The organism is Waltera sp. (assembly GCF_046969025.1).
GTDB lineage: Bacteria > Bacillota > Clostridia > Lachnospirales > Lachnospiraceae > Acetatifactor > Acetatifactor acetigignens.
Genome location: NZ_JBKVQF010000007.1, coordinates 1 through 57,671 on the forward strand (window position 1 = coordinate 1; position 57,671 = coordinate 57,671).

Here is a 57,671-nt window from a genome sequence, read left to right on the forward strand (position 1 = left end):
AGCTCGTCGGGCTCATAACCCGAAGGTCATAGGTTCAAATCCTGTCCCCGCTACTAAGATCTGAGTGAAAATTCAGATCTAAAATGCCCAGATAGCTCAGTTGGTAGAGCAGAGGACTGAAAATCCTCGTGTCACTGGTTCGATTCCGGTTCTGGGCATTTGTAATATCTAAAAATAATATATGGGATACTAGCTCAGTCGGTAGAGCACTTGACTTTTAATCAAGTTGTCGGGGGTTCGAATCCCCCGTGTCTCATTGCAGAGAGATCAATATACGGTTTGTATATTGATCTCTTTTAATTTACGCGAGCAACGAGCCAAAGTCCGTGCTCGCACGAGATCTTGGCGACTGCCGCGATAACTTGAGAAACTCGCGAAGCGTGTTTCTCATAGTTTTCCAGGCACAAGAGAACCTATATCAGACCATTGCCTGCACAAGAATGATATGCTAAAATAATTCGTCGGAAATAAAGAAATCAACGAAAGAGATTTAAAATCGAAATGGAAAGTAAAGTAAAAGAATTGCGTTACGCAATCGTACAGTCCATACCAGTCATGCTGGGATATCTTTTCCTGGGATTTGCCTTTGGACTGATGCTGAATGATGCAGGATACGGCTTCTGGTGGGCCTTTTTTATCAGCTTGTTTGTGTATGCGGGAAGCATGCAGTTTGTGTTGGTCACCTTGCTGACGGCGGGAGCAAGTCTGTGGTATACACTGATCATGACGTTGTTTGTCAATGGCAGACACATATTTTACGGACTTTCTTTTGTAGAAAATTTCAAAAAAATGGGTATAACATATCCTTATATGATCTTTTCCCTTACGGATGAGACGTTTTCTCTGTTATGTGATCTGAAAGTTCCTGAGGGAATGCGTGAGGAACGGGTCAGCTTCTACATTTCTCTGTTGGATCATTGCTATTGGATTCTGGGAAGCTGTGTAGGTGCACTGGCCGGAAGGGTCCTGCCAATCGACACTACGGGAATTGACTTTTCCATGACGGCATTATTCACAGTTATAGTAGTCAACCAGTGGATGGATACGAAAGAACATAAACCGGCAGTCATCGGAGGCGTTGTCGGAGTTCTGTGTTTACTGGTACTGGGCGCAGACACCTTTTTATTACCTGCATTGACCATTGCCGCAATCATATTATTAGGAGTTAAGAAAAAATGTTACATTCCGTCGCAATCATAGCAGTTGCAGCTATTGTTACTTTGATCATACGGGCAGTTCCTTTCGTGGCATTTGGTGGAAAGAGAGAGGTTCCGGAAACAGTCACATATCTGGGAAAAGTACTCCCGCCGGCCATTATGGTGATTCTTGTTATTTACTGTGTAAAAGGAATTAATCTGTTTACCGGCAGTCATGGATTTCCGGAATTGCTGTCTATTGCCGTGGTGGCATTGCTTCATATCTGGAAGAAAAATACGTTGCTGAGTATAGCTGTAGGGACCATACTTTATATGATATTAGTGCAAGTAGTATTCTAAAACAGTGTGAAAAGGCTTTTTTTCAGCCTTTTCACACTGTTTTTTTACGAAATTAAATGCTATAATGAGCGCAACAGAAATAAGATGAGGGAGAAACAGAAGATAAAATGGAAACCGATAACAAAGAATTAAAAGAAGAAACAACAAAGAAAGAGGCTGATAAGAAAGAAACGGAGAGCAAAGAGGAAACAAAACAGCCTGTGGAAGAGACAGCGGTACAGAAGAAAAAGAGCAAAAAATGGATTGGTATTGTAGCAGCTGTAGTTGCAGTAATTCTATTGGCATATGGTGGTGTGGCAATTTACTACCAGTCTCATTTCCTGAATCATACTTATATCAATAACAGTGATTGCAGTAATATGACGGCGACAGAGGTAGCGGCGATCATGGATCAGCAGTCACAGCAGTATAGTTTACAGATTCTGGGCAGAGATGAGAACGGTGTGCAGGAAGAGATCGGTACGATCACAGCATCTGAGATCGGAATGTACTGGGTGGATACTTTGAATGCGGCACAGGAGCTTTTGGACAGACAGAATGAATTCCTGTGGATTGAGATGCTGTGGAGTACGCAGAATCATGATGTAGTTCAGGGTGTGTCCTATGATGCAGACAAATTGCAGGAACAACTGGCACAGATGCCTGCACTGCAGAACAAAAATATGATTGCACCGGAAGATGCTTATATCAGTGAATATTCCGAGAAGAACAAGAATTATGAAATCATTCCGGAGACCATGGGAATAGAGTTGAACAACAACCTGGTAGAAGAAGTAGTATCCACAGCAATCATGCAGGGAGATACCACGGTAGATCTGGAGGAGCAGGGCTGTTATGAAACTGCCAAAATAACGGCAGAGGATGCAGCGCTGGTAAAAGCCTGTGATACCATGAATAAATGGGTCAGCGCACAGATCACCTATGACTGGAACGGCAATAAGGTTGTCGTAGACGGAGATACGATCCATGAGTGGATCCAGACGGATAACAAGGATCCCCAACTGGACGAGGAAGCAATCGAGGAATTCGTAGCAGAGCAGGCCAAAGAATACGATACCTATGGCAAAAAGAGAAAGTTTACCACAGTTCAGGGAATCGAGCTTACCTTGCCCAGCGGAGCTTACGGCTGGAAGACCGACCGCGAGGAAGAGGTCAAAGAACTGACAGCTTCTATTGAAAAGGGAGAAAACATCGACAAGGAACCGGTATACAGCAGCAAGGGAGCACAAAAGGGAAGTGACGATATCGGTAATTCCTACGTGGAAATTGATCTGACGAATCAGCATCTTTATCTGTTCCAGAATGGAAGCATTGTATTGGAGACAGATTTTGTATCCGGTAATATGAGCAAAGCGGGCTGCATGACCCCTCCCGGAGTGTTCGGACTGACCTATAAGACAAAAAATGCTGTATTACGCGGTGCGGATTATGAGACGCCGGTAAACTACTGGATGCCTTTTAACGGAAATGTCGGAATGCATGATGCTACCTGGAGAGGAAGCTTCGGAGGAACCATCTATCTGACATCAGGCTCTCACGGTTGTGTCAATCTGCCACTGAATATGGCGGCAGCTATTTATGAATATGTATCTACCGGTTTCCCGGTAGTATGCTATTACTATTAATGCGAATCAGTGTGACTATAGATGATGGGATATTGAGAAGGAAGGCAGTTCTATGAAACAGCGTTCAGCAAAAAAAGTGCAGAAGTGGAAAGAGAGATTTGAAAGAGAACGACAGTTAAGGCAGGAGATCCGGGCGGTAGCACCGGATATTCTGCGTTCTAAGAACTTTCGCTCCACACGTTCACATGTACAGCACGGTAACATGACAGTCAATGATCACAGTATGAATGTGGCAAAATATAGTCTTGCCATCAGCGAGAAGCTGCATATTCCCTGTGAAAAAAAGGATTTGATCCGTGGGGCATTATTGCATGATTACTTTCTGTACGACTGGCACACGCCGGATCATATCAGCCCCCATAAGCTTCATGGCTTTTATCATCCGGGAAGAGCGCTTCACAATGCACAGAAGGAATACCATCTCACTCCCAGAGAAAAAGATATTATAAAAAAACATATGTGGCCGCTAACAATTTCCGCAGTTCCCATGTGTCGTGAAGCCTGGATCGTCACCATGGCAGACAAATGGTGTTCGCTTATGGAGACATTTCATGTACATAAGGGACATGGAGCCCTGATCGAGAAGCTTCGGAAGATTGAAGAGGAGCAGGGAAAATAAAAGGGTGGAAACCCAAAACAGGAGAATGACGGAATTGGGTGAATTATACCGGAGATTAAAAGACTACAGTAAGACAGATTATTATCCTTATCATATGCCGGGACATAAGAGACTGCTTTGTGGAGAATTCCCCCGGGAGATCATGGATATTGACATCACGGAGATTGATGGATTTGATAATCTACATGCTCCAGAGGAAATCCTAAGACGATTACAGGACGAGGCAGCCGGACTGTACGGCGCAGACGAGAGCTTTTACCTTATCAACGGAAGTACCTGCGGGGTTCTGGCGGCAATCAGTGCGGCGGTTCCGAGGGGCGGGCGGATCCTTATGACCAGAGGAGCCCATAAATCTGCGTATCATGCGGTATATCTGAGAAATTTAACAGTTTCTTATCTGTATCCGGAAATGATGGAGGAGTATGATATTTATGATGCGGTAACTCCGGAACAGATCGCAGAGGCATTCAGCCGGGAGCCTGTTCCGGATGCGGTATTTCTGGTGTCACCCACTTATGAAGGCAGGATCGCAGATATAGAGACGATCGCAAAGCTGGTACATAGTAAAGGAATTCCTCTGATCGTGGATGAAGCCCATGGTGCTCATCTGGGACTGGCGGAAGGATTTGCGAAGAACAGCTGCCAGTGTGGCGCGGATCTGGTGATCCACAGTGTTCATAAGACTTTGCCGGCACTGACACAGAGCGCGTTGCTTCATGTCAACGGAAGACTGGTCGACAGAGAACGTTTGCGCAGGTTTTTGCATATTTATCAGTCCAGTAGTCCATCCTATGTACTAATGGCAGGAATTGACAATGCACTACAGCTGGTAAAGGAGCAGGGAGATTATCTGTTTGCCCGGTTGCAGGTGAATTATCTGAGAATTCTGACAGAACTGTCAGAATGCAGGAACCTTCATTTCTTGCCGCTGGATGCCAGACAGGATATCGGAAAACTGGTGATATTATCTTCAAAGGCAGGTTTGTCAGGACAGCAGATTTATGATATTCTATTAGAGGAGTACCACTTGCAGTTGGAAATGGCAGCTGCAGATCATTGTCTTGCGATGTTCACCATAGGAGACAGTGACGAGGCATACACAAGAATGACGGATGCATTACTTGCCATCGATCGTGACATATCTGCGGGAAAGTGGCAGACGCAGCCACAGACGGAAGGCGGAGATTCCAGAGAGACATCTCTCTATCACATGCAGCCGGAAGTCAGTCTGTCTCTTGCGGATGCATGGGATGCTGAAAAAGAGGAGATTCCTCTGGCACAGGCTGCAGGCAGGATTGCAGGAGATTTTGTGAATCTGTATCCTCCCGGAATTCCGGTGCTGGTACCGGGAGAACAGATCGAAGAGATCCATTGCCGAAAGCTTGCGGAGTATTTCAGAAAGGGTCTGAAGATACAGGGAGTCACCGAAAAAGACGAATATTGTATTACCGTAGTCAAAAATCAAAAAAAATAGCAGCAGAAAGGATTTAGCTTGTATGAGAAAAACCAAAATTATTTGCACCATCGGTCCGGCCAGTGAGAGTGAGGAGAAATTAAGAGAATTGATGCTTGCGGGCATGAACGTGGCACGTTTTAACTTTTCCCATGGAAGCCATAAGGAACAGCTGGTTAAATACAACAGAGTACTGAAAGTACGAAAAGAACTGGGATTGCCGGTAGCAACTCTGTTGGATACCAAAGGACCGGAGATTCGTCTGCGTGATTTTGAGGGCGGTAAGGTAGAGCTGGTATCCGGTCAGCAGTTTGTCCTGACAACGGAAGAAATCATGGGAACAGCGGAAAGAGCCACTATTTCCTACAAAAATCTAAAAAATGACATCAATGTCGGAACAACGATCCTGATCGATGACGGTCTGATCGAGATGACGGTAGAAGAGATCAAAGGAGAAGACATTGTATGTAAGGTCATAAACGGCGGTTTTGTATCGAATCATAAGGGTGTCAATGTACCGGGAGCGATTCTGTCCATGCCTTATATCAGTGAGGTGGATCTGGCAGATATTATTTTTGGTGTGGAGCACGGATTTGATTTTATCGCAGCTTCCTTTGTCAGAACCAGGGAAGACATTCAGGAAGTGCGCAAGATCGTAGAGGACAGAGGCAGCAAGATCAAGATCATTGCCAAGATTGAGAACATGCAGGGTATTCAGAATCTGGAAGAGATCATTAACGTGGCAGACGGTATCATGGTAGCACGTGGTGACATGGGTGTCGAGATCCCTCTGGAAGAAGTACCTATTCTGCAGAAGAAGATGATCAAGATGGCGGTAGCACAGGGCAAGCACGTTATTACCGCAACTCAGATGCTGGAGTCCATGATCAAGAATCCACGTCCGACCAGAGCGGAGGCAACAGATATTGCCAATGCGATCTATGACGGAACCACAGCCATCATGCTTTCCGGCGAGAGCGCAGCCGGTCTGTATCCGGTAGAGGCTGTTAAGACCATGTCCCGCATTGCGGAGAGAGCAGAGCAGGATATCGATTATCGCGGAAGAATGCAGAGAGTCAAGGAAGACAGACAGGAGACTCCGGATATTACCACGGCAATCTCTTATGCAACCTGTAGCGTGGCATCTGACCTGAAGGCAGCAGCCATCATCACTGTTACCATGTCCGGATTTACCGCGAATATGATCGCACGTTATAAGCCCGGATGCCAGATCATCGGCTGTACGCTGGATGAGAAGGTATATCGTCAGCTGAACCTGCTGTGGGGTGTGAATCCCGTCATGATCCAGAAGGAGCAGACTACGGATGCCCTGTTTGAAGAAGCAGTGTTCAAGGCAAAGCAGGCCGGTCTGGTGAAAACCGGGGATACGGTTGTCATCACTGCAGGCGTACCTCTGGGCGTGGTAGGTAAGACCGATATGATCCACGTGGTGGAAGTAGAATAAAAACGTACTGTACGGCGGTCAAACAGCCGAAACAGGAGCGGGAAAACGAGAACGCAGATATGGGAAAAATTGTATATCTCATGGGGAAAAGTTCCTCGGGGAAAGATACTGTTTTTAAAGAACTGATGAAAGAGGGCACGATGGATCTTCGGACCATCGTGCCTTATACGACAAGACCGATCCGGGCCGGGGAAGAGAACGGTGTGGAATATTTTTTCACAGATGAGACCGGTTTTCAGACCCTGAGGGAACAGGGAAAGATCATAGAGGACAGAGCTTATAATACGGTCTATGGCATCTGGCGGTATTTTACAGTGGATGACGGACAGATAGATTTGACCACGAAGAATTATCTCATGATCGGAACACTGGAAGCCTATGAGAAAATGATTGCTTATTTCGGAACAGAAGCTATTTTGCCGGTCTATATTGAGCTGGATGACGGTGTACGCCTGCAGCGGGCACTGGACAGGGAACTGCGACAGGAGAAGCCGAAGTACGAAGAGATGTGTCGCAGATTTCTGGCGGACAGCGCAGATTTCTCCGAAGAAAAGCTGGCGGCAGCAGGGATCCGGGACAGATTCGAGAATACAGATCTGACAAAATGTCTGAAAGATATTACAAAGTACTTAAAAGAAGCCGGAATATAGCCGAAATACTGATAACAGAGAAGAAAAATGCCGGAATATAGCCGGTAAACAGAGGAAAAGAGGTGGGCGTATGGAAATGAGAGTAAATCAGATACAGCAGCCGGCTTCCGTGGAGCAGGTACAGAACACAGCGCCCACGGATGGCAGCTTCAAGTTCATGCTGGCGAGCCATGTGGAAGAAGCAGAACTGCAGGAGAGACTGACGAACCTGATGGCGGAGATCACCACAGAGGGCGAAAAGCTGGCCAAGAAACGGGATGTGAAGGATATGCGGCATTATCGTGGACTGGTCAAGGAATTTCTCAATGAAGTGGTGACCAGATCCCATTCTTTTTCCAGAGAGAACTTCCTGGATCGGAGAGGACGGCACCGTGTGTACGGCATTATCCGGCTGGTGGATGAGAATCTGGATCAGCTGGCACAGGAACTGATGAAGGATGAAAAAGACAATCTGGCGATCCTGAACAAGATCGGGGAGATCCGGGGACTGTTATTGGATATCTTTACCTGATGAAAAATACAGGAAACGCTTGCGTGATTCGCAAGAAGGCAGTACGATAAAAGCAGGACCAAAAAGACAATAAGATACAGACAGGGGGAATACCAATGGCAACATTTCATGACATCATAGGTCAGGAACAGATTAAAGAGCATTTACAGAACGCCATTTCGGCGAAGAAGATTTCCCATGCTTATATCATCAACGGTGAAAAATCCTCCGGCAAAGAATTTATTGCCAGAGTATTTGCCATGACCCTGCAGTGTGAAAAGGGCGGAACCGAGCCTTGTCAGGAATGTCATTCCTGTAAGCAGGCGTTGTCGGACAATCAGCCGGATATTATCTATGTCAGCCATGAGAAGCCGAATACCATCAGCGTAGATGATATTCGTGCGCAGATTAACAACGATATTGCCATCAAGCCTTACAGCAGCCCGTATAAGATCTATATTATGAACGAGGCGGAGAAGATGACTCCCCAGGCGCAGAATGCAATCCTGAAAACGCTGGAGGAGCCGCCTGAGTATGCAGTGATCATGCTGTTGACTTCTAACGTGAATTCTCTGCTGCCGACGATCCTCAGCCGTTGCGTGGTACTGAACATGAAGCCGGTAGCCGATGAACTGGTGCGTAATTATCTCATGCATCAGCTGCAGGTGCCGGATTATAAAGCGGAGGTCTGTGTGGCATTTGCCAGAGGTAATATCGGCAAGGCGAAATCCCTGGCGTCCAGTGAGGACTTCGATAATATTAAGAATGAAGCGTTGTCGCTATTGAAATATATTCAGGATATGGATCTGAGTGAGATCACCGCAGCGATCAAAAAGATTACGGAATATAAGCTGCAGATCAATGATTATCTGGATCTGATCGCCATCTGGTACCGGGATGTGCTCCTGTTCAAGGCAACCAGTGATGTGAACCATCTCGTTTTCCGTGAAGAGATCAGTGCCATCCGCCGTGTGGCCCAGCGCAGCAGCTATGAAGGAATCGAGGAAGTCATCGAAGCCCTGGATAAGGCAAAGAGGCGCTTGGATGCTAACGTAAATTTTGACCTGACTATGGAACTTTTGATGCTGGAGATCAAGGAGAACGGTTAACAGAAAGACAGGAATAAGTAGAAAGTGAAATTTACGCTTCACTTTCTATTTTTTTGAAAAAAATGACCGGTTGAAATCTCAGGACACTTTCCCGAAAAGCTATTTGCTATCTGTTGCGATTCGGATCTGGAAAAAACGGAACCGGAAAATAAACCGCAGAAACAGCATTGCAGCCGGAAAATACGAAATCGTCTACGGTGTCTATCCGAACTGGAATAAGTACGGAGCGGAGGAACTTTGGCAGATGGCGGCGGATGCCAGTGCGGCACACCTGGAGAGCTAATTTACCGGAATTAAATTGCGGTGTTTGCTTCTCAGCATGTGCCGTCGGTCAATGCGGCATCGGGGAAAAATCATAAATTCCCTTTATTTAACGAACGAATATTTTCTGCCTTCATAAAAACTTCAGCATATTCACAATTCATAAGAATGCCATTGGTTCTTGCTTTAAGTCGATAATATTCTACAATTGGCATAAAAGGACAATTTTGTACACTTTGCTCCTGCTCAAGTGCCTTTTGCCATAGAGAAAAACCTTCGCTTATGTCAAAAAAGGTTTGCGGCCGGAAGGAACTACAATCTTCCCAGTTTTCTGTGTAATAAAATGCTGGTACGTTGTAAGCTGGATACTCACATTTGATGGCTGGTAAGGATGCATAAAAAACAGCATTATTAACAATAGTATGGCAAGCCATATGATCTTTGTGTGTGCTTTGATAATGGGTTATTAAAATCTGCGGTTTCAGCTTGCGGATCAAGGCACAAAGGTCAAGGCATAAGGAATCTGTTGGAACAAGGAAACCATCGGGAATATCATATATTATGCTTTGACCATGTAATTCAGTAACAAAAGAAGTAGCCTCACGCCTTTTCATTTCTATAAATTTGTCTAAATCATCTGTGGCACTGGCACTTTTTTCACTTGTAGTTAAGGAAATAATAACCGGAGTCCAATTTTGCATTGCACAGGTAGATAAAAGTCCCCCGGCAGTTAATTCCATATCTCCAACATGTGCTCCAATAGCTAAAATAACAGGGGAAGTAGGTTTATTCATGATGAACCTCCTTGCTGATTATTTTTTCAAAGAAATCTGTGGGAATTGGTAATTCCATAGCTATTAGACAATTAACAATATCACGCAGTGACTGTACACCAATAACCGGCACAGAAGGATATGGTAATTGATAAATGTATGCCAGAACAATTTGGGTAAGATCCCAGCCGGTTTCTTTGGCAAGCTTTTTAATAGCGGTAAGTCGTTCCCTTGACTTATTGTTATCAAATAATTCCCGACAGGATCGATACTGCGGCGCGGTTTGAAAGTCTGTCCGGTCTGCAAGTGAAAAATAACCTCTGGCTGCTGCTGTATAAGCAAATAACGGGAATTGATTATTTGTGTGTAATTGTTCCAGTTCAGAAGAAATATATGTCATTCCATCATATAAAACAGCGGGCATGTTGGGATACGCAACATTCTTCATAGTTTGATGTGCTGTAAAGCCGGTGATTTTTTTATCATCAGCGTAACGCATAGCTTCATGAATGCGCTCTGCACTCCAGTTAGAGCATCCAAAATAGCGAATTTTCCCCTCTTTTTTGAATTGATTCATAATTTCAAGTATTTCACCCGCAGGAACAGCAGGATCATCAACATGAACCCAGTAATAGTCCAGATAGTCCGTATGAAGATTGGATAGGCTGTTTTCCAAATCATGGCGCAGACACTCGGAATTAATTCGGGGGATGGATTTATCCCAAGGATTTAATGCGCCACCTTTACTATCCAGAATAAAGTGGTGCCGGTTGTGCCTTTCGGAAAAATATCTTCCCAACCACAATTCATTTACCGGAAGTCTTTGCTCAAACCATCGACCGTATACATTTGCAGTATCTAAAAATGTGCCACCAAGTTCCAGATATGCATCTACCAGATAATAATTGTGTGTGTCGGTGTAATCACTGCCGGCTGGAGCAAAACTTGCAGCTATTCTTGGTATAGTGATATTTGTTTCAGGAATGTGTATATGTTTCATTGTTGTACCTCACTTTCATATTCAGGGTATGAATAGAGGAAATTACCGATGAAGTTAATATTTTTTACGATAGTTAACAGGTGTCATATTTGTAATTTGTTTAAATGAAGCTGTAAAATGAGATAGATTAATATAACCTAAACGTTGTGCAATTTCACTTACACTCAAATTTGTGGTGCGTAATAGCATTTTGGCGTAATCAATCTTCTTTTCCTTAATATATTGAGAGACAGATAATCCAAATTCTTTTTTGAAAAGACGATCAAGATAATCTGGGTTCATATGTATATAGTCCGCAACGGTATTTCGGCAGATTTCCTGTTCCAAATGCTCTTTAATGTAATTTTGCACTACATAAACAAGCGAACTGTTTTTGGGTAATAAGCTCTCATTAACTTCAGCAAATTCAAAAATATTTTGTGGACCATGTAGATCTAATTGGAGCATATCTTTCATCTCACCCAGCAACACGGGGATTTTGGCATTATATCCGGTGACACATAGCAGTGGAAGGCTATTTTTTACGAGGGCTGTATACATATTTTTAATCTGTTGTTTTACTTCCTCAATATATTGTACCTTGCAAGGAAACAGGATAAAAATGTTTTGGAGCTGGTAGCTAAAGACAACAGCATGTGGACTAAATGTTTGTACTTCTGTGTAAATTTGTTTTTGAACGTTATAACGTAAATCGGCAACTTGTTGAATATTATTACATTGCTGGCGGTCAATAATAAAAAGTACCGGATAATAGAGTATATCCAACATGGTCTGAGACGGTAAGATATACTCATGACCGGAAATATAGGAGAAAAGCATATCGTGCCATAAACTTTCTTTCTGCAAATATTGGTTTAAATAAAGATCCTTATCTGGATGATGGAGTTTGTCAATACATTTTTCAATAGATGCAGTTATTTGTTGTGGTGTTATGGGTTTTAGAATATAATCCAGGCAGCCAAGCCGTATTGCTTCCTGGGCATATTGAAATACACTGTAATTAGTCACAAAGACACAACCTGTTTGCGGATAATTAGCCCGAATCCAGGAAAGCAAGGCTAATCCATTTGTTTGGGGCATTTCGATATCACACATAACTAAGTCAATCATGGGCTCATTTAAAAAATATCTTTTTGCATCTTCTGCGCTATAAGCAAGGAGTATTTTTTCAATATTTAATGATTCTATGGAAATAGAACGAGCTAATGTTTGAATGATTATTGGTTCATCGTCGACCATAAGCAATATCATAAACAAAATCCTTTCTAAAGTTCAATTGGAATCTTTACTTCTGCACAGGCTCCGCCGGTCTTCGGATTACACAGGTGAATAAATGCATTACCGTCATAAAAATAGTAGAACCTGCTTAAAAGATTTTTCAAGCCAATATGTTCGTTTCCAATGGAAAAAGGCGGTGTATAATTTTCAATATCTTGCAAAAGTGAATCGGGGAAGCCAACCCCATTGTCCCTTATCGTAAGTATAAGGTAATAAGAAGCATCCTCTTGCTGAAGTATGGCAGATACATTTAGTTTTAGGAGCTTGAGCTGTTCATGTGCATATTTTATTGAATTTTCCAAAAAAGTCAATATGGTAAGCGGAGGAATCATACAGCCAGTCAATGAATCGGGAATATTGAAATGTACCTGTGGCTTTTGCGCTTTTTGAACCTGCTGTATGGAAATATAATGCGAGCATTGTTCCAGTTCTTTTCTTAAAGGAATGAGGGATGAACTGCTTTTAAATACAGCCCGGAAATATTCCATAAATTCTAAGGTAAGAGACTGTAACTGCAAGTTTTCTTCATTTATGGAGAGAAAATAAATGGTATTTAATGTATTTATAAAAAAATGAGGGCTTAACTGAAGCTGCAGACATTGTAAATCCAGTTGAGTGCGCTGCAGTTCTTTTTCATAAAGCTCAATTTTCATTGTCTGTATTCTATGAATCATGGTGTTAAAAGAAGCTGCCATATGATCCATCTCCATGCTTCCCATATTTTCAGTCAGTTCGGAAGAAAAGTCATTATCCCGTATACTATCCATATGTTCGATAAATATAAGGATTGGGTTTAATATATTTCTTTGTAAATATGTATTTGCTATTGGAATTAAAGATAGCAAACATAGTGAGAAAAAGGTCGTAATCCAACATAAGACAATAGTAATATAATTCTGTAATGGAATGTCAGCAGATAAAAATACTGAAAAATCTCCGGTGGATGAATCAGCTGTAATTTGAAAATGCCGTAAGAGAAAAAAATCAAGCATACTATTTTTGTCTGTAAAAGTACCGGTTGGTGCAATTGTTACAGCTGTGTTGGAAAAACTGTAATTTTTTAACTTTTGAATCATGGAATCTGTCGGTACACAGACCCCAAGATAAGCGTTATTACATTTAAATAAGCGCAACAAAAACTGTTGATCCTGCAGTGTAATTAATGTCCAGGAAGCATTCAGAAACTGTTCAGGATTTTTCAACATTTCGCAAAGAGTCTCTTTTGCCTGATAACTGCCATGCGACACATATTCTGAAGAAGGGACGATGACCATTTCGTTGTTTTCAGAATGAAACATAAATAAATAGGCAATTTCCGGGCAAAGATCAATTTTTGAATTAAGATTTTGGTATAAGTGAATTTTTTCCAATGCATAATCTCTGCCGACATAATCATAAGCAATGCTTTGAAAAGCTAGATCCTCTGTTCCGTTTTTTATGAGAAAGAACGAAATCGTACTCAAACGAGAATCAATATCGTCTAAAAAATAATTAACCATATTTTCAGTAGATATTTTTGTTTGCCGATAGGTGGAAAACATAAAGAAAGAATTGGTTATGATTAAAAGAATATTTAGTGGAACTACAAAAAGAAAAATAAATTTGTTTACAGTCTGCTTTAAGGTTCCTTTCATAATCGTTTCTTCCTCATTTCTAAAGCTTGGTATTTTTGCCTCAATAGTTTTTTGAAATTCCCGTGTGAGGGGGAAAGTTGATTACAAACAGAATAAATTACAGCAGTGAAAGTGACGATACAAATGCAGGAAGAGCAGAAATGTTCTTCCTGTTTTTTAACAGAACTTCAGCAGCTGGCGGGGAAAGGAGACAGTATGGCAAAGTTCTTAAATTATGAGGACCGGCTGGAGATAGAAAGCGGACTAAAGGAGCATATGACTTTCACAGAGCTTGGAGAGAAACTGGGAAGGGACAGGACTACCATCACAAAGGAGATCAGGAACTATTCCATCGAACAGGACACCGGTTATGGAAGTTACCCGCATAATACCTGCAAGTACAGAAAAGCATGTAAGAGGAAAAAAGTATGTGGGACAAATGACTGCAGGCATCCACTGGTAGCTGTCTGTAAACAGTGTGAACTCATATGCAACCGTTACTGCGAGCATTATGAAGAAGAAATATGTACCCATCGCTTTAAACCGCCATATGTATGCAACGGATGCAGTGAAGTAAAGAAGTGTACGCTGACAAAAACTGTTTACGATGCTCTGGGAGCCCAGAGGCGGGCAACGGATAAGATATCGGAATCCCGAAGCGGGATCCTTGCTACGGAAGGGGAAATCGCCAGACTCAATGAAATCCTGGTGCCGTTGGTAAAACAGGGGCAGTCTATCCATCAGATCTACCTGACACATAAGGATGAACTGATGTGCAGTGAAAAGACCCTCTACAACTACGTGGATGGATGCCTGTTTGATATCAGGAACATAGACCTGCCAAGAAAGGTAAAGTACCGTCCGAGATATAAAAAACCGGAGCTGAAAGTAGACCGTGGATGCCGTGTGGGAAGGAATTATCATGATTACGAAGTATATATGGAACAGCATCCGGACACAGCAGTGGTGCAGATGGATTCCGTGATCGGCAGCAAGGGAGGGAAAGTCCTGCTGACGATATATTTTGTAAATGTGTCACTGATGCTGGGGTTCCTGCGGGAAGCGAACACCTCAAAGTCAGTGATAGATATTTATGATGAACTGTACCACCGGCTGGGAGGGCAGGATTTTAGGAAGCTGTTTCCGGTCATCCTGACGGATAACGGAAGTGAGTTTTCCAATCCGAAGTGTATAGAGAACGGACCGGATGGAAAAGGATTTCAAAGGACGAGGATCTATTACTGCAATCCAAGTGCGCCGTACCAGAAAGCAGAGATCGAGGTGGGACATGAATTTATACGCAGGATCCTGCCGAAAGGAAGAAGCTTTGATGAACTGACGCAGGCAGACGTAGAGCTGATGATGAACCATATCAATTCCTACCGGAGAAAGAAACTGAACGGAAAAAGTCCGTATGAAGCGTTCAGCTTTTATTATGGAGAAGACCTGGCGGAGAGGCTTAGATGCCACGAGGTTGCAGCCAAAGACATCAACCTCACCGCAAGACTTCTCAAAAAGTAACCAGAAGACAGAATAAAGCACAGACCGCTGGCTGAAATAGGAACAGCAGAAGACGTGAATTATGGCTTGCAAAATTTGTAAGCCAAAACTGACGTCCGGTTTTTGTGCAAAAAAATACTCTGCCATAAGGTGATTATATCATAAAAGCAAGGAAAAAAACGGGAAAGTCATTACAAAAGTGGAAAGTCGGGTACAAAATTTGAAGGTCGCTTTCAAAATGTGAAACTCGTTTACAAAACGGGAAACTCGGGTGACTATTGAGCCTTGGTATTTTTGACATGTAGCACTATATATTATATAGCATATTTAGAATATTATTTGTACATAATGTCAAAAATTGGATAAAAAAAGTCGAAAATAGGGCAGATATGACGAAAGAAAGTATGATAGATTATGTGCACAGGGTATGAAAGAGGTTTAAAAATCTATTATAAAGAAAAGGAGAAGATTAATGAAAAAAAGAAAAAAATATGTAGCTATTATGTGTGCTGCCTTGTTGGCGTTTTCGTCGTTGCTGCAAGGCTGTGGAAAAACAGAAACGGCATCTAAAAATTCAACCAAAGAAGTGTTGTCAGAATCATCGGAGCAACAAAGCACAGAACCGGACAAGATAACATTTGCATTTTTCTGCAATTTATTCATTCCGGAAGATATGGACATGATTGAAGAGGCCTTAAATGAACAGACTCGTAAAAAGATTAATGTAGAGGTAGAACTCGTGCCATTAAGCCTTGGTACTTATAACCAGCAAATAAACCTAATGGTTTCTGGTAATGAAAAGTTAGATTTATATATTATGTTTGGTGGTGATTTCACTTCTGCGATTAATCAGAATAAGCTTCTGCCGATTGCACAGGATACACTGCAGGAATATGCACCTGGGGTAGTCAATGCTTTAGGGGATTATCTGAAAGCATCAACAGTTGGGGACAAAATATACGGTCTGCCGGTAAATAAAGATATGGCACAGGCAAGAGGAATTTCTTTGAACAAAGAGATTCTGGAGAAATATGACCTGGTAGAAATGGGAGAAAATATTTCCAATACAGATGATCTGGCGGAATTATTTGCAATTGTTTCTGAGAAGGAACCGGGTATGGTTATGACGTCTTCTCAGGATAATGGAAAAAGTATACTGGAATCCGGATTTGCTTCATTTGATAAGATGGGCGATTACTATGGGGTTCTGATGAATTGCGGCGAAAATGACTATCAGTTGGTAAATTTGTATGAAACCGAATGGTATAAAGATACGCTGAATTATATTCGTGATTGGTACAATAAGGGCTGGATTTTAAGTGATGGTTCTATCAACCCGGATACGGGTATGGGCTTATATAAGTCAGGAAGACTATTCTCCTACATGGGAGATAAAAAGCCGGGCGGCTATGTAGATGTACAGAATTCAACAGGGATTCCTACCCTGGATGCGCGTATGTCACAGGCCGTTGCTACAACGGATTCCATTAATGGAGTTGTTATGGCTATTCCTATTACATGTGAAGATGAGATCCCTGTATTAAAGTTTCTGAATTTGCTGTATTCAGATCCGGATGTGCTTAATATTATTGATTGGGGTATTGAGGGTGTACATTATGAACGTGTGAAAGGTACCAACACTTTAATTACTTACCCGGAAGGTGTTACCTCTGAAAATGATGGATATGGGCTTAACCAGGGATGGTCGTTTGGTAATCAGCTTATTTCTTATGCATGGGAAACAGTAGAAAATGATAATTATTATGATGAGATGAAGGCTTTCAATGAAAATGCAATTCAGTCGCAGGCAATTGGTTTTATATTTGATTCCTCTTCAGTTAAGTCAGAAATTGCTGCTTTGGATAGTGTATTAGCAGAATATCGACTTGGTTTGGAAAATGGTGAATTAGATCCGGAAGAATATTTGCCTAAATTTATACAGGCTCTGCGTGAGGCTGGTATTGAAAAGGTGATTGCAGAGAAACAGAGACAGTTGGACAGTTGGGTGGCTGAGAAGTAAGCAGTATGGAAGCAAGACACGGTTTATTGTGATTTCGTCAGTATCGACATCTGTTAATAAAATAAACCGTGTCTTATTGTCTCTAAATTAGGAAGGTGATTTATTGATGAAAAAGCAAAAACTGAAAAAAATGAAACGGCAGCTGCCATTATATTTAATGGCCTTACCGGGAATTTTATATTTATTGATAAATAACTATTTACCAATGACTGGGCTTGTGGTTGCATTTAAAGAATTTAATTATAGAGATGGTATTTGGGGAAGTCCGTGGAATGGTGTTAACAATTTTAAATATTTATTTAGCACTTCAACTTCATTGATTATTACCAGAAATACACTTCTTTATAATTTAGCATTTATAGTTTTGAATACACTGGTTGCACTTACAATAGCTATACTGTTGAATGAAATTCGTAAGGGCATACACATTAAGTTTTTCCAGACAGTCATATTACTTCCATATCTTTTATCAATTATTATTGTGGGATATCTGGTTTATGCTTTTCTGGGAAATGATCTTGGATTTGTCAATACACAAATTCTTACCAAACTGGGAATGAATACCATTGAGTGGTATAGTCAACCGAAGTATTGGCCTTTTATTCTTTTATTTGTAAATACATTAAAGAATTTTGGATTTCTTGCAATTATTTATTATGCAAGTGTCATTTCAATCGGCAAGGATTATTATGAGGCAGCAGAATTAGATGGTGCGGGAAAGATGAAGCAAATCTGGTATATTACCCTTCCATTTTTAAAACCTACAATTATAATGATGGTTTTGCTTGCTGTTGGTAAAGTGTTCTATTCAGATTTCGGATTGTTTTATCAGGTTCCGCAGAACTCCGGAGCACTGTTTAGCGTGACAAACACAATTGATACCTATGTGTATCGATCTCTCATTCAGCTGGGTGATGTGGGAATGGCATCAGCAGCAGGAGTATATCAATCAATTGTTGGATTTATTCTGGTGTTTTTAACTAACCTTCTGGTTCGGAAAATTAGTCCTTCAAATGCTTTGTTCTAAAGGAGTGGAGTTATGAGGAAACAAAAAGAACGAAATAGTATAGTGATTATTGTGGCATATGTCGTGCTAGGAATCATTTCATTTATGTGCATTGCTCCTGTGGTTTTGATGGCAGTGGCATCCTTTACAGATAATGATGTTTTGAATTTATACGGATATACATATTTTCCCCAAAAATGGAGTTTAGAAGCGTATGAATTTCTGATTAAACAAGGAACGGTAATTTCGAAATCCTTTCTAAATTCAATTTTAGTTACTTTTATGGGGACTGCTTTAGGGATAATGGTAACCGTACTTTTGGCATATACCATTTCACGTAAAGAACTGGTTGGACGAAAGCTGATCATGCTTTTTGTTTTTTTTACAATGTTGTTTAATGGTGGAATGGTGCCAACATATTTGATGTATACACAAATTTTCCATATTAAAAATACAATGTGGGCATTACTCTTTCCCCATTTATTGGTGAATGGTTTTAATGTATTACTGGTAAGAACATTTTTTAATGAAAACATTCCGGAAGTGCTGTTGGAAGCGGCACGTATTGATGGAGCGGGAGAAATATCTATTTTTCGAAATGTTGTACTGCCGATATCAAAACCTATTTTAGCTACTATAGGACTTCTGGTTGGAGTTGGCTATTGGAATGACTGGTATAATGGATTGCTGTTTGTTACGGATGTTAATTATTATACCTTACAAAATTTTTTAAATAAAATAATGACAGACCTACAGTTCCTTTCACAAAATATGTCAGCTACATCAGATGTTAATTCCATTATAGCGAATGTGCCGTCAGGAACGGTTAGGATGGCAATGGCATTTATCGGTGCATTACCGGTTATCATTGTTTTTCCGTTTTTTCAGAAGTACTTCACAAAAGGTATTACTGTAGGTGCGGTAAAGGAATAGAGAGATATGACAAATAATAGAGACCCTTTTAATTACACGGCTAATTTAATATTGAGAGCAAAACCAGACTTTGAGTATGCAAGAGAACCTCTTTTGAGGCGCATGCCAAACGGTGATTTAGTATGTGTCTGCTTAAGTGGAGGTAAGACAGAACCGGCGAATCAAAATCTGGTAATTATCAGCCGAAGCAAAGATGATGGCTGTACATGGAGTGCACCGGAAATAATTTTTCAACATAGTGAACGTGCCGTGTGGGCAACAGAACTGTTTTGCCACGACAATACAGTGTGCCTCTTTTTGATGACGTATTATGCTCCGTCAAGATATAGAGAGCTGATTTTATATCGTTCTTTTAGCATAGATAACGGAGAAACCTGGTCAGAGCCACAGTCTCTTCCGAATGGAATTATAAGTGGAAGTGTCAGACAAGGAATTGTGCTTAGCAATGGAGCATGGGTATTTCCGATATATTGGCAGGAATGCTGTGGAGCATGGGATTGGAAACTTCATTCCGTACCAAATGATGGTATTGATGAAAATTGGCCATTTCGATGCGGCGTGCTGCGAACAGAAGACAATGGCAAAAGCTTTCACATAGAAGGATACTTGAAGGCACAGACACCGCTTTGGGAAAATAATATTGCGGAGTATGAAAACGGTAAGCTGGTTATGCTTATGAGGGCAGAATTCACGGGATATCTTTATCGTTCTTTTAGTGATGATTACGGGAAAACATGGAGCAAACCGGAAAAAACAGATATTCCAAATCCAGCATCAAAAATTACCTTGCTGAAATCAGGAAATAACATATTATTAATACATAATCCTACCATGTGTCAGGAATTTTGCGACTGGAACAAAAGAAAACCATTGGAAATGTGGGTAAGTAGTGATGGAACAAGGACATGGAATAAAAAAATCCCATTGACAAAGGTTGATGAACCGTTCTTTTATCCGCATGGATTTGTGGATTCGCAAAAGAATTTGATTTATATTGCCTGTGAGAACTCTCAGGAACATTTTTTGTTAAAAATACCTATTAACGAAATAGAAGGTTAGCCTTGAACTTTTATAAAATGTAATTTAAAAGGAAATACTTCTCTTAAAGAGTTCTTCTGCCAGACTTTAGGAGAAGTATTCTTTTATTTATTTCAAACGATTATCTAATAAGGTAGAGTTAGTGATATGAAAAAGATGAAGTATTATACTGAGATTTGAGAGTTAAAAACCTTGACATTTCCGCTATTTCGGTATTATCATATCAGAGTAAAGGCAATGAACGTGCACAGTAAGGTTCTATTTTCCTGACAGAGAGGGAAGCCCACCGGCTGAAAAGCTTCCTGAGGTTCAAGCAGAATCGAAATTCCCACGCGAGCCGCATACCGGAAGAATTCGAGAGCAGAGAGCATGGATTTGGTAGGGTATGACGTTTCCTCACTCGTTACGTGAGTTAAGAGTCTTATCGTGAATGTAAAAATAATTTTCATTTTTCACATAAGGAATTTGGGTGGTACCGCGGATATAAATTCGTCCCAATGGGGTGAAGTTGTATGCGCGGTTTTCTTGTATATAAATTTCCCCAGGCACAAGTAAAAATACGTGTGAATCATTCACACAGCCTGCAAATAAAAAGTCAAGGCTAAAATGAAAGAACTTTGAAAATTTTATACAGGTTGAAAATTAGACATCAAAACAAGACCACCACACCAGTGCTGGTCTGAAAGGTATAGTAGATAATTAAGATTCTGGAAGAGATGCAAGATATTCTTTCACTCGTCCATAGTAGATGCGTAGAAACTTGTTAGCACCGGCAGTCATATAGACATAATACGGTTTCTTTTGAGCCCGTTTTTTGTCTAAGAACTGATACACAGGATCATCTTGTGGATGTGTTTTGATTAAGACATCCATTACCTGAAATAGTGTTTTCCTGAGGTCAGAAGAACCTCGTTTTGAAGTTGGAACACTTTTCTGTTCATAAGAGCCGGATTCGTTAACACCAGGGTCTACACCGGCAAAAGCAGTAATGGCACCCTTGTGAGTGAAACGGGAAACATCACCAATCTCAGCCATCAGTTGAGGACCGAGTGACGTTCCAACCCCTTTCATTGCCATAACAACGGGATACTCCGGAAGCTTGGATGCAGTTTCGTTCATGAGAGTGCGTAGCGACTCAACAGTAATAGAAGCACTGTTAAGTTGGTCAACTGCCTGCTTGATAATAAGCTTTGTAATGTCATCCTTAGGAAGTACAGGAACAAGCTCCTTTGCTTTTCCATAGATTTCTTCAGCTTTTGACTTGCTGAAGTTGTACTTCTTGCGTTTGCACCAGTTTTCATAGTGATCAATAAAAGCGTTTATGGACATTTTACGGACACAGTCTACATGCCAGTATGTAGATGCAAAATCGACCCATTTCTGGCTGCCGTCACTACGTGCAGGACTGTCAAAATAAGTATTAACACCAGGATAGGTTTGGTCAAGGATGCCGATAAGGTTATTCTTCATAGCCGTCTTGTGCTTCATGTAAAAGCCAAACTGACGGTTCATGGTTTTGAGTTGATTGCGTAATTCATCCATAACGCTATACTGTTTCAGATTTTGCCACTTGTCAAGTGCATATCGGGCAATTTTAACAGAGTCAGCTTTATCTGTTTTGACTTTACGAAGGGAATCGTTATCAAAATCCTTGATAAGCTTTGGGTTAATGGCACTAACGAAAAGATTTGCTTCGGAAAGTTGATGGGCAAGGACTTCGTAATAGCGTCCGGTATGCTCCATTACAATTCGGGACTCACCTTCGATAGACTTGATAAGTTTTACAAGCGAATTGATGTCACTGGATGTGTGTTTAATTTCAAAGGGTGTGGAAACAATTTCGCCAAAAGGCCGCATAATAGCAACCATACTTTTACCTTTTGAAACATCGATACCTACTGCGTTCATAAATTTGTCACTCCTTAAGATTATTGCAATGGATAAGTACCAGTTTTACTCATTGCCTATTCAATCTACTGTGGTGTGACACGAATGCACCTGAGGTGATTCAACCTGCATAAAACGAACGCTGCGAATGAGGAGCTGGTTATCAGTCTGTGTTACGGACGCGAAGTCCAAGAAAGGAGAAGATATCCAATTGCTACCTACATTCTAACAGCTTAAGCAACAAGATGGATAATTCCTTACTGGCTGTAAGGGATATTAACCATAAATATATTGTAGTAGAAATGAGGAGTAAGATGGCAGATTTAAACGAATTGAATGAAAAAGTCGAACAGATCAAAGCCGACATCCGGGAACAACTGGAAAAGATCGAGAATACCAAGGGTGTCTACGAGTACAAAAAAACCATTCTCGACAAGAACGGTATTATCGGCGGTCTGATGAAGCAGATGGGTTCCGTGCCCAAGGAAGAGAAGGCTGACTTCGGTAAGAAAGTCAATGAACTGAAGAACTGGGCCAGCGAGCATTTTGACGAGCTGAATACGAAGTTAAAAGAAAAAGAGATGGAGCTACGCTACGAGAGTGAGAAGATCGATATCTCCATGCCGGCAAAGAGCCGTAAGACCGGTAATCTGCATCCTGTAACTCAGGTGCGTAACCAGTTAATCGACATTTTCGCATCCATGGGCTTCAGCGTATATGAAGGTACTGAGATCGAGACCGATTATTACAACTTCACCGCACTGAATACCCCGCAGGATCACCCCGCAAGAGACATGCAGGATACCTTCTACCTGTCTCCGGAATTTCTGCTTAGAACCCAGACCTCTGCAGGTCAGGTACACGTTATGGAGAGCCAGAAGCCTCCCATTAAGATCCTGAGCCCCGGTAAAGTATTCCGTTCCGATGATGATGCGACCCATTCTCCCATGTTTACCCAGATGGAAGGTCTCGTAGTAGACAAGACCATCACTCTGTGCGACCTGAAGGGTATGCTGGAAGTACTGGTACAGAAGATTTTCGGTGAAGGTACCACCACAAGACTGCGTCCTTCTTACTTCCCGTTCACCGAGCCTTCCGTAGAGGTGGATGTCAGCTGCTTCGCCTGCGGAGGCTGTGGCTGTCGTCTGTGCAAGGGTACCGGCTGGATCGAAGTACTGGGTGCCGGTATCGTGAATAAGAAGGTACTGGAGAACTGTGGCATTGATTCCGAGGAGTACAGTGGACTGGCATTCGGTATCGGTATTGAGCGTCTGGCAATGTTAAAGTACGGTATTAACAATATCAAACTGTTATATCAATCTGATATGAGAGTACTGGATCAGATCAATGATGACTAAGATCACGGAAATATGATTTTAGAACAGTAGCAATGCAAGGAATAGTACGAGAGGACGTCGTAAAAGACGACGCCGAAGGAGGTAAAAGATATGTTAGTACCACTTAGTTGGTTAAAAGAATATGTAGATATTGATGTAGAAGCCAAGGAACTGGAGGAAAAGTTATTTTCCTGCGGATTTGAGGTAGAGGAATCCTATGAAGTAGGCAAGGATATCAGTGGTGTGGTCGTAGGTCTGGTAGAAGAGTGTGAGCCGATCCCTGAGACCCACTTACATGTATGTAAGGTAAACGTAGGAGGCGCAGAGCCCCTGCAGATCTGCTGTGGTGCAGATAACGTACACGCAGGCGGCAAATACCCTGTAGCACTGGAAGGTGCCCAGGTATATGCTACCGCAAAAGATCATGTGACCATCGAAGGTACCATGAAGATCAAAAAAGGCAAGCTTCGTGGCTATGAGTCCTGCGGTATGCTGTGTTCCGGTACCGAGCTGGGACTGAACGAGGATCTGTATCCCGGCGCTGGCTACAACGGATTGCTGGTACTGCCGGAGGATGCTGAGGTCGGTGCGGACGTAAAGCCCCTGTTACAGTTGGATGACTGGATCTTCGACATTGCCATTACCGCCAACAGACCGGACTGCGAGAGCATCTTCGGTATTGCCAGAGAAGTAGCGGCTATCCTGAATAAGCCTGTGAAGACTCCGGCACTGGATTATACTGAGAGCGGCATTACCAAGGACGGATTTACCGTAACCGTGGATGCTCCGGATCTGTGCCCCAGATATATCGCACACTATGTAACTGATGTGAAAATCGGCGAATCCCCCGCATGGATGAAGAGACGTCTGGCACTGGTAGGCATCGGATCTATCTCCAATGTTGTAGATATCACGAACTACATCTTAAAAGAGCTGGGTCAGCCTATGCACGCATTTGATTCTTCTTACATTGAAGGCAATGCCATTCATGTAAGACGTGCCCATGACAAGGAAAAGATCATGACTCTGGATGAAAAAGAGTTTGAATTAAACGAAAATAACCTCGTTATCTGCGATGGCGTAAAGCCTGTAGCTTTAGCCGGTATCATGGGTGGTTTGAACTCCGAGATACGCGACACCACAGAGGCTGTCATCTTCGAGTCCGCAAAATTTGCAAGAGACAATATCCGCAAGAGCTCCAGAGCACTGGGACAGTCTTCCGATTCCTCCCAGAGATATGCCAAGGGTGTGGATGAGTATGCTACCGTTATGGCCAGCAAGAGAGCACTGCATTTGATCGAGGAGCTGGGCTGCGGTAAAGTATCCTCTACTCACGTAGAAGTCAGCACCGGCAACTCCATCGAGCCTGCCGAGATGAAGGCAAGCATCAAGAAAGTAAATGGTGTACTGGGTATTGAAGTACCTACCGCTGATATTGAGAGAATCTTAAAATCCCTGAACTTCCAGCCCGTAATTAACGGTGACGAACTGACCATTCAGGTACCCGCATATCGTGAAGATATGGAATCCTATCCCGATATTGCAGAGGAAGTGATCCGTATGTACGGTTACGACCACGTAACACCGACCTTTCTCGCGGCAGCAGCTGTAACCAGCGGCGGCATGAATACCAAACAGAAGACCGAGCTTAAGATCAAGAGAGCATTATGTGCACAGGGCGCATTTGAGGGTGTACATTATTCCTTCTTCTCTCCTTCCGATCTGAATCTGTTAGGCCTGCCTGAGGATGCACCGGAGAGAAAGGCAATCCGCCTGATCAACCCGATCAACGAGGATCTATCCCTGATGCGTACCACTTTGGCACCTCAGATGATTCATGCCATCGCCCGTAATCAGAAGAACGGCTGTCTGGAAGGCAGAGTATATGAGATCGGCAATAAATTCATCCCTAAGGATCTGCCTTTGACCGAGTATCCCGATGAGAGAGAGACCATCTGCATCGGTATCTGGGGTAAGGAAGAGAATTTCTTCACCCTGAAAGGTCTGGTAGACACGGTAGCAGAGACACTGTTCATTGATTTCGAATATGTAGAGGACAAGAAGACCTTCCTGCATCCTTATCGTACTGCAAAGATTCTGTACAACGGCGAAGAGATTGGCTACCTGGGTCAGCTGACCTACGAGATCCAGAAGGAAGAAGATATGCGTGAATCCGCATACATCGCAGAGATCGATCTGAAAGCCCTGCGTCCCGTATACGGCAAGGTTCCTACCTTCGCACCGATCTCCAGGTTCGCCAAGGAGACCAGAGACCTGGCACTGGTAATGAGCAAGTCCGTTACCTGTGGCGAGGTAGAGAAGGCCATCGCGGAAGCCAGCAGCTTCGTAGAGTCTGTAGAACTCTTCGATGTCTATGAGGGATTACAGGTGGGACCCGAGAAGAAGTCCATGGCCTTCACCGTAACCTTTGCCCCGAAGGAGGAAGAATTCACCACAGAGGCAGTGGACGGCTACGTGAAGAAGATTCTCAAGAACCTGAACAATAAGCTGGGTGTGGAACTCAGATCCTAATGATAATATTAGAAAGCGGCTAACTGTAAAAGGAGGCCGCTTTTTTGGTAATTTTTGTATACAAATTTTTCTACTGGAAAAAGCATGTCAGGCAGTATTAGTTTCTAACTATATATCTACGAAAGATTTCCTATTGATTCTGGTATTTCACGACGCTACAATTAAGTTAATTTCTTACAAGAAGGAAGAATAGTAGCGCTATAGTACAAACGGAGGAACTGGTGAATGAATGATGTTTCGCTGTGGCAGAATGAAATACAATTTCCTGTAAAAAATATTTGGGATAGTTTGAATATTTTTTACATTTCGGATATTCATCTAGAATTTCACATTGAAGGGTTTGAAACTATAAAGAAAAGATCTTTGCCTCCGGCAATTCGAAAATTGGTAATTGATATTTTTGGAGAAAACAAGGACAGAGCAAAAAGGGGATATTTTGACTACATTATTATTGATGGAGATATAGCTGATGACATAGCGATAGTTGATATTTTTTTCTCGTGTCTTAATAAAGAGATTCCATCTATGGAAAAAGTGTTATATGTGTTGGGAAATCACGAATTGTCTGCTTATTCTACAAGGCGAGAGTGCTATGAACAGTATATGAAACTTTCTGCAAAGCATGGGATTCACCTTCTTATTAATGATGGTTTTATGAAATATGATTATATAGATAAACGTAGTGTTCCGAAGTGTCTTATATTTGGAGGAACTGGTTTCTCCAAATATAATGAAATGTATAACACTACGAACTTGTGCTATTCGAAGGATTTAATAAACAACAGGGATGAAGAGATTAAAGAGTCAGAAATATTTTATTCAATATACAAAAAATATCTTTTAAAAGCAAAAAAAATGCACTTGCCGTTGATTGTAATCAGCCATTGCCCTGTAAATGATTGGTTAAAAGAAGGAGAGGAAGATTCCCAATGTATATATTTTTATGGGCATGATCATCACAACAGATATGTTCGTGATAAATATAGGACAATTTTTGCGGATAATCAGATAGGATATACGGGAAATATTCAAATGAAATTATGTAGTTTGGGGTGCGTGTATGATCCTTTCATTAGATATACGGATGGATGCCACAAAATTAGTATAGAGGAATATGTGCTTTATTATAGATATATTGGAGAGAGATTGAATGAGCCTAAGCTCATAAACAATATTTTAAAGCAAAAAGATGCCGGCTTATACCTGATAAAACATGACGGATACTATGGTTTTTTTGTAAAGACACAAAAAGGAGTCAAAATGTGTGTAGGAGGAATGGTTAAGCAGGTCAGTACGATAAATGGCATGGATTATTATAATCATATCATGGTAAATCCATATGATGGTAAGTTAACCTACTACTATTCTCCTGTATTTGGAGTTGCAAAACAGTTTGCATCATTTGACAAACTATTAGAATCGATTAATAAGGAAAGACTTAGTGAACAAATAACCACAGCCGAGCAAATTGAGGAACAGAAAAAGATATTAGGAGTGTTACAGAAAGAGAATGCATTGATATGTCAACCGCAGCAAAACTTGTCAGAATATATTGACAAAATGATTTTTATAGACAGAAAAGAAAGCTTATATGCTGTTTCTAGAAGAGTAAATCAGGTACAACGATTGTTCTCGGCAAATTTGCTTCGCGAATGGGACAATACACTTGTGGCCTCAAAAATTGAATTTAAAAGTAATGAGATAAGTGGGTATAATCTAATAGAGGATAACTGGAAAAATATATTACTGTTACGGAGAGAAGATGTAACAGAAAAAATGTTACGGAAAATAATACTTGGGAGAAATAAAAGAAATTTATTTCCGTATATTAGCTATGAAAACTGGGGCGGAAAGGTGTTTCCATTGTGCCGTGCAAAGGATGAGGAGATTGAACTGTTTATGTCACTGGTACCGGATAGCATGTTTAAAGATAGGATAATAAGAGAACAACTTATGAATAAATTGGATGATGATTTTTTGAAATATTATCCTGCAAAGTACTTTACGTATGACTTGCTGCAAAAATATGTGAAAAGTTGTGGCGAATTAGCAATAATAAAAAATGCACCATATTTGGCAAGAATGAAAGAACAGGCGCATATAAGGCGATATTTTATTGAAATTGCAGAAAAAAACGCAAACTATACAATAAAGCACATTGATGAACTTCCAAAAGAATATCAGTGTGAGGAATTATATCAGAAACTTGCATTGTCATTATACCAAAAGCATAGACCCAAGTGGTGCCCAGACTATATATGGAAATATCATAATAATCCGCGTTAAAAAAAGAGTCAAACTATAATTTTTCAGTTGCAATTTCCATGATTTTGGATATAATAATATTACCAGAAGCCCCCACACCTCTCATAGAAGTGTCAAATGGGGGCACATTTTTTCTAAAGAGGAGGAGTGCTTATTAAAAAACCGAAGACATATGATCAGCAGATAGCAATACTAAAGAACAAAAATATTGCTATTATAGATGATGTAAGCGCAAAGACATTTCTAAAGCAAGTTAACTACTATCGTTTTTCTGGATATTTTCTTCCATTTCAAATCAATGGACACGGTTCATTATTTCCCAATATTACATTTGAAAGACTTCAGGCAATATATGAATTTGATGAGCAATTACGAAATCTTATAGCCGGAGTAGTGGATGAAATAGAAGTTTATTTTCGCTCACAATTAGCATATTATCATGCACATAAGTATGGAGAGGAAGGATATATGGATGCTTGTAATTATAATAATAAACATGACCATATTGCCTTCACAAAAAGGATTAATTCTTGCATAAAAGAGAATGCAAGGACAACAGTTGTCCAGCATCATATGAAGAAATATAACGGACATTTTCCAATATGGGTAATTATTGAATTTTTCTCGTTTGGCACATTATCATATTTTTACAGGGGAATGAAAAATAATGATAAGGCAGCTATTGCGGCAAATCTTTATAGTATTAACTACCAAACACTTGACAGTTGGATGCGATGTCTCAATGATCTTAGAAATAAGTGTGCACATTATTCAAGACTGTATTACTGGATATTTCCGGCAATCCCCAAAATGCCGTCATCAGAGAAATATATTCCAACAAGGCGACTGTTTGCACAACTTTATATGTTAAAACTTATGTATCCAAATCATCAGAAGTGGAATGAAAACGTATGGAAACCACTTGTAAAACTTGTGAATAACTATAAAAAATATATATCAAATAAGCACTTGGATTTTCCATACAGATGGAAAGCAATGCTAAAATATAAATAATTGTCATACACATATAAAAGCGACAAAATATAGCGATAATATTACAGTAGTCATTTCTCCAAAGATATGCTAAAATAGCAGTTGCAGGCGCGTTTTGCGCAGACAACTGTTATTTTTAACGTTATCGTAATTATTCGGCATTCCTCGCAAATTTATGAAAATTGCCTTGGCTCTGAATAGTTACATATTATTTTAAATGAAGATGCCAACGGCATCAGTGAGGTAGATAGATATGACAAAAGTAATTGGTGTAAGATTTCGTACAGCGGGCAAGGTATATTTCTTCGATCCGTTGCAGCTTGAGATAAAGAGAGGCGACCACGTGATCGTGGAGACCGCCAGAGGCATAGAGTTCGGCACGGTCGTTGCGGGAGTGCATGAGGTGGAGGATGACAAGGTGATCCAGCCCCTGAAGCCTGTGATGCGGATCGCCGGAGAGAGAGATATCGAGCAGGAGGCTGCCAACAAAGAAAAAGAGAAGGAAGCCTTCAAGATCTGTAAAGAGAAGATATTAAAGCATGGTCTGGAAATGAAGCTGATCGATGCGGAGTATACGTTTGATAACAATAAGGTATTATTCTATTTTACGGCGGATGGACGTATCGACTTCCGCGAACTGGTAAAGGATCTGGCAAGTGTGTTCAAAACACGTATCGAGCTGCGCCAGATCGGTGTCAGGGATGAGACCAAGATACGCGGCGGTATCGGTATCTGTGGAAGGCCTCTGTGCTGCCACAGCTATCTGTCGGATTTCGTACCGGTATCCATCAAGATGGCGAAGGAGCAGAATCTGTCCCTGAATCCGACGAAGATCTCCGGAGTCTGCGGCAGACTGATGTGCTGTCTGAAAAATGAGGAAGACACTTACGAGGAACTGAACCGCAAGCTTCCCGGTGTGGGCGACTATGTCCAGACGGCGGACGGACTGCATGGAGAAGTACAGAGCGTCAACGTACTGCGTCAGCTGGTCAAGGTACTGGTAGAAGCCGGTGACGAGAAGGAACTGAAGGAGTACGAGGCAGACACGTTACAATTCAAGAGACGCCGCGGCAAAAAGAGCGGACAGGAACTGTCCAAGGAAGAACAGAAGGAACTCGAGAAGTTAGAGGAGATCGAGGAGAAGGAAGAAGCGGAAGAACGCGCAGAAAAACGTGCGGAGCAGCGTCAGGACCGCAGAGAGCAGAGAACTGACGGAGAGAATCGTGGTGACAACCGTGGAGAAAACCGCAGACGCGACGGACGCAGGGACGACAACCGCAGAAATAATAACCGCGGGGAAAATAACCGTAATGGCGAGCATCAGAACCGCAATGACAACCGCGGTGGTGACAATGGCAGCAGAAATGAGAACCGCAGGGACAATAATCGTGGTGACAGACGCCGCGAGAACCGTCCGGATCAGGTAAGGGAGAACGGCAATGAGCAGTCCCGTTCAGGCAGTCAGATACAACAGGAAGGCGGTAACAGTCAGGAAGGCGAGCGCAGATCCCAGCGGGACAATTCTTCCCGCAGAAGACCGAGACACGGCGGCAGAAGAGACGGGAATAACGGTAATAATGGTAACGGAAGAAAACCGGAGAATACGAATGAAGGTTGAACTGAAGGAAAAAGAGCGGATCGATGACCTTCAGCGGAACGGTTATCAGATCATACAGAATCCGGAGAAATTTTGTTTCGGTATGGATGCGGTGCTTCTGACAGGATTTGCCCATGCCAGAGAAAAGGATACGATGCTTGACCTTGGCACAGGCACCGGGATCATCCCGCTTCTGATGGAGGCAAAATACCACTGTTCTCATCTCACCGGACTGGAAATCCAGGAGGAGAGCGCAGATATGGCGAGACGCAGCGTGGCACTGAATGACCTGCAGGATCGCATTGACATCGTGACAGGAGACATCAAGGAAGCAGACCAGATTTTCCCGGCTGCTTCCTTTGACTGTATTACCTGCAATCCTCCGTATATGATCGGACAGCATGGATTGACGAACCCGGAGGAACCAAAAGCAATCGCCAGACACGAAGTGCTCTGCACGCTGGAGGATGTGGTCAGCAGGACAGCAAAACTGTTAAAGCCCGGCGGACATTTTTACATGGTACATCGCCCTTTTCGGCTGGCGGAGATCATGACCATGTTGGTAAAATACAAACTGGAGCCGAAACGGATGCAGCTGGTATATCCCTACATCGACAAGGAGCCCAATATGGTGCTCATCGAGGCGGTGCGAGGCGGCAAACCCCGCATGACGGTGGAGAAGCCGCTGATCGTATACCAGGCGCCGGGAGTATATATGCCGGAAATATATGATATGTATGGATATTAGATAGTTAAGATATTGTAACTATTCAGCACACCATCCACCGTATAATTATGTCAAATGTTCTTACGAATGCGAGCATTCGCCATACATAGTGACATGATATCATGGCTTTGAATAGTTATAGACTACTATGATTTGGAGAGGAGGCGGAGCTCATGCCCGGAACTTTATATTTGTGTGCAACGCCCATTGGCAATCTGGGTGATATGACACCGCGGGTGGTGGAGACCCTGCAGACGGTGGATGTGATCGCGGCGGAGGATACCCGTAACAGTATCAAGCTGCTGAATCATTTCGACATCCACACACCTATGACCAGTTACCACGAGTACAATAAAGTAGAAAAAGCGCACCAGCTGGTAGGACAGCTGCTGAATGGACAGAATATTGCACTGGTCACTGATGCCGGTACCCCGGCGATCTCCGATCCCGGTGAAGTACTGGTGCGGATGTGCCAGGAGCAGAGCGTTCCCGTCACTTCTCTGCCGGGTCCGGCAGCATGCATTACGGCGCTGACTTTGTCGGGACTCAGTACGAGAAGGTTTTGCTTTGAAGGATTTCTGCCTGCAGATAAAAAGGAAAAGAAAATGATCCTGGAGGAACTGAAGACCGAGAGCCGTACCATGATCCTCTATGAAGCTCCTCATCATCTGATCCGGACACTGGAGGAACTGTATGCGGCACTGGGGGAGCGGCGGATCACGTTGTGCCGTGAACTGACCAAGAAGTTCGAGACCGTATTCCCCACCACTTTGGAAAAGGCGTTGGATTACTACAAGACAGAGGAGCCCCGCGGGGAATATGTCCTGGTAGTGGAAGGGAAAAGTCCGGAAGAGAAACGACAGGAAGAGATCGCATCCTGGGAATCCATGAGCATTGAAGAACATATGGCTTATTACGAAGAGCAGGGCATGGATAATAAATCCGCCATGAAGCAGGTGGCAAAAGACAGGGGTGTCGGAAAACGGGAAATCTATCAGTACTTGCATGGCAACTCATGAAACAGTGAAAATACCATAATGAAACCGAAGCAAAACAGACAAAAGCATATGAGGATAATGTAGGATACATCCATGAAAGGCATATGCGGAGAGAGGGAAAATGACTAATTGTGACGCTTGTGTCAATTATGAATATGACGAAGACTATGAATGCTATTGCTGCATGGTGAATCTGGATGAAGATGAAATGTACCGCTTTTTATCCGGAACCCAGCAGGAATGTCCCTACTTTCGACTGGATGACGAATATGCGGTGGTAAGACACCAGATGTAAGGTAAAAATTCACGAAAGCAAGGTCAAAAAGTCTACTTAAATGGTAGAGAATGCTGATTGTGAAAGTAAAAACCGAGTAGTATAATACGAAGTTGCGTACTGAAAAATAGTACGCAACTTCTTTTGTTTGTGTGCAATATAATGATGATGCCAGGGTCAAAAGCCCCGACATCAAAGAAATGAAATACTAAAGTTAACAGGTAGGGTGACAATATCATGAAATATGTGAAACAATTTTCGATTATCCTGGGAATCTCCTTTTTGGCAGAGCTTCTGGAGATCCTGATCCCGTTTCCCATCGCAGCCAGCGTTTATGGTCTGGTGATCATGCTGGTGGGGCTGATCACGAAGCTGATCCCACTGGAAAAGGTGGAGACCGCAGCGGATTTCCTCGTGGATGCCATGTCCATTATGTTCGTACCCGCTACCGTGGGAATCATGGCAAGTGTGGATGCTTTAAAAGAGATGCTGCTTCCCATCTGCGTGATCACGGTGGTATCCACGGTACTGATCATGATTGTGACAGGCCGGGTATCCCAGCATATTATCCGGGGGCAGAAAAACAAAGGTGCCGCAGCCATGCAGACGGTCGGAACCAAAGCTGCCGCAGATGATAAGGAGGACAGATAAATGAATGAAATATTGAGTCAGTCCATATTTTTCGGCATTGCCATTACACTGGTCACCTACGAGATCGGTCTGTGGATCAAGCAAAAGACCGGAAAAGCCATTGCCAATCCCTTACTGATCTCCGTAATCCTGATCGTGGCAGTATTGTTATTGTTCCATATAGATTATGAGACCTATGCAAACGGTGCGCAATATATCAGTATTTTCCTGACTCCGGCAACGGTCAGCCTGGCAGTGCCTCTGTATCGTCAGCTGGAGCTGTTAAAGACTTATCCCAAGGCCATTTTCGGCGGAATCATCGCCGGCGTGCTGACTGCCATGGTGAGCGTTTTTGCTTTAAGCATGATGTTCGGTCTGAATCATGAGCAGTATGTAACGCTTCTGCCGAAGTCCATTACCACGGCTATCGGTATGGGGATTTCTGAAAAAATGGGTGGGATCGTGACCATTACCGTAGTTGTCATCATTGTCACCGGAATCTTAGGTAATATTCTGGCAGATACGATTTGCCGCCTGTGTAAGATCGAGGATCCTATTGCCAAAGGTCTTGCCATCGGTACCAGTGCTCATGCGCTGGGAACTGCAAAAGCCATGGAACTGGGTGAGATCGAAGGCGCCATGAGCAGTCTGTCCATCGTGGTCTGTGGTATTTTGACCGTGATTTCGGTATCTATATTTGCCAATTTTATTTAATGATACCAGGGTAAAAGGTCTAAAGCCGCATGAGCTTGCTCATGGCTGGTTGAAAGACCTTGGGACCCGTCCCCAATATGAGCATAAAAGAGGGATGATAATCCCACGATATGCGAATAGTGGGGAGAATTGTGGAAGTGCATAGCACGGAACAATTCTTAGGTATCATATTTATTGAATATAAAAAAATATCCTGCGCATACTAACCTCGCAAATAAGAAAAAGGAGGTTAACAGCATGAGTGATATTTCAGAATTAGATCTGCAGAATCTGCGCCATCTGATCGGCGGTTTTGACACGACCCACTGCAAAATGCAGGAGTACGCCAAGGAAGCGGAGGACCCGAAGGTAAAACAGTTTTTTGAAAAGGGTGCTCGCAGCGCGATGGAGAACAAACAGCAGCTTATGAAGTTTTTGCAGTAAGGAGGCAGCAGAATGCAGGAAAAGACAATGGTAGCAGATACTCTGGCCGGAATCAACGGCGAGCTGACCCGTTATGCGGGAATGATCGCCCAGTCGGAGAATAAGGAGTTAAAACAGACACTGAAGCAGTTCCGTACGGCCTGTGAGCAGTCCCAGGAGGAACTGTACCAGATCGCCAGAGAGAAGTCTTATTATGTGCCGGCGGAGAAAGCCACCGCAGAAGAAGTGGCACATGTGAGAAGCCTGTTCGCACAGGGAACTCTGTAGATCCGAAGGTAATAAATATAACTTATAAATGTAGTTTAGAGTAAACCTCCCGGAGAATTTATTCCCGGGAGGTTTATTTTAGTGCACCTGATAAGAAGCGTTGAATCTGGCAGGGAGCACTGCCCGCAAGGCTCATTTTGCATGTGACATCCCGTCGGGAGCAACGTGCAAAGGTGACCTGTGCCGCATAGGACATACCGCTGCCCGCATATAGTGAAACGAAGGAATAGCAGGCGGTTTATGAGATGCTTAACTATATCTGGGCAGGAATGATCCTGTTAGGTGTGATCTATGGTGTCTGTACCGGGCAGATGAGCGCACTGACGGGAGGCGCGTTAGACAGTGCCAGAGAGGCCGTGAGCCTCTGCATCACCATGGCGGGGGTCATGGCATTGTGGATGGGACTGATGGAGATCGCGCAGGAGTCTGGAATGATCGCGAAAATGACAAAAGGGATTCGCCCCTTTCTGAAATTCATGTTCCCCAGGCTCCCGGAGGATCACCCGGCAGGGGAATACATAACCACGAATCTCATTGCCAATGTCCTGGGGCTTGGCTGGGCCTGCACGCCGGCTGGATTAAAGGCCATGGAGCAGCTGGCGGAGCTGGAGAAACAGAGGGCAGAACAGCGACGGATAGAGCAGCAGAGGATGCAGCCTGTGAACAGGCAGTTACGACCAGTGACAGGGCAGGGGACGGAGAAGGGACGACGGGGATCGGAGGATCGGCGGTATGGAGCAGAGGCCACGGCAGCCAGCAACGAAATGTGCACCTTCCTGATTCTGAATATTTCATCCTTACAGCTGATCCCGGTCAATATGATCGCCTATCGCAGCCAGTACGGCAGCGCCAATCCGGCGGTGATCATTGCTCCGGCGCTGGTGGCCACACTGTTCAGTACGATCATTGCCATCATTTACTGTAAATGGAAGGACAGGTGAGGATCATGATGAACACATTGACACACATGTCAGATATTATGATTCCCATGGTGATTTTCTGGATCGTGGGTTATGGGATGGTCTCGGGGGTGAAGGTCTATGAGACTTTTTTGAAAGGGGCCAAAGAGGGCCTGCGCATCGTTGTGGAGATCCTTCCGACACTGGTAGGATTGATGATGGCAGTGGGGATTCTCAGGACCTCCGGCTTTTTTGACCTGCTGGGGCATCTGATCGGACCTGCCACACAGGCGGTGGGACTTCCGGCACAGCTGATACCGCTCCTTATTGTGAAAATGTTCTCTTCCTCTGCGGCAACCGGGCTGGTACTGGATATTTTTAAGACCTGTGGGCCGGATTCTTATGCCGGGATGCTGACTTCGATCCTCATGAGCTGTACTGAGACTATTTTTTACACCATGAGCGTGTATTTTCTGGCAGCAAAAGTAACAAAAACCCGCTACACGCTGCCGGGGGCATTGCTGGCAACGTTAGCGGGAACAGTGGCAAGTATTTTCCTTGCGGGAAAAATGTGATGATAATCCCACGATAGGCGAATATTGGGTAGAATTGTGAGAGTGCGCAGCACGGAACAATTCGTGGGCATCATATAACTAAATCAACTGCAAGCTTCGCAAAATAAACAAGAACACCGTCAGGGTAACGGAACTTAAAAACGTGGTGGCAACGACCACGCTGGAAGTCAAAGTTCCTTCGTGGTTCATGTTTTTTGCCATGATATAGCAGCTGACAGTGGTGGGAGAGCCCAGCATAATGAGGATCGCTACCAGTTTTTCTCCGGTGAAACCGAAATGCACGGCCAATGGCAGGAATAGAGCGGGCCATATTACCAGCTTTAACACGGTTGCCACTCCGGTGGGGGCTAAAAGCTTTAAGGCTTTTTTACCCTCGAATCCGGCACCGAGGCCGATCAGGGCCAGAGGGGTAGCCAGTACGGCAATATTGCTGATGGTCTTGGAAATGATCACGGGATAATGGATCCGGCAGGCGCTGGACAGCATGCCCAGAGCGATACTGATAATGATCGGATTCGTGATGATCCCTTTTAGGGATTTCAGCAGGGATTCCTTATCGAAGCCCTTCGCATCCGGTCCGGTGAAGGACAGGATCAGCACGGCAGCGATATTGTACAGGGGAACCGTACCCACGATCATCAAGGGAGCCATGCCGGAGTTCCCGTAGATGTTCTGTATAAAGGCGATACCCAGGACAGCGGCACTGCTTCGATAGCTTGCCTGGACAAGCTCTCCCAGGCGGGATTTGTTCTTATAAAAAATGCCTGCCACGACCCAGGTGATGACGATGCAGAACAGGGTCACGAAGAAGCAGAACAGCACGTAACCGGTATCCCATACACTGTAAAAATCTGCAGTGGACATGTCCTTGAACAAAAGTACGGGCAGGGTGATTTTATAATTGAATGAATTCAGGGTTTTGACAAAAGAGTCGTTGGTAACATGCAGCTGCTGTAAAACATAACCGATCACCATGACCAGGAATACGGGGATCGTTGCATTGAGACTGAATAATAGTTGTTCCATGGGAATTTGTATGCCTTTCTGTTATCAGAAGCGGAATATAGGAAGCGAAAAGCCCCTCTCCTTTTGCAAGTATAGAAAAGGAGAGGGGCTTTGTCAAGTTACGGGCTTGTGATGTTTTATTTTACAGCGTTGATTTTGTAGATAAATTTCACACTGCTGTCCATACCGTTATTGTCTCCGGTGAAGGAGTTGTAATTTTCGGATACGGAAGAGGTAGCTTTCATACGATCGATCACTTCCTGGAGTTCATCGGTATCCATATCAGTCAGTTTGCTGATGGCTTCGTCATTGTATTCGATCATGCCGTCCTTTAATTCCTTGGAACCATCCTTCAGCTGACTGATACCATCGATCAGCTTATCGCTTCCATCGGAAAGCTCGTTTACGCCGTTAGCCAGTTTGCCGCTGCCAGAGGCCAGATCTCTGGCACCTTCTACTAAAGTATCAGCACCATCATACAGCTCTTTACTTCCGTCTGCCAGTTTGTCAGCGCCATCCTTTAACTGGGAAGCACCGGCAACGACCTGGGCGGAACCGTCAGCCAGTTTGGAAGCACCGGCACTTGCGGATGCTACACCGGCGGTGTAAGTCTGGAGACCGGTGTAGAACTGATTATAGCCATCCAGAGAAGCTTTCAAGGCAGCAATGCTGCCGGCAGCTTGTGAAAGACTTGTGGCTTTATCCTGAATGGTTTTCAAATTTGCCTGAAGTGCGGCATCACCTGAGGATACGCTCTGGGATGCCTGAATCATACCCTGATATTTTTCAATCGTCAGTCCGGTCTGCTGTAGGACATATCCCAGAGCAACGTCAGCATCCGAGAGAGGCTCCATTTGCTGATACAGAGCATTTAATATGGTCGCATAATTAGATATTGTCAATTCTTCCGGAAGCGTGAGACCGGCAGCCGTTAACTGGGAAGCTGCAGTTTTCAACAAAGTATCGAATACCTGGCCGGCAGCGCCGTTCAAAGAATCATTCTGTGCAGTCAGCTGACCGAGACCATTCTTCAGATCATTAGTACCGGACTGCAGACTCTGTGTACCTGCTAACAGGGTCTTGGTGCCCTCCTGCAGTGTACCGATGCCGCTCCGCAGAGAACCGACACCGCCTCTTAAAGTGACAGTACCGTCAGCTACTTTGTAAGCGCCATCCCGGAGGTCGTTGGAACCATCGGACAGTTCTTTTACACCATCCTGCAAGTCACCGGATTTGTCATAAAGCTCTGTGACACCATCATAAAGAGCGGAAGTCCCGTCCAACAGTTTGTTGGTAGCATCCTTCAGATCATCCATTGCCTCTGTCAGGTCATCGAGATCATCCACATTACTGAAATCCAGACGGGAGAAGACGGAATTGGTGGCGATGCAGTAGGATTCATTCATGGTGAAATCCGTTGCATCGGCCTCAATCTCCAGATAATCGTCGAAATCCTCTTCTATATCCAGGTTCGTACCCAGTCCGGGGAAGACGATACCGGTGACAACGCTGTGGCTGCCGTCGTTGATGACCTTACCTGAGGACACCTTAATATTGCTGAAATTGTCATTATCCAGGATCATACCGGTCATTACCGCAAAAGGAACATAAATCTTTTCCTCTTTTCCGGCAATCTCACGGGTCTCATATAATTCGTTCGTGTAATCATAGCGGATCACTACATGACCGCTCTGGCCGTTCAGGTCTGATGGGGAGATCTCCTTGCCGTCCAACGTATAAGTAACTTTCAGGGAAATGGGAGCATCCTTATCGGGATTGCTCTGGGTGTAGGAATCTTTTTCACCCTGATTCTTCAGCCAGTCGCTGACGTAGATCTTCTGCTGGGTTCCGTCTGCATTCAGGATCACATAGACGGTCTCATCAATGGAGGCTGCGGAGGTATCTTCGGATTTCCAGATGTCATCTACGGCATCCCGGATCTGCTCCTTGACCTCGGTCTCTTTCTTTTCGGAAGTTTTTGCATATACGGAGACACCGGTAACACTTAAGGCTACCACACCGGCGAGGCACAGAGCCCCGGTTCTCCAGGCTTGTTTTTTCAAATTGATCATAATCTTATGCCGTCCTTTCTTTCAATGTATTGGAGGGTTCTGCATTCTTGTTCCGGAAGCCGATGCTGGTGACACAGATCATCTTGTCGAACAGCATGAACATGGCCGGCAGGAACAGGATAACAGCAAACATACTTACAATAGCGCCTCTTGCCATCAGATCACAGAGGGAACTGATAATGTCCACGTCGGAATACAGGGCAACACCGAAGGTGGCGGAGAACAGTCCCATGGCGCTGACGATAATGGAAGGAATGGATACCTTCAGGGCGTTGGTGACAGCTTCACGTTTGTCCCTGCCTTCGTAGCGTTCCTGCTTGTATCTTGTGGTCATCAGAATAGCGTAGTCCACAGTAGCACCCAGCTGAATCGTACTGATACAGATCGGGGCAATGAAAGGAAGTGACGTTCCTGTCAGGTGAGCAAGGCCCAGATTGATGAAGATGGACAACTCGATAACAGCTACCAGGATCAGCGGCAGGGTAATACTTTTTTCTACCAGAGCAATGATCACGAAGATCGCTACGATAGAGACGGTATTTACAACTTTGAAGTCCTCGTCGGTGGTCTCGATCAGATCCTTGGTACAGGGAGCTTCACCGATCAGCATGCCCTTGGAATCGTATTTTTTCAAAATAGTATTCAGCTCATTGATCTGGGCATTTACCTCATCGGTAGCGGTCTTATATTCGGAGTTCACCAGAAGGAGTTCCCAGTCATCACTCTTTAATACTTCTTTTACGGATTCCGGAAGCATTTCCTCTGGTACCAGAGGGCCGACTACGGATTCCAGACCCAGAGCATATTTGATACCCTCGACGTTTTCCATCTCGTGGATCATGGCACGTACGTCAGTGTCAGATACATCGGTGCTTACCAGTACCATATGGGTGGCACCTACACCGAAGTCTTCCTGCAATTTGCTGTTGGCTACCACGTAGGCCATATCTTCGGGAAGGGTTTCACCGAGATCGTAATACACTTCATTGTTGGTTGCCTTATAAGACAGATAAGAAGGAAGTATCAGCCCCAGGAACAGGATCAGGAATACCGGGAATACTTTGGTGATACCTGAAGCAACTTTTCCCATATCCGGCAGCAGGGATTTGTGACTGGTCTTCTGTAATAACTTATCCAGTACCAGGATCATGGAAGGAAGCGTTGTGACACAACCGATGACACCCAGGATGACACCCTTGGCCATGACAATACCAAGATCCAGACCTAAGGTATAGCTCATAAAGCACAGAGCGATAAATCCGGCTACCGTGGTGATGGAACTTCCGACCACGGAGGTCAGAGTGTTGTTGATGGCTACAGCCATGGCTTCCTTGTTATCCTCATACATACTCTTCTGTTCTTCGTAGCTGTGCCAGAGGAAAATAGAGTAGTCCATGGTTACAGCCAGCTGCAGGACAGCGGACAGTGCTTTGGTCAGGTAAGAGATCTCTCCGAGGAAATAGTTGGTACCCATATTTAAGAGGATTGCCATACCGATACTCATCAGGAAAACAAACGGTGTGATCCAGTTGTCCATGAAGATCATCATGGCTACGCAGGCCAGTGCAACGGCAATACCGACATAGATCGGTTCCTCTTTTTCGCACAGATCCTTCAGGTCGGTGACCATGGCGGACATACCGGAGACAAAACACTGCTTGCCGGCAATGCTGCGGATCGCTGTGATCGCCTCCATAGTATCGTCGGAGGAGGTGGAGGTATCGAAGAAGATCGCTAGCATGGTGCTGTCACCGGAATTGAAAGCGTCATATAGTTTGGAAGGAAGTATTTCCATGGGAACGGAAACATCTGCGAAATCGTCATACCAAAGAACGGTGTCCACATGATCTACATGGGAAATATCTTCCCGGAGGGAGGAGACATCCTCGGGATCCATTCCCTCGATAATAACGAAGGAAAAGGCTCCTTTTCCAAATTCATCCATCAGAATATCCTGACCCACTACCGTGTCAATATCACCGGGCAGGTAAGTCAGCATATCGTAATTGATCCGCGTCATGATCATACCAATCAGGGAAGGGACCAGTAGTGCAACTGCCAGTATCAGAATAGGAATACGGCATTTTACGACCCATTTACCAAATTTCATAAAACAGGGCTCCTTTCGTTGTCGATTCTTTCTCAATTGGTATTGTATGCAAGGAATCCAGTCTTGAAAACGGACAAAAAAAGGCAATGCACAAAAATTGCGCATTGCTCTTAAATAATCCAAAATATGTGCAAACATGGACAAATGTCCAAATTAACGGGCCACACGGGTCAGGGCTGCTTCGATATTTCCGTGGAAAATCTCGCCGACACGCCGGATCAGTCCCTCCGGATCTTTCTTCATTCCGGTGTTCAGCCAGTCTAAAATCATGCCAACCAGGGCAAATTTGTAAAAATCTACCACCATTTTCTGATCTTCGGGAAATACTTTTTTATGAGCCGCATGTTCCACCTGTTCCGTGATCCTGGATACATACAGCCGCATGACCTCTCCGGCGATACTGTAAAGGTAGCGCTCCACCCGTTCTCTGCTGACGGAATTGTAAATATGGTAGACCAGACGCTTATTCTCCAGAGCGAACCGGGCAGCGGAGATAAAGCCGTCCTCCCAGGAGTCCATATCCAGATGCTGTGACAGTACCCGCTCCACATCTGCATTCAGAATGTGTTCCAACAGAGCGGTGATATCCTGAAAATGATAGTAAAAAGTGTTACGGCTGATACCGCAGTCATCCACGATGTCTTTTATAGTGATCTTATCCAGCGGCCGTTCATTCAGCAGCCGGATAAAGGATTCTTCGATAGCCTTGCTTGTAAACTGTGTCATGGGTTCCTCCAACCTGATGATCCGTACACTTTATCCTATCACAAAAACGTTAATTTGTCATTAAAAGCAGGTCTTCCAGTGAGGAAAAATCAGAAGTTCCCTGTTCCAGATAAAAGGTGTGGAATCTAAGGTCGGAGTAAGCATCTTTCCAGTGGCTTCTGGCGGTGTCCTGCAGCTGCAGAATTTCCAGATAACCGATGTAATATTTCGGATAATTACAGGGCTCTTCTGCGATATAGGTGTAGATTGCTTCGCAGGTCCCGGGAGAATCAATACCGAATTTCCCAAGAACCTCTGCCACCTGATCGTATCCGGCACCCTCTCCGTGGATCAGGAGATCCAACAGAGTGTACATGCACAACTGCAAGCTGCGGGTATGCTTCTCCAGCCGGGCCGACTGTGCGGCATCCGACTGTCCGGCCTGTTCCAACAGAGTGGCCGCATAATCATAGGAAAGAAATTCCACATACAGTGCCCAGCCTTCGAGATAACCGCCGTACCAGATGAGTTTTCTGGCAGGATCCGTGTGCATGTTGGAAAAGATGCGGTTGCTGTACACGGTCTGGTAGAGATGACCCGGGAACCCTTCATGAGCCAGTGTGGTATAGAGCTCCAGTCCCTGAGGGGAGTTCCGGCGGTTTATATATATGACATTATTGTCGGAATCTCCCAGAGGCGTGGTTAGGTAAAAGGCCGGTGCGCTATAGGGTTCCAGACTGGGGACCACATCTTTGACAGTGACGGTGGGAACGGGACTGCTGACAGGAAAGTCATTTTTCATACGAGCCTGTAGATCCGAGAGCATTTCTTCCGGTTCTGCCAGAGGGAAAACCGCCGTATTTTCTTCAGAAAGCAGTGTAATCAGGGAAGGGGACTGGGAAGCCAGATTGCGGATTGCGGATTGCTCTTTCTGAAATTGCACAAGCAGCATCTGCACCAGTTCTTTTTCGGAACGGGAGGAACCGGTCTCGGAAAACAGCAGATGGAGATAGTAGGTCTTTCCGTCCGGCAGCAGGGCGAGCCCTTTCGGGAGCCCATTGTGGGCACTGTTGTTTTTGCCCGAAGCAGCATTGGTAGTTGTTTCGGATGCAGTGGAATCGGCATTGGTGGAAGTCTCCAGAGAGTGCAGCCCTTCGGACAGGGCGGCATAGGCGGGCTGCACCACCGTGGCAAGCAGGCGGTCGTTGGTCTCAATCAGAGAGGCAGTCTCCTCCGGTGTAAAAAGTCCCTGCTTCGGTAGCTCTGACAGGCGGTCTTCAAAAGTAGTCTGTAAAAAATGGGTTCCCTGTGCCAGTTCTTCGATTGTGACAATGGTGTCACATTGCTTCCGGACCTTTTCTGAGGAGCAGGCAGGCATAAAGAAGCCTGCGGCAGCTTTTTCCTGCTCGTAGAGAAGCAGGGAGGCAAAATAGTCATCTATCTGATCCAGGAGAGCCAGGTAATCCGTGACATCCCGTTTTGTGCGGAAGGTGTATTCCGCCAGCAGAACGGGAAGCTGGGACTGCATTCCGGAGGAAGGTGACAGAGGCTCATTGTAATAAGGAAAATCTGCCAGAGCCAGATCATTTTCCAGAGAGCGATGCAATAACCGGTAAGTATAGGCATTTTCCGGGGAAAGTCTGTCAGGGCCTATACGGTCAAGCCGGTGCAACAAGTCGGAACAGTGTTCTTTGCTGTCTTCCGGCTGGTAGGAGTGGTAGATCGGAAGCACAGGTTCATATTCGGAGATGCCAAAGGTCTTTGGATCGGCAATGGTGTAGTGCATATTCAGGGTACTGCCAGTCATTTCCTCCTGAAAAAGTTGGGAGGTGAACTGCTCAAAACGTCTATCCGGGGAGGTATGGGAAGCTACAAGGGTCAGAGCACCGGTGAGGGCGCAGAGAAGACTAATACATACGAGTAGTTGAGGGAAGGAGAGAGGGGGACGTTTACGCACGATGATTACCTGATGAAAAAGAGTGTTGGTAAGAGTATATGTGAATACTCCACGGGATAGACTTACTGCAAGGTTGTACACAAAACAACTATATACAAATGTACCTAAAACAGGTAAAAGATGTATTGACTTTGTACGGTGGTCTGATTATACTGAAAGTGATTATGGAGACAAAATATCAAAATCTCATTAATTACATACAGGAACAGATATCAGACGGACAACTAGGTCCGGGAGAGAAAGTTCCCTCGGAGAATCAGCTGTCGGAACAGTTCCATATCAGCAGGCAGACGGTGCGGAAAGCTATCGGCACGCTGGAGGAGGACGGGCTGGTGCAGAGGATCCGTGGCAGTGGCACTTATGTGAGCTTTGACCGCCAGAAGAATCTGGAACAGCGCAACAGCATCGCCGTGGTGACTACCTACGTGGACAGCTACATTTTCCCCAGAATTTTACAGGGAATGCAGAATACTTTATTTGAAAGCGGGTTTTCTGTCCAGATCTATTTCACAAACAACACGCTGGACCGGGAGAAAAGTATTCTGAAGGATCTGTTGAAACGGGACGATGTGGCCGGAGTGATCGTGGAGGGGACAAAGAGCGGATTGCCGAATCCGAACCTGGATCTGTACCGGCACCTGATGGCCAGAAAGATACCGCTTCTGTTTTTCAATACCTATTATCCCGAGCTGGAGGCACCGCATGTATCGTTAAATGATGCGGAGGCGGCCTACAAGGCCGTAAGATATCTGATTGACAAGGGGCATCAGAAGATCGGGGCAATCCTGAAGCTGGATGACGGTCAGGGCAGACAGCGTTATCTGGGATATCTGAAGGCCATGGAAGAGGCCGGGCTCACTGTGACGGATTCCCGGATGGTGTGGATCGACACGGACGAATCGAAGCAACTTGGTTACTGCCGGGACAGAATCCTGAATCGGGTCGAGGAATGCACCGCCCTTCTGGCATACAATGATCAGATTGCTTTTCAGTTGATTCGGATGTTGACAGAACGCAATATCCGGGTACCGGAAGATGTGTCAGTCATCAGCATCGACGATTCGGATCTGGCGAGACACAGCGAGGTGCCCATCACTTCCCTGCCGCACCCCAAGGAGAATCTGGGGAAAAAAGCAGCGGAGACATTGTTACAGATGATCGCGGGCAGGAAAAAGGACCTGACTTACGAATTTGACACCCGTGTCGTAGAGCGGGAATCTGTTGCGGAATGCACTGAAAACGGAAATAAAAAATGAGATAAATAAAGAAGTGAAAAGGAGAGAACACAATGAACGAAGCAGTAAAAGAAGCGATCAGAACAGGAAAAACAGCCCTCGGTATTGAGTTTGGTTCCACCAGAATCAAAGCGGTACTGGTAGATGAGAGCCACGCACCCATCGCCATGGGAACCTACGACTGGGAGAACCGTCTGGAGAACAACATCTGGACCTACAGCCTGGAAGATATCTGGAAAGGCCTGCAGGGATGCTACAAGAGCCTGACAGACGATGTAGAGGCAAAATACGGTGAGAAGCTGACCACCCTGGGCTCGCTGGGATTCAGCGGAATGATGCACGGCTATATGCCGTTCAATGCAGCCGGAGAACTTCTGGTGCCTTTCCGTACCTGGAGAAATACACAGACATCCGAAGCCTGCAAGAAGCTGATCCCGGTATTTAATTTCAACATTCCCCAGCGATGGAGCATTGCACATCTGTATCAGGCTATTTTGAGCGGAGAAGATCATGTGAAGGATATCGCATTCTTCACCACACTGGCAGGATACATTCACTGGAAGCTGTCCGGAGAAAAGGTGCTGGGCATCGGTGAGGCAGCAGGTATGTTCCCCATTGATTCCACCATTATGGATTTTGATCAGAAGATGCTGGATCAGTTCGATGGCTTACACAATTTTGACTGGAAGATCCGTGACATTCTGCCGAAGGTACTGGTAGCCGGAGAGCCTGCCGGTGTTCTGACCGCGGAAGGTGCAAAATTACTGGATTCCACCGGAACCTTACAGCCCGGCGCACCCATGTGCCCTCCCGAAGGTGATGCGGGAACCGGCATGGTAGCCACCAACAGTGTGGCAGTCCGCACCGGTAATGTCTCTGCCGGAACCTCCATTTTCGCTATGGTGGTACTGGAGAAGGCTATGGAAAAAGTACACGAAGAGATCGATATGGTCACCACTCCCGACGGTATGCCGGTAGCTATGGTACACTGCAACAACTGTACCTCCGATCTGAATGCCTGGGTAAATCTTCTGGGCGAATGTGCAGAGAGCTTTGGCGTAAAAGTAGATAAGAATGAACTGTACGGCGTGCTGTACCGCAAGGCACTGGAAGGTGCTGCGGACTGCGGCGGCGTGACAGCATACAATTATTTCTCAGGAGAGCCCATCACCGGACTGGATGCAGGGCGTCCCATGGTGGTAAGAACTCCCGATGCGGATTTCTCACTGGCAAACTTCATGCGTTCCCATCTGTACAGCGCAGTTGCTACCCTGAAGATTGGCATGGACATTCTGTTAAAAGAAGAGCATGTGGCCGTGGATTCCCTGATGGGCCATGGCGGCTTCTTCAAGACTCCCGTGGTGGGACAGCGTGTCATGGCAGCAGGCATGAACGCACCGATCACCGTTATGGATACAGCCAGTGAAGGCGGTGCCTGGGGTATTGCTATTCTGGCAGCTTTCATGAAGGAGAAAAAAGACGGCGAGACTCTTTCTTCCTATCTGAATGACAAGATCTTCGCAGGACAGACAGGAACCACACTGAACCCGGATGTCGAGGATGTGAAGGGATTTGATGCTTTCCTGGAAGAGTACAAGAAACTGCTTCCCGCAGAAAAGGCAGCCGTTGCGGCAAAATAATTTTTCAGATGCAATTTGAGCCTGCATAGTGTACGGAAGTACACGATACCTATGTGTCGGAAAGTTGGCAGGCTGTGGAAAGGAATGAGATTAAGTATATGTTAGAGGAATTAAAACAGAAAGTATATGAAGCAAATATGGATCTGCCCCGGTATGGTCTGGTGACTTTCACCTGGGGAAATGTCAGCGCCATTGACAGAGAGAGTGGACTGTTCGTGATCAAACCCAGTGGTGTGGATTATGACAAGCTGACACCGGAGATGATGGTAGTCATGGATCTGAACGGCAATAAGGTGGAAGGGGATCTGAATCCCTCTTCCGACACGGCAACTCATCTGGAGTTGTACAAGGCGTTCCCGGAGATCGGCGGTATCGTGCATACCCATTCTTCCTATGCTACCAGTTGGGCACAGGCGGGAAGAGACATTCCCTGCTACGGAACCACCCAGGCAGATTACATCTACGGACCGGTTCCCTGCGTGCGCTGCCTGACGAAGGAAGAGATCGAGGATGCTTACGAGGAAAATACCGGACATCTGATCGTCAATGAGTTCAAGCGTCTGGGCAAGGATCCCAAGGCAGTTCCCGCTGTGCTGTGCAAGAATCATGGACCGTTTGCCTGGGGCAAGGATGCCAAAGAGGCTGTCCACAATGCCGTAGTATTGGAAGAAGTGGCCAAAATGGCATACCGTGCCGAGACCATCAACCCCAGAATCCAGCCGGCACCTCAGGAGCTGCAGGATAAGCATTACCTTCGCAAACATGGCAAAAACGCGTATTATGGTCAAACAACTTTGAAATAGAATTCGGCTTATAGTGCGTGGACGCTTGCGTACAAAGCACTATATGACAAATTCTATTAGCAAAGCGCCCCTCCATGAAATGAATTTTCGAACGAAGTGAAAAAATTTATGAATGACAGGGCAAAGCTGTTTGATAGAAGACAACAATATTTTACGGTAGAAGAGCAATTCTTTTACTAGACTAGCATTCGGAAGTATGCTAGTATAACAACGTAAATCGCAACAGACAAGCCAATATGGCGGAATGGAGGAGACAATGAAGAATTTAGAACTGCAAAAGCGTGCCAATGATGTCCGCAAGGGCATTGTGACCGCAGTTCATGGTGCGAAAGCGGGACATCCCGGTGGATCCCTGTCAGCCGCAGATATTTTTACATTTTTATATTTTGAGGAGATGAACATTGACCCGCAGAATCCCGATATGGAGGAGCGTGACAGATTCGTACTGTCCAAGGGTCATACAGCTCCCGGACTCTATTCCGCACTGGCTTACAGAGGATATTTCCCGGTAGAGGATCTGCCTACTCTGCGTCACCTGGGTTCCTATCTGCAGGGTCATCCCTGCATCCATATCCCCGGCGTGGATATGTCTTCCGGATCCCTGGGACAGGGCATTTCCGCAGCAGTAGGTATGGCACTGGGTGCAAAGATGGAGAATCGTGATTTCCGTGTATACACACTGCTGGGTGACGGTGAGATCGAGGAAGGCCAGGTATGGGAGGCAGCCATGTTCGCAGGCTTCCGTAAGCTGGACAACCTCTGTGTTATGGTAGATAACAATAATCTGCAGATCGATGGACCTATCGACCAGGTATGCTCTCCTTATCCTATCGATAAGAAGTTCGAGGCATTCAATTTCCATGTCATCAATGCAGATGCTCATGATTTTGATGCGATCCGTGCAGCATTCAAGGAAGCAAGAGAGACCAAGGGCATGCCCACCTGTATCGTATTCCATAGCCTGAAGGGTAAGGGCGTTTCCTTCATGGAGAACAGTGTGGACTGGCACGGCAAGGCTCCCAACGATGAGGAGTATGCAGTGGCAATGGCAGACCTTGATAAGATCGAAAAAGAATTAGAGAAAGCAGGTGAGCAGTAATGGCAGAGAATACCGTGAAAAAAATCGCAACCAGAGAAAGCTATGGTAACTCCCTGAAGGAGCTGGCAGAAGAATTCCCCAATCTGGTCGTATTGGATGCCGACCTGGCAGCAGCTACCAAGACCGGAATCTTCCGTAAGGCATATCCCGACCGCCACATCGACTGCGGTATCGCAGAGTCCAACATGATGGGTGTGGCTGCAGGACTGTCTCTGGTAGGTAAGATTCCCTTCGTAAGCTCTTTTGCAATGTTCGCAGCAGGACGTGCTTTTGAACAGGTACGTAACTCTATCGGTTACCCTCATCTGAATGTCAAGATCGGTGCGACCCATGCAGGTATCACCGTAGGTGAGGACGGCGCTACCCACCAGTGTAACGAGGATATTGCTCTGATGCGTACCATTCCCGGCATGGTAGTAATGTGCCCTTCCGATGATGTGGAAGCAAGAGCCGCTGTCCGTGCCGCTCTGGAATATGAAGGACCTGTATATATTCGTTTCGGACGTGCTGCAGTACCCGTGATCAATGATCATCCTGGTTATCATTTCGAGATCGGTAAGGGAACCATAGTCCGTGAAGGTAAGGATGTCACCATCGTAGCCACTGGTATCTGCGTAGATTCCGCTCTGGGTGCAGCAAAGATGCTGGAAGAGGAAGGCATCAGTGCAGAGGTTGTAAATATCTGTACCATCAAGCCTCTGGACGAGGAGATCATCATTAACAGCGCCAAGAAGACCGGCAAGGTAGTGACCGTGGAAGAGCATTCCGTGATTGGTGGACTGGGAAGCGCTGTCTGCGACTGTCTGTGCGCAAATCATCCCGTGCCTGTGAAGAAGGTCGGCATGCAGGATGTCTTCGGTGAGTCCGGTTCCGCTGCTGCTCTGGTAGAGAAGTACGGTCTGGATGCCAAGGGCGTTTACAAGTCTGTCAAAGAATTTCTGTAAGAGAATATAAGATATCAAGAGGAAGCCGCCAGTTATGTGAAAACAGAGACTGGCGGCTTCTTTTAGGTCATGGTATCATGAACTCGAAATAATAAATGAAAAAGAAGACAATATTGTAAAGAAGTCGATAATCAGGTAAAAGAAGTCGAAAATTAGGTATCAAAAGTCGATATTCAAGCGGAAGTTACACAAGAATATGATACTATATTAGATAGAAATATATATACGGTGCTGGTGTCACAACGGTTGGTGCTCTTAAGAAAGGCGAAATCATGTTAAGCAAAATGAAAAAATCTGTTGTAATTTGCATGAATAGTCTTATATCTGTAATTATTTTTTGCATGATAATAATGCTTTTATGTAGTTGCGTCAGTGCAGCTCGCACGACTTGGAAACAGGCAAAAAAGACTTATCATTCTATGGTGGAGTACTATATGCGCGATGTAGAAAATAATTTGAGCAATATTTCGGACTATCTTCTTCGAATAAGCGAAACAGCGGATTATTATGGTATGACTAATTGCGAAGAGGATAAAGAATCTATGAACAATTTGTCAAGACAGCGGCTGTATAATCAATTGAATGAGGATATTCTTGTTTATAGTTCTGCGGATTACTTTTTTATATTTCAAGACAAATATGCAGATATCATGATGGTGGAATCTGCAAAAAAGAAAGCAAAAATACAAAGTCAGAATATCAGAGAACAGTTGAAAAGGTTATTGGAGAGTAGAGAACCTACAGAAAAATGGGAGCTGTTTGATGCAGAAGGTTATCAATATTTAATCAGAGTTGTATCAAAGGATGGTGTGGGGATTGGCTGTGCAGTGAGCCTTAATCGACTGATTGAAACAATGCAAGCTGTACAACTAAGTGATTATTATGTTTCTTACTATAAAATAGGCACAATGATTTTAGACAACGAGTCAGGGAAAGATCTAAAAATAGAACTGCCAATTCAAGAAACAGATGTGGGTGTAAGAATTGTAATTCCTTCAGAAAAGCTATTTGAAGAAATCAGAACGTTATTAAACTTCAGTATGGTTTTTGCTGTGATTTTGATCATACTGCTTTTTGCTCTTTATATTTCCATGTATCACTGGTTTACAAATCCGGTAAAAAGGATTGTATCAGTAATGCAAAAGGTGGATGAAGAAGGAATAGATCTTAAAATGCCGGAGTTTGACAACTGGGAAGAGTATCATATTGTCAGTAAAAACTTTAACAATATGATGGAAAAAATTAAAATTCTGAAAATTGATGTTTATGAGAAAGAAAAAAAGCAGTCTGAGCTGTATAAACAATATTTAATGCTTCAGATTAACCCTCATTTCTTTTTAAATGCTTTAAATACTATTTATATGTTGAATAAAAGAAAAGATAACAATCAGGTAAATATTCTTCTAACATATCTGATAAATTATTTTAAAAGTGTGTTTGCTCGTCAAGGAGAAATGGTTCCTCTGAAGGAGGAAATCAATTTTATGTTAAACTATATGGCGATTCAAAAGTTTCGTTTTGCGGGTGCTATGCATCTTCAGTGTGAAATAGAGCCGGAAGCAGAAATCAGCATGGTGCCGGCTATGTGTGTATTAACTTTTGTGGAAAATGCAATCAAATATTCCACGGATTTCTCGAATGATTTGATGATTGTCGTTTCAGCCAAAGTAGAGGGAGACAATATAAAAATTGAAATTCAGGATAATGGAGAAGGAATTGAGGAGAACATTCTTAAAAAAATAAACCAAAATGAGAAAATTGTGAAAAACGATAGGGAGCATATTGGAATAAAAAATATAGTAGATAGAATGCACATGCATTATGGAGAGGCTGCCAGTGTCAAGGTTACAAATCGGGACAGTGGAGGAGTTAGCGTTGTCATAAATGTACCAAAATGAACAAAAGGGAAACTATAAGATAACTAGAAAAAGATGTTGGAATGGAGATCAGCTATGAACTTACTTATTGTAGATGATGAATATCTGGTGGTAGAAGAAGTAGTTACAGTAACGGACTGGGGGATGCTGGGTATTACGGAGATTTATTCTGCTACAAATGCAGTTAGCGCTGTTCGAATTTTAAATGAGAAAAAAATTGATATTATGATCTGCGATATTGAAATGCCTCAGACAGATGGATTGGAATTATCAAAAAAGGCAAAGGAAAATTTTCCGGATTTAGAAATCGTCATGTTGACAAGCCATGCGGAGTTTATTTATGTCAGAACTGCCTTGCGATACGGATGTTATGATTATCTGCTTAAACCGGTCATGGAAGATGATATTATTAAGGTGATGAAAAATCTTGTCACTAAGATTGAAAGAGAGCGTCATCAGGCGCAGTTACAGGAAGAAGGAATTGTATGGAACCAGTTAAAACCAGTATGGAAAGAAAAATATTGGGAGGAAATGCTCAGAGGACTACGTGATGATCCGAACAGGGAGTGTGAAGAATATGAGGAGAAGCAATGGAAAGAGGAGCAAGATAGAAGGCTGATCCCAATTTTATTTTATCAATATGCAAATGACAAAGCAGAAGAAGACATAAAGCAGACCAGGAAGAAGGTAAAAGAGGACTTGGGAACAGTGGCTGGTGACTTTCTGCTTCCGGTATTGTCTCAAAAAGAATTTGCAGGCCTGGTTTTTATTTCAGACGAGTGGCTGAGTTCTGGCACTGAAAGAAATGGCATAATATTAAAAGATGCGATATTACAGCAATTTAAGACAGAAAGATTATACGAAAAAATTGGAATATGCATAGGAGAAGTGTGTACAGGGAGAGAAGTACAGTCCATGGTAGATAAGCTTCGACAGTTTGCATGGAATAATGTTTGCAGTAGAAGACAGATTTTGGATATTATAAATATGCCTAAAAACAGTGAAGCAATTGGTATGCCTGATATGACGCTATGGAAAGCATATATTGATAATGGCAAGACTGTGGAACTTCAAGATATAATCCGAAAATGGCTTTGGGGAAAAGACAATGAGGCAAAGTTAAATAGGAGAGCACTTCAAATGCTTCAGTATGATTTGGAACAGTTGTTCTATTCGACACTTCAGGAAAATGGAATTCAGGCACATCAATTTTTATATGATAGAGAAAATGGATGTAACAGAGTAACAGCAATTGGTTCACTGGAGGAAATGGATGCATGGATTGAGGAAACTATGGGAGCTGTTTCCAGGATCATGCAGGATGTATCGAACTTAAGTGGGATCAGGGAACAAACGATTTATTATATACAGACCCATCTCGATGAGGAACTGAATAGGATAAAAGTTGCTTCAGCACTGTATTTAAATCCGGATTACCTGGATAGACGATTTAAAAAGGAAATGGGATGTTCGGTAAATCGCTATATTTTAAGGGAACAGGTAAATATGGCAAAAGGATTGCTGTTAAACCCAAAGATTTCCGTATGTGAGATTGCATCCCGGTGCGGCTATGAAAATATGTCTAATTTTTCTGCAATGTTTAAAAGAGAAGTAGGAATTTCACCAAATGAATATCGAAAAAACGGTGGGATGGAAAGCCCTGATCTTTAAGGATCAGGGCTTTTTGTATAAAAATCATAAGTGAAGGTCGAGTTTCAAGTAGAGCCAGAACATAATAACAGATTATACTATAGTTGATCCTAAATGAAAAGAATGATATGGAAAGGGAGGAACAAAATGTTTAATTTTTTTTCAAAGGAAGATAAACAACTATATAATATGTTAGGACATCTGAACATGGCTGAAAAAGAAATAAGCTTAAAGGATAACAGTGAAACAGAGATATATGAAGTTGCCTGTCCGGATGATAAGTATGCTTTTTTGCATGAAGCAGCTATTATAGAATATCATGGAACGCTATTTGCTGCCTGGTATAATTGCGAGGAAAAAGAACTGATCGGACCTACTCCAATCAGACAAAAAAGGTCAAAAGACGGTGGAAAGACATGGAGTGATATTGAAACGATAGCGGAGGATCAAACCGGCAAAATTTTGTTCTGCCCACCGGTGTATGGTATTTGCGAAGATAAACTATATATGCTTATTAATGAAATGGTATCAGCAGATCATATTCATGCTCTTGATCTTTATGTATTTCAAGAGGAAAAGGACTGTTTTGAATTTTTATGGTCCAAACCGATTCCTTTTAAACTCAATACGAATGTGTATAAGATGGCAAATGGGAAATTGCTTTTGCCGGGACGTATTGCTGAACTAGATGGCTTCCCGAATACTCCAGCGGTACTTATTTCGGATTCCGGGAAAATAGATGATGATTGGAGATTAGTGTATATTCAGGAAAATGGAGACTTGCCTGATGGTTCTAAGTTGGTACATCCGGAAATTACCGCAATCATAGAAGATAATAAAATTGCCATGTTTTCAAGAGATGACGAGCGAAAAGTTCCGCTTGTATATTTATCACAGGATTATGGCGAGACATGGTCGGATGCCTTTTCCTATGATATTCCTTTTTCAGATTCAAAAATATATGCGGGCACGCTTTCTGATGGTAGAAACTATATAATAGGAAATTGGTATCCGGGAAGAGAAAAACTTGTACTCGTATTCTCAAAACCCAAAGAAAATACCTTTGAGACCGGCATTATACTACAAAATGGCTTTTCCGACAGATTAGGTTATGGAAAAGCGTGGTGTTACCCATGCGCCTATGAAGCAGATCATAAATTATATATTATATATACTGTATATTTAGAAAATGAAAAAAGAGGGGCTGCATTGTCCGTTGTTCCGTTGATATAACAGCTCCTGTATTTTTGAAAAGGATGCAGAAAACATGGATATAAGTCTGTTGGAGGAAACAATTATGTTGTATACGGAAACAAAGGAATTACAAAAATACAGAGATTCAAAACGCCTATGGCAAGGAATCCCGAGCATTGAGGTGACAAAACGAGGAAGGATTTTCCTTACTTTCTATTCAGGTGGGGTCAAGGAAGAAATAGGAAATTATGTGATCGTAATTAAATCGGATGACGGAGGGAATCATTTCTCGGAACCGATTGTTATTGTAAAAGAAGATAATGGAAGATGCTTTGACCCATGCCTTTGGATAGATCCGTTGGGAGAACTTTGGCTGACATGGGCAAAGTGCCCGGACGATGGTTTATATGCATCTGTTTGCCGAGATCCTGATGCAGAGGAGCTGGTTTGGGGAGAAGAATTTCTGGTAGGCCATAATGTAATGATGAATAAACCTATAGTGGTGAAATCTGGTGAATGGTTGTTCCCGATTGCTGTATGGAATGATGGTATAAGAGTATTATCAGAAGAATATGATACTAAAATTACGGAAAAAGGCTCATTTGTTTATGCTACCAATGATTGTGGGAAAACCTTTCAGAAGCTTGGCTTTGCAGACGTGAAAGACCGGCATTATGATGAACATATGATATTGGAGATGAAGGATGGAAGCCTAAGAATGTTTGTTAGGACAAAGTATGGGATTGGCGCATCGAATTCCTATGATGGAGGAAGAAGCTGGAGTAAAGATTTTGACACTGGCTATGGTGGTCCCTGTTCGAGATTCCATATTACAAGATTGCGTTCAGGTAGAATCCTGCTGATCAATCATTTTAAGTTTAGTGGAAGAAATAATCTTACGGCAATGCTGTCAGAGGATGAAGGAAAAACGTTCCCTTATAAATTACTATTAGACGAGAGAGAAGTTTCTTATCCGGATGCAAAGGAAGCAGATGACGGATTTATCTATGTAACATATGATCGGGAACGTGGAAGTTATCTATCCAATATGAAAGAGGTGATGGCTTCCGCCAGAGAAATTTTAATTGCCAAAATAACAGAAGAGGATATTATTAGCGGATCTCTTGCAAACACAAATAGTTATCTGAAAAGGATCGCGAGTAAGCTGACGGATTATGATGGAGAGGACAAAGATCCATTTCATGAGCTGGATTTCGATAAAACAAAAAGCGTATAAAATTCATAAGTGAAGGTCGAAATTCAGGGAGAAAGAAATAATTATAAGAGATATAGTTTAATTACAAAAGATACAAAACATACATAAAAGGAAGGAGAAAATGATATGAAAAAGAAAATTGTAAGTAAAGTATTTGCCATATTGTTGGCAGCGTGTACAGTGCTTTCCGCATGTGGAAATGAAAGCGGTAATCAGAGCGTAGGTCAGACAGACAAAAGTGAAACGAATGACACTGTGCAGGAAGGAGAGGAACCATATACCATTGTTTATGCATTTGATGTATGGGTACAGCAGGCAGATTGGGATTTGGTAGAGGAGAATCTAAGTAACATTGTTTATGACAAGATTGGTGCCAAGGTTAAGCTTTTGCCTATGACAGGAGCAAACTATCAGCAGGAGGTTAATCTGATGATTACCAGTGGCGAAAAGCTGGATCTGGTAAATGCATCAGCCAGAACTACATTCAGTAGTGATGTCACTTCCAATAAACTGCTTGGGCTGGATGAAGAAACGGTTCGTAAATATGCACCGGATGCAATGGAAGTAATCGGCGACTATATGGAAGCTACCACAGTTGACGGAAAAATATATGGATTTCCGACCATACGTGATATGGCAAGTGCATACGGACTGATTCTTCGCAATGATATTATCGAGAAATATGGAATTGATGCTGATGCAGGATTAACAGTAGAACAATTAGATGACCTTTTTGCCAGAATTAAAGAGGGAGAACCGGACAAGTATGTAACGCAGCCGCAAAGCCAGGGAACCAGCATTCTGGAAAGCCTTTTTAAAACATATGATGGGCTGGGTGATACCATGGGAGTCCTGATGGATTGGGGACAGGGCGATCTGACCGTGCAAAATCTCTTTGATACAGAATATTACGAGGAGTGTGTGAGGAAAGCCAGAGAGTGGAATGAGAAGGGCTATATTCTTCCAGATGCTTCAACGAATCCTGATACAGGAGTAGCTTATTTCAAAACAGGAAAAGTGGCATCCACAATGTCCCTGATTCATCCGGGTGTGCCTACAGACAGCACCAATATGACAGGTATTCCATGCAGTACAGCAATTGTAAATCCGGCTTTTGGAAATACACAAACGGTTGGAGCTGTTATTCAGTCGATCCCTGTCAGCTGTAAGAATCCTGAAAAAGTGTTGGAGTTTGTCAATCTGCTTTATAGTGATGCAGAAGTATATAATGCGTTGGTATGGGGTATTGAAGGTACACACTATCAGCATGTAAAAGGAAGCGAAAAGTGGATTACTTATCCGGACGGTGTAACTGGAGAAACATCCGGCTATACTCTGAGTGCAACTTACGCTTTTGGAAATCGTTATCTGAGTTATATTTGGAATACGGATCCCGAAGATTTAAATGAAAAATATGAGGAATTTAATGATAATGCAATCAAATCTAAAGCGCTGGGATTTGTGTTTGACACCACTCCTGTGAAGGCAGAAGCGGCGGCTGTACAGGCAGTAATGGATGAGTATCGTCTGCCTCTGGAGAATGGAGTAATCGATCCTGATGAAAATTTACCGAAATTCCGACAGGCACTGAAGGATGCAGGGATTGATACTGTTATTGCAGAAAAGCAGCGGCAGTTAGACGAGTGGGCGGCAACAAAATAAGTAAAGTTTCTCGGAAAGGTCAGAGGTATAACACAACTGACCTTTCTATTCAAAG

At 43.7% G+C, this 57,671-nt stretch carries 48 protein-coding genes, 2 tRNA genes, 1 pseudogene and 1 other annotated feature; of the genes and pseudogenes, 41 read left to right on the plus strand and 10 right to left on the minus strand.

Annotation, left to right across the window (positions count from 1 at the left end; genetic code table 11):
- Window positions 1-85: 85 nt before the first annotated feature.
- The 12 genes from ACLTOH_RS05110 to ACLTOH_RS05165 all read left to right on the plus strand — a co-directional run bounded on the left by ACLTOH_RS05110 (window position 86) and on the right by ACLTOH_RS05165 (window position 9,190).
- Window positions 86-158 (plus strand) — tRNA-Phe (locus ACLTOH_RS05110).
- A gap of 25 nt (window positions 159-183) precedes the next feature.
- Window positions 184-256, plus strand: a tRNA-Lys gene (locus tag ACLTOH_RS05115).
- Window positions 257-501: 245 nt separating this feature from the next.
- Entirely contained in the window at window positions 502-1,200 is a 699-nt protein-coding gene (locus tag ACLTOH_RS05120; protein ID WP_118731062.1) for an AzlC family ABC transporter permease, read from the plus strand.
- Window positions 1,176-1,496, plus strand: coding sequence for a branched-chain amino acid transporter permease (locus tag ACLTOH_RS05125; protein ID WP_022312593.1), 321 nt, complete (start codon window positions 1,176-1,178; stop codon window positions 1,494-1,496). Before ACLTOH_RS05120 ends, ACLTOH_RS05125 begins: the two co-directional genes overlap by 25 nt.
- A gap of 107 nt (window positions 1,497-1,603) precedes the next feature.
- Window positions 1,604-3,121: a peptidoglycan binding domain-containing protein gene (locus ACLTOH_RS05130; RefSeq protein WP_118538578.1), complete on the plus strand. Its 1,518-nt coding sequence runs from the start codon at window positions 1,604-1,606 to the stop codon at window positions 3,119-3,121.
- Window positions 3,122-3,173: 52 nt separating this feature from the next.
- Entirely contained in the window at window positions 3,174-3,740 is a 567-nt protein-coding gene (locus ACLTOH_RS05135) for a hypothetical protein (RefSeq protein ID WP_022312595.1), read from the plus strand.
- Between the two features lie 25 nt (window positions 3,741-3,765).
- A complete protein-coding gene (locus ACLTOH_RS05140) occupies window positions 3,766-5,214 on the plus strand; it encodes an aminotransferase class I/II-fold pyridoxal phosphate-dependent enzyme (RefSeq protein WP_412223526.1) in 1,449 nt (482 codons plus the stop codon).
- Window positions 5,215-5,236: 22 nt separating this feature from the next.
- A complete protein-coding gene (pyk, locus tag ACLTOH_RS05145) occupies window positions 5,237-6,658 on the plus strand; it encodes a pyruvate kinase (protein WP_412223528.1) in 1,422 nt (473 codons plus the stop codon).
- A 59-nt stretch (window positions 6,659-6,717) separates the two neighbouring features.
- Window positions 6,718-7,308 (plus strand): guanylate kinase, encoded by a 591-nt coding sequence (locus ACLTOH_RS05150; RefSeq protein ID WP_412200853.1) that lies wholly within the window; start codon window positions 6,718-6,720, stop codon window positions 7,306-7,308.
- A gap of 70 nt (window positions 7,309-7,378) precedes the next feature.
- Window positions 7,379-7,819 (plus strand): YaaR family protein, encoded by a 441-nt coding sequence (locus tag ACLTOH_RS05155; RefSeq protein WP_227733791.1) that lies wholly within the window; start codon window positions 7,379-7,381, stop codon window positions 7,817-7,819.
- A 95-nt stretch (window positions 7,820-7,914) separates the two neighbouring features.
- Window positions 7,915-8,907: an ATP-binding protein gene (locus ACLTOH_RS05160; RefSeq protein ID WP_117466061.1), complete on the plus strand. Its 993-nt coding sequence runs from the start codon at window positions 7,915-7,917 to the stop codon at window positions 8,905-8,907.
- Between the two features lie 70 nt (window positions 8,908-8,977).
- Complete coding sequence (locus tag ACLTOH_RS05165) at window positions 8,978-9,190, plus strand: hypothetical protein (protein WP_118731065.1); 213 nt, start codon at window positions 8,978-8,980, stop codon at window positions 9,188-9,190.
- Window positions 9,191-9,260: 70 nt separating this feature from the next.
- Here ACLTOH_RS05165 and ACLTOH_RS05170 read toward each other — a convergent pair whose 3' ends face one another.
- From ACLTOH_RS05170 to ACLTOH_RS05185, 4 genes are read right to left on the minus strand one after another with little or no spacing between them, the layout of a single operon-like run.
- Window positions 9,261-9,962: a PIG-L deacetylase family protein gene (locus ACLTOH_RS05170; protein ID WP_022154318.1), complete on the minus strand. Its 702-nt coding sequence runs from the start codon at window positions 9,960-9,962 to the stop codon at window positions 9,261-9,263.
- Complete coding sequence (locus tag ACLTOH_RS05175; RefSeq protein ID WP_337770344.1) at window positions 9,955-10,941, minus strand: aldo/keto reductase; 987 nt, start codon at window positions 10,939-10,941, stop codon at window positions 9,955-9,957. Before ACLTOH_RS05175 ends, ACLTOH_RS05170 begins: the two co-directional genes overlap by 8 nt.
- Before the next feature lie 54 nt (window positions 10,942-10,995).
- Window positions 10,996-12,192, minus strand: a complete 1,197-nt coding sequence (locus ACLTOH_RS05180; RefSeq protein WP_337770343.1) for a response regulator — start codon at window positions 12,190-12,192, stop codon at window positions 10,996-10,998.
- 14 nt (window positions 12,193-12,206) lie between these two features.
- Entirely contained in the window at window positions 12,207-13,853 is a 1,647-nt protein-coding gene (locus tag ACLTOH_RS05185) for a sensor histidine kinase (protein ID WP_412223533.1), read from the minus strand.
- 195 nt (window positions 13,854-14,048) lie between these two features.
- Here ACLTOH_RS05185 and ACLTOH_RS05190 point away from each other — a divergent pair, with 195 nt between their 5' ends.
- The 5 genes from ACLTOH_RS05190 (at window position 14,049) to ACLTOH_RS05210 (ending at window position 20,350) form a co-directional block, all read left to right on the plus strand.
- Window positions 14,049-15,353 (plus strand): IS30 family transposase, encoded by a 1,305-nt coding sequence (locus ACLTOH_RS05190; protein WP_069432380.1) that lies wholly within the window; start codon window positions 14,049-14,051, stop codon window positions 15,351-15,353.
- A 451-nt stretch (window positions 15,354-15,804) separates the two neighbouring features.
- Entirely contained in the window at window positions 15,805-17,352 is a 1,548-nt protein-coding gene (locus ACLTOH_RS05195) for an ABC transporter substrate-binding protein (protein WP_412223534.1), read from the plus strand.
- A gap of 106 nt (window positions 17,353-17,458) precedes the next feature.
- Window positions 17,459-18,379 (plus strand): ABC transporter permease, encoded by a 921-nt coding sequence (locus tag ACLTOH_RS05200; protein WP_412223535.1) that lies wholly within the window; start codon window positions 17,459-17,461, stop codon window positions 18,377-18,379.
- A 12-nt stretch (window positions 18,380-18,391) separates the two neighbouring features.
- Window positions 18,392-19,291, plus strand: a complete 900-nt coding sequence (locus ACLTOH_RS05205) for a carbohydrate ABC transporter permease (protein ID WP_117466053.1) — start codon at window positions 18,392-18,394, stop codon at window positions 19,289-19,291.
- A gap of 6 nt (window positions 19,292-19,297) precedes the next feature.
- Window positions 19,298-20,350, plus strand: coding sequence for a sialidase family protein (locus ACLTOH_RS05210; RefSeq protein ID WP_337770649.1), 1,053 nt, complete (start codon window positions 19,298-19,300; stop codon window positions 20,348-20,350).
- A gap of 207 nt (window positions 20,351-20,557) precedes the next feature.
- Window positions 20,558-20,829: a binding site (T-box leader), on the plus strand.
- A 199-nt stretch (window positions 20,830-21,028) separates the two neighbouring features.
- Here ACLTOH_RS05210 and ACLTOH_RS05215 read toward each other — a convergent pair.
- Window positions 21,029-22,237 carry an IS110 family transposase gene (locus tag ACLTOH_RS05215; protein WP_015568727.1) on the minus strand — a complete coding sequence of 403 codons (1,209 nt, stop codon included), beginning with the start codon at window positions 22,235-22,237 and terminating at the stop codon, window positions 21,029-21,031.
- A 293-nt stretch (window positions 22,238-22,530) separates the two neighbouring features.
- Here ACLTOH_RS05215 and ACLTOH_RS05220 point away from each other — a divergent pair, with 293 nt between their 5' ends.
- From ACLTOH_RS05220 to ACLTOH_RS05285, 14 genes and pseudogenes are all read left to right on the plus strand, one after another.
- Entirely contained in the window at window positions 22,531-23,574 is a 1,044-nt protein-coding gene (locus ACLTOH_RS05220; protein ID WP_022152876.1) for a phenylalanine--tRNA ligase subunit alpha, read from the plus strand.
- A gap of 90 nt (window positions 23,575-23,664) precedes the next feature.
- A complete protein-coding gene (gene pheT, locus ACLTOH_RS05225; RefSeq protein ID WP_022313025.1) occupies window positions 23,665-26,085 on the plus strand; it encodes a phenylalanine--tRNA ligase subunit beta in 2,421 nt (806 codons plus the stop codon).
- 225 nt (window positions 26,086-26,310) lie between these two features.
- Window positions 26,311-28,371: a metallophosphoesterase gene (locus tag ACLTOH_RS05230; protein ID WP_412223538.1), complete on the plus strand. Its 2,061-nt coding sequence runs from the start codon at window positions 26,311-26,313 to the stop codon at window positions 28,369-28,371.
- A gap of 126 nt (window positions 28,372-28,497) precedes the next feature.
- Window positions 28,498-29,364: an Abi family protein gene (locus tag ACLTOH_RS05235; protein WP_227064701.1), complete on the plus strand. Its 867-nt coding sequence runs from the start codon at window positions 28,498-28,500 to the stop codon at window positions 29,362-29,364.
- A gap of 232 nt (window positions 29,365-29,596) precedes the next feature.
- A pseudogene (locus tag ACLTOH_RS05240) lies at window positions 29,597-30,502 on the plus strand (stage 0 sporulation family protein); the annotation flags it as partial.
- 448 nt (window positions 30,503-30,950) lie between these two features.
- Complete coding sequence (locus tag ACLTOH_RS05245; RefSeq protein WP_412223539.1) at window positions 30,951-31,688, plus strand: tRNA1(Val) (adenine(37)-N6)-methyltransferase; 738 nt, start codon at window positions 30,951-30,953, stop codon at window positions 31,686-31,688.
- 152 nt (window positions 31,689-31,840) lie between these two features.
- Window positions 31,841-32,686 carry a 16S rRNA (cytidine(1402)-2'-O)-methyltransferase gene (gene rsmI, locus ACLTOH_RS05250; RefSeq protein ID WP_337414152.1) on the plus strand — a complete coding sequence of 282 codons (846 nt, stop codon included), beginning with the start codon at window positions 31,841-31,843 and terminating at the stop codon, window positions 32,684-32,686.
- Window positions 32,687-32,786: 100 nt separating this feature from the next.
- On the plus strand, window positions 32,787-32,960 hold the full coding sequence (locus ACLTOH_RS05255; protein WP_022312743.1) for a DUF6472 family protein: 174 nt from the start codon (window positions 32,787-32,789) through the stop codon (window positions 32,958-32,960).
- Between the two features lie 216 nt (window positions 32,961-33,176).
- Window positions 33,177-33,590, plus strand: a complete 414-nt coding sequence (locus ACLTOH_RS05260) for a CidA/LrgA family protein (RefSeq protein WP_022312742.1) — start codon at window positions 33,177-33,179, stop codon at window positions 33,588-33,590.
- Window positions 33,591-34,283 (plus strand): LrgB family protein, encoded by a 693-nt coding sequence (locus ACLTOH_RS05265; RefSeq protein ID WP_022312741.1) that lies wholly within the window; start codon window positions 33,591-33,593, stop codon window positions 34,281-34,283. It begins immediately after the preceding gene.
- Window positions 34,284-34,520: 237 nt separating this feature from the next.
- Window positions 34,521-34,706, plus strand: a complete 186-nt coding sequence (locus ACLTOH_RS05270; RefSeq protein WP_022312740.1) for a hypothetical protein — start codon at window positions 34,521-34,523, stop codon at window positions 34,704-34,706.
- Between the two features lie 12 nt (window positions 34,707-34,718).
- A complete protein-coding gene (locus ACLTOH_RS05275) occupies window positions 34,719-34,973 on the plus strand; it encodes a spore coat protein (RefSeq protein ID WP_337414156.1) in 255 nt (84 codons plus the stop codon).
- Between the two features lie 245 nt (window positions 34,974-35,218).
- Window positions 35,219-35,914 carry a nucleoside recognition protein gene (locus tag ACLTOH_RS05280; protein WP_412200840.1) on the plus strand — a complete coding sequence of 232 codons (696 nt, stop codon included), beginning with the start codon at window positions 35,219-35,221 and terminating at the stop codon, window positions 35,912-35,914.
- An 8-nt stretch (window positions 35,915-35,922) separates the two neighbouring features.
- On the plus strand, window positions 35,923-36,447 hold the full coding sequence (locus ACLTOH_RS05285) for a spore maturation protein (protein ID WP_117466076.1): 525 nt from the start codon (window positions 35,923-35,925) through the stop codon (window positions 36,445-36,447).
- A gap of 78 nt (window positions 36,448-36,525) precedes the next feature.
- Here the strand turns inward: ACLTOH_RS05285 and ACLTOH_RS05290 are convergent, their stop codons facing one another.
- The 5 genes from ACLTOH_RS05290 to ACLTOH_RS05310 all read right to left on the minus strand — a co-directional run bounded on the left by ACLTOH_RS05290 (window position 36,526) and on the right by ACLTOH_RS05310 (window position 44,146).
- On the minus strand, window positions 36,526-37,473 hold the full coding sequence (locus ACLTOH_RS05290; RefSeq protein WP_412223541.1) for an AEC family transporter: 948 nt from the start codon (window positions 37,471-37,473) through the stop codon (window positions 36,526-36,528).
- Window positions 37,474-37,589: 116 nt separating this feature from the next.
- Window positions 37,590-39,524: a hypothetical protein gene (locus ACLTOH_RS05295; protein WP_412223543.1), complete on the minus strand. Its 1,935-nt coding sequence runs from the start codon at window positions 39,522-39,524 to the stop codon at window positions 37,590-37,592.
- A 4-nt stretch (window positions 39,525-39,528) separates the two neighbouring features.
- Window positions 39,529-41,634, minus strand: coding sequence for an efflux RND transporter permease subunit (locus tag ACLTOH_RS05300; protein WP_412223545.1), 2,106 nt, complete (start codon window positions 41,632-41,634; stop codon window positions 39,529-39,531).
- A 153-nt stretch (window positions 41,635-41,787) separates the two neighbouring features.
- A complete protein-coding gene (locus ACLTOH_RS05305) occupies window positions 41,788-42,360 on the minus strand; it encodes a TetR/AcrR family transcriptional regulator (protein ID WP_022312734.1) in 573 nt (190 codons plus the stop codon).
- A 49-nt stretch (window positions 42,361-42,409) separates the two neighbouring features.
- Window positions 42,410-44,146: a DUF885 domain-containing protein gene (locus ACLTOH_RS05310; protein WP_412223546.1), complete on the minus strand. Its 1,737-nt coding sequence runs from the start codon at window positions 44,144-44,146 to the stop codon at window positions 42,410-42,412.
- A 314-nt stretch (window positions 44,147-44,460) separates the two neighbouring features.
- On the opposite strand from ACLTOH_RS05310, the gene ACLTOH_RS05315 reads away from it, so the two are divergent.
- From ACLTOH_RS05315 to ACLTOH_RS05360, 10 genes are all read left to right on the plus strand, one after another.
- On the plus strand, window positions 44,461-45,552 hold the full coding sequence (locus tag ACLTOH_RS05315) for a GntR family transcriptional regulator (protein ID WP_412223547.1): 1,092 nt from the start codon (window positions 44,461-44,463) through the stop codon (window positions 45,550-45,552).
- A gap of 32 nt (window positions 45,553-45,584) precedes the next feature.
- Window positions 45,585-47,171, plus strand: a complete 1,587-nt coding sequence (locus ACLTOH_RS05320; RefSeq protein WP_262594645.1) for a xylulokinase — start codon at window positions 45,585-45,587, stop codon at window positions 47,169-47,171.
- Window positions 47,172-47,269: 98 nt separating this feature from the next.
- A complete protein-coding gene (locus ACLTOH_RS05325) occupies window positions 47,270-47,974 on the plus strand; it encodes an L-ribulose-5-phosphate 4-epimerase (RefSeq protein ID WP_227061876.1) in 705 nt (234 codons plus the stop codon).
- A gap of 256 nt (window positions 47,975-48,230) precedes the next feature.
- Window positions 48,231-49,073 carry a transketolase gene (locus ACLTOH_RS05330; RefSeq protein ID WP_022312729.1) on the plus strand — a complete coding sequence of 281 codons (843 nt, stop codon included), beginning with the start codon at window positions 48,231-48,233 and terminating at the stop codon, window positions 49,071-49,073.
- Window positions 49,073-50,017, plus strand: coding sequence for a transketolase family protein (locus tag ACLTOH_RS05335; RefSeq protein ID WP_117466035.1), 945 nt, complete (start codon window positions 49,073-49,075; stop codon window positions 50,015-50,017). The genes ACLTOH_RS05330 and ACLTOH_RS05335 overlap by 1 nt, the downstream gene beginning before the upstream one ends.
- A gap of 272 nt (window positions 50,018-50,289) precedes the next feature.
- Entirely contained in the window at window positions 50,290-51,915 is a 1,626-nt protein-coding gene (locus tag ACLTOH_RS05340) for a sensor histidine kinase (RefSeq protein ID WP_412223549.1), read from the plus strand.
- Window positions 51,916-51,969: 54 nt separating this feature from the next.
- Window positions 51,970-53,565 carry a response regulator transcription factor gene (locus tag ACLTOH_RS05345; RefSeq protein ID WP_412223550.1) on the plus strand — a complete coding sequence of 532 codons (1,596 nt, stop codon included), beginning with the start codon at window positions 51,970-51,972 and terminating at the stop codon, window positions 53,563-53,565.
- Between the two features lie 126 nt (window positions 53,566-53,691).
- Window positions 53,692-54,777, plus strand: a complete 1,086-nt coding sequence (locus ACLTOH_RS05350; protein ID WP_337545306.1) for an exo-alpha-sialidase — start codon at window positions 53,692-53,694, stop codon at window positions 54,775-54,777.
- A 34-nt stretch (window positions 54,778-54,811) separates the two neighbouring features.
- Window positions 54,812-55,975, plus strand: coding sequence for a sialidase family protein (locus ACLTOH_RS05355; RefSeq protein WP_337536161.1), 1,164 nt, complete (start codon window positions 54,812-54,814; stop codon window positions 55,973-55,975).
- A gap of 105 nt (window positions 55,976-56,080) precedes the next feature.
- The gene (locus ACLTOH_RS05360) at window positions 56,081-57,616 is read left to right on the plus strand and encodes an ABC transporter substrate-binding protein (RefSeq protein WP_178015793.1); all 1,536 of its coding nucleotides are present in this window, start codon (window positions 56,081-56,083) and stop codon (window positions 57,614-57,616) included.
- Window positions 57,617-57,671: the final 55 nt, after the last annotated feature.

What these genes read in the sequence shown, in the direction of transcription:
- ACLTOH_RS05120 (WP_118731062.1), top strand. Translation starts at nt 502, where the DNA reads ATGGAAAGTAAAGTAAAAGAATTGCGTTACGCAATCGTACAGTCCATA.
- ACLTOH_RS05125 (WP_022312593.1), top strand. Translation starts at nt 1,176, where the DNA reads ATGTTACATTCCGTCGCAATCATAGCAGTTGCAGCTATTGTTACTTTG.
- ACLTOH_RS05130 (WP_118538578.1), top strand. Translation starts at nt 1,604, where the DNA reads ATGGAAACCGATAACAAAGAATTAAAAGAAGAAACAACAAAGAAAGAG.
- ACLTOH_RS05135 (WP_022312595.1), top strand. Translation starts at nt 3,174, where the DNA reads ATGAAACAGCGTTCAGCAAAAAAAGTGCAGAAGTGGAAAGAGAGATTT.
- ACLTOH_RS05140 (WP_412223526.1), top strand. Translation starts at nt 3,766, where the DNA reads ATGACGGAATTGGGTGAATTATACCGGAGATTAAAAGACTACAGTAAG.
- pyk (WP_412223528.1), top strand. Translation starts at nt 5,237, where the DNA reads ATGAGAAAAACCAAAATTATTTGCACCATCGGTCCGGCCAGTGAGAGT.
- ACLTOH_RS05150 (WP_412200853.1), top strand. Translation starts at nt 6,718, where the DNA reads ATGGGAAAAATTGTATATCTCATGGGGAAAAGTTCCTCGGGGAAAGAT.
- ACLTOH_RS05155 (WP_227733791.1), top strand. Translation starts at nt 7,379, where the DNA reads ATGGAAATGAGAGTAAATCAGATACAGCAGCCGGCTTCCGTGGAGCAG.
- ACLTOH_RS05160 (WP_117466061.1), top strand. Translation starts at nt 7,915, where the DNA reads ATGGCAACATTTCATGACATCATAGGTCAGGAACAGATTAAAGAGCAT.
- ACLTOH_RS05170 (WP_022154318.1), bottom strand. Translation starts at nt 9,962, where the DNA reads ATGAATAAACCTACTTCCCCTGTTATTTTAGCTATTGGAGCACATGTT.
- ACLTOH_RS05175 (WP_337770344.1), bottom strand. Translation starts at nt 10,941, where the DNA reads ATGAAACATATACACATTCCTGAAACAAATATCACTATACCAAGAATA.
- ACLTOH_RS05180 (WP_337770343.1), bottom strand. Translation starts at nt 12,192, where the DNA reads ATGATATTGCTTATGGTCGACGATGAACCAATAATCATTCAAACATTA.
- ACLTOH_RS05185 (WP_412223533.1), bottom strand. Translation starts at nt 13,853, where the DNA reads ATGAAAGGAACCTTAAAGCAGACTGTAAACAAATTTATTTTTCTTTTT.
- ACLTOH_RS05190 (WP_069432380.1), top strand. Translation starts at nt 14,049, where the DNA reads ATGGCAAAGTTCTTAAATTATGAGGACCGGCTGGAGATAGAAAGCGGA.
- ACLTOH_RS05195 (WP_412223534.1), top strand. Translation starts at nt 15,805, where the DNA reads ATGAAAAAAAGAAAAAAATATGTAGCTATTATGTGTGCTGCCTTGTTG.
- ACLTOH_RS05200 (WP_412223535.1), top strand. Translation starts at nt 17,459, where the DNA reads ATGAAAAAGCAAAAACTGAAAAAAATGAAACGGCAGCTGCCATTATAT.
- ACLTOH_RS05205 (WP_117466053.1), top strand. Translation starts at nt 18,392, where the DNA reads ATGAGGAAACAAAAAGAACGAAATAGTATAGTGATTATTGTGGCATAT.
- ACLTOH_RS05210 (WP_337770649.1), top strand. Translation starts at nt 19,298, where the DNA reads ATGACAAATAATAGAGACCCTTTTAATTACACGGCTAATTTAATATTG.
- ACLTOH_RS05215 (WP_015568727.1), bottom strand. Translation starts at nt 22,237, where the DNA reads ATGAACGCAGTAGGTATCGATGTTTCAAAAGGTAAAAGTATGGTTGCT.
- ACLTOH_RS05220 (WP_022152876.1), top strand. Translation starts at nt 22,531, where the DNA reads ATGGCAGATTTAAACGAATTGAATGAAAAAGTCGAACAGATCAAAGCC.
- pheT (WP_022313025.1), top strand. Translation starts at nt 23,665, where the DNA reads ATGTTAGTACCACTTAGTTGGTTAAAAGAATATGTAGATATTGATGTA.
- ACLTOH_RS05230 (WP_412223538.1), top strand. Translation starts at nt 26,311, where the DNA reads ATGAATGATGTTTCGCTGTGGCAGAATGAAATACAATTTCCTGTAAAA.
- ACLTOH_RS05245 (WP_412223539.1), top strand. Translation starts at nt 30,951, where the DNA reads ATGAAGGTTGAACTGAAGGAAAAAGAGCGGATCGATGACCTTCAGCGG.
- rsmI (WP_337414152.1), top strand. Translation starts at nt 31,841, where the DNA reads ATGCCCGGAACTTTATATTTGTGTGCAACGCCCATTGGCAATCTGGGT.
- ACLTOH_RS05255 (WP_022312743.1), top strand. Translation starts at nt 32,787, where the DNA reads ATGACTAATTGTGACGCTTGTGTCAATTATGAATATGACGAAGACTAT.
- ACLTOH_RS05260 (WP_022312742.1), top strand. Translation starts at nt 33,177, where the DNA reads ATGAAATATGTGAAACAATTTTCGATTATCCTGGGAATCTCCTTTTTG.
- ACLTOH_RS05265 (WP_022312741.1), top strand. Translation starts at nt 33,591, where the DNA reads ATGAATGAAATATTGAGTCAGTCCATATTTTTCGGCATTGCCATTACA.
- ACLTOH_RS05270 (WP_022312740.1), top strand. Translation starts at nt 34,521, where the DNA reads ATGAGTGATATTTCAGAATTAGATCTGCAGAATCTGCGCCATCTGATC.
- ACLTOH_RS05275 (WP_337414156.1), top strand. Translation starts at nt 34,719, where the DNA reads ATGCAGGAAAAGACAATGGTAGCAGATACTCTGGCCGGAATCAACGGC.
- ACLTOH_RS05280 (WP_412200840.1), top strand. Translation starts at nt 35,219, where the DNA reads ATGCTTAACTATATCTGGGCAGGAATGATCCTGTTAGGTGTGATCTAT.
- ACLTOH_RS05285 (WP_117466076.1), top strand. Translation starts at nt 35,923, where the DNA reads ATGAACACATTGACACACATGTCAGATATTATGATTCCCATGGTGATT.
- ACLTOH_RS05290 (WP_412223541.1), bottom strand. Translation starts at nt 37,473, where the DNA reads ATGGAACAACTATTATTCAGTCTCAATGCAACGATCCCCGTATTCCTG.
- ACLTOH_RS05295 (WP_412223543.1), bottom strand. Translation starts at nt 39,524, where the DNA reads ATGATCAATTTGAAAAAACAAGCCTGGAGAACCGGGGCTCTGTGCCTC.
- ACLTOH_RS05300 (WP_412223545.1), bottom strand. Translation starts at nt 41,634, where the DNA reads ATGAAATTTGGTAAATGGGTCGTAAAATGCCGTATTCCTATTCTGATA.
- ACLTOH_RS05305 (WP_022312734.1), bottom strand. Translation starts at nt 42,360, where the DNA reads ATGACACAGTTTACAAGCAAGGCTATCGAAGAATCCTTTATCCGGCTG.
- ACLTOH_RS05310 (WP_412223546.1), bottom strand. Translation starts at nt 44,146, where the DNA reads ATGACTGGCAGTACCCTGAATATGCACTACACCATTGCCGATCCAAAG.
- ACLTOH_RS05315 (WP_412223547.1), top strand. Translation starts at nt 44,461, where the DNA reads ATGGAGACAAAATATCAAAATCTCATTAATTACATACAGGAACAGATA.
- ACLTOH_RS05320 (WP_262594645.1), top strand. Translation starts at nt 45,585, where the DNA reads ATGAACGAAGCAGTAAAAGAAGCGATCAGAACAGGAAAAACAGCCCTC.
- ACLTOH_RS05325 (WP_227061876.1), top strand. Translation starts at nt 47,270, where the DNA reads ATGTTAGAGGAATTAAAACAGAAAGTATATGAAGCAAATATGGATCTG.
- ACLTOH_RS05330 (WP_022312729.1), top strand. Translation starts at nt 48,231, where the DNA reads ATGAAGAATTTAGAACTGCAAAAGCGTGCCAATGATGTCCGCAAGGGC.
- ACLTOH_RS05335 (WP_117466035.1), top strand. Translation starts at nt 49,073, where the DNA reads ATGGCAGAGAATACCGTGAAAAAAATCGCAACCAGAGAAAGCTATGGT.
- ACLTOH_RS05340 (WP_412223549.1), top strand. Translation starts at nt 50,290, where the DNA reads ATGTTAAGCAAAATGAAAAAATCTGTTGTAATTTGCATGAATAGTCTT.
- ACLTOH_RS05345 (WP_412223550.1), top strand. Translation starts at nt 51,970, where the DNA reads ATGAACTTACTTATTGTAGATGATGAATATCTGGTGGTAGAAGAAGTA.
- ACLTOH_RS05350 (WP_337545306.1), top strand. Translation starts at nt 53,692, where the DNA reads ATGTTTAATTTTTTTTCAAAGGAAGATAAACAACTATATAATATGTTA.
- ACLTOH_RS05355 (WP_337536161.1), top strand. Translation starts at nt 54,812, where the DNA reads ATGGATATAAGTCTGTTGGAGGAAACAATTATGTTGTATACGGAAACA.
- ACLTOH_RS05360 (WP_178015793.1), top strand. Translation starts at nt 56,081, where the DNA reads ATGAAAAAGAAAATTGTAAGTAAAGTATTTGCCATATTGTTGGCAGCG.